Here is a 57,671-nt window from a genome sequence, read left to right on the forward strand (position 1 = left end):
GGCCTCCGTTGCATCGTGTTGAGTGTGGTAACCCAATCGATACCGGAGGTCCTCACCTTTTTAGCTCACGCCACGCTCACAACCTGTATGGGAACAACATCTAGCCCTCCACGCCTCGCAGTGAACCGGCCACGCCGTGCGAGCTGACGCGCGATATTCTCGTCAACTCTCTCGCGGTGGTCGGGGAAGTGCGCGTCATCGATCTCGGGGCTGCCCGCCACCCATGGGTGGCAGGGGACCTCGACGGACCATCGACGCCATGCACGACGATCTTGTCGGCGCAGATCCTGCGGTTGCCGACCCGCGCGCCGAGCAGATGTGCGGGGACCGCGCCCAAAATTGAGTGGATCCGAGCAAAGTTTGAAGTAAAAATGCGCTGGCCTCGTGGTCTCGAGGTCTGATAGCTTCGTCTTGACCGCCGGGCATCGACGCCGGGCGCAGTCTGGCCATTGCAGTGCAGGCCCCAACCCCATCCAGGAAGGGATTGCACTGCTGTGCCAACCATCGAATGTTTAAAACGTCCTTACCCCTCACCCCGCGTCGCAGCCAAAGCGCTGCACGCAGTTCGATCTCGCGGGGGTGATTCGCTGCCTGTTGGAATTCACCCATGCTCAAGCTGCCATGCTTGGCACGTCACCTCCAAACGAACCAGCGGTCGTCCGAAGTGGTGGGACAAGCTTGTTCTCACGTCTGCCGAGCCATGCTGACCAAAGCCCACCGGCCGCGTGGGCCAAGTTCAGCTCAAATCAAGACATTCAGGCGGATGCCGGCCAGTCGAAAGGGGGCGGCGGCTCGCCAGCCGGTCTCCATTGGTAACCGCGTTTGCGCGCTAGGGTCAAAGCCGTGAACACGCCATGAACATCGACATCACGCACGATTTTCGTTCCGACGCGGCCGGCCGTGATCCAGACAAGTTCAGCCCGACGCTGCGTCGATACCACCAGCAGCTGTGGAGCAAGCCCGTACCCAACGGTGTTCTGTTCGATCTGGCCATTACAAGGCCAGGGGCATATCTGCACCACTCGTCCGAGGTCGGTGAGTTCACGCTGTCGAGCGACTCGGTGATACCGACATACGAGTACTGGAAAACTCCCCCGCTTTATTTTGCGCAGATCCCCTTGGCCGAGCAGGAAGAATTCGCTCGAATCAGTTACACCATGGGCGGCATGATCATCTTTCCTAGGAATCCGATTGCCGGCAAATGGACGATCAACCAGGCCCGTGGCACGAACAAGTCCACGATTGGAGACAGATTCGACCTCACGCTCGAGTGCATCCGTCGGCACTATCTGAGCCGGGAGGACTCCCCCTTAGCTCAGACACTTGCGCGTTATGCCGACTTCTTCGCCCTGTTCGGTGACTTTCATGGATACGTAGACTTCTTCCTCTTACAAGACCTCGTCACGGACGACCTTGCTAGCATCCGTTTCTTCACGGCGTTCGCTGACTTCGCATCGCCGGCGGTTCCACAGACCCTGGATGAGTTTGTCCAGTATCGGAAATTGAGCGTTGAGTTCGTCGAGGCACGAAACCGTCGCGTCGCGAACTCAGCCTGACTCACCAAGCAGATTGCCGCACTCGAACGTCCCCAGAAGTCGACGTCACAAGAAACCATTGCCGCCACCCAACAGGCCGAAATATGGACAATGCCGTTGACGTCAACCGCTAGCAGAGGGCGGCTGGGGTAGCTCCCAGACGAGAGCGAATTCATCGGCAACCAAGGGCCAGAGGACCCGAAGACCCGAAGACCCGAAGACCCGAAGACCATCCTCCACCGAGTCGATCCCATCGGCAAAGGACCCGCAAGCAACAAATTCGTGAGGGATCGTGGGCCGGTGGAGATCGGCGAAGGGTCCAAATCCGGCTGGTCCGCTCCCCACGGGCGACACGTGAATGTTCCTCCGCGCGTGGCTCAGACAAAGCCCCATATGCTCCGAAGGGGGGCGTGACACCGGGGTGCGCCAAGTCGATAGGAGAGTGTCGTGTACATCAAGAGGTTGAGTGTTCAGAACGTGAAGAGCTTTCGTCAAGAAACAGCCTTCGACCTGGGTCGCGGAGTCAACTACCTAGTTGGGGACAACAACGGTGGTAAGTCAACAGTTCTGGAGGCCCTGCTCTTCTTGTTCGAGGGCCCAACTGCCAACAAGTGGCGTCCCGACACTTTCTATTCCACCAAAGCTGACGGGCCCACCCGAGTGGTCGTGGATATTGCTGGCGGTGTTGAGGAGTTGGTGCGGCAAGCAAAGTACGCCCTGCTCCAGAGTTTCATCTTCGAGGACGACGGCGAAGTGGTGTTGCGCCTGGAACGTAGTAGCGAAATGCGAACGGTGGTTCAGAGCGGCAAGGATAAGTCCGTAGACGTCAAGGCGGTGTGCTTCTGGCATCCAGAGCGTCAGCAGTTCGAGAATGTCACTGGCATCGATGCGAAAGTCAAAGCGATCTTTGACTTCGAAGCCATCTGGGCGGATGCACAACCTGGTGACCACATTGATTTCGCGAATACCAAGACGCTTGGGCGACTTCTCGACGCGGCTTTCACCCGTTTCGCTCAGACAGAGCGTTGGAAGAGCCTGGTGACGGCCCACGGAAGTGCGTTTGCCGACGACGATGAGGAGTCCTTCCTAGTCGAGACCGAGAAGCTCGCAAACGACATCAAGTCACTGGTGGAGGACCAATATGGCCATGCTGCGATGCGCTTCGAATTCACGCTCCCGGACCCGTCGGTGTTCATGAAACAAGGACGACTTCACGTTGACGACGGCGCAGGTGAGACACCTGTCGAAGGCAAAGGTTCCGGGATGCAGCGCGCCATCGCCCTCGGCATCATCCAGCTGTATGCAAAGGCAGAGCACACCGAAGACACGGAAAACACGACGCCGCTAATCCTCATGCTCGACGAACCGGAAACATGGCTGCACCCCAGCGCACAACTTCGGCTGGGCGACGCGCTAAGCGTGATTGGCGAACGTGATCAGGTCTTCATCATCACGCATTCGCCGTACCTGATTAGGAAATTTGACAGTCGCAAACACCGGCTCACAGTGATCGCGGGACAGGGTCATGAACGAAAAATTGACACCTCAACGAGTTTCGGCCTGTTCGGAGTCGGTGAACCGACTTGGGGCGAAATCAACTATCGAGCTTTCGGCATGTGCAGCCACGACTTCCACAACGAGCTCTACGGCTTCATCCAGAAACACCTGGACGATAAGAAACCAGCGGGGAAGAGTGCCAAAGAAGAGGAAGTAGACGCATTCCTCGTATCTCAGGGACTCAAGCACGTCAAAATATGGGAACGCCACGCGAATCTCAAATACCCGACAACGGTTCCGGGCTACGTCAGGAACTCCATTCACCATCCCGAAAACTCTGCAAACATTCCCGTGACAGATGCCGATTTACGCGTTGCGACAGACGAACTAGTGAGCGTCGTCGAGCGGCTGGTCGAGTCAGATAACGCAGGCGTGGGTGGAGTTGCTGCATAGCTGTCGCGGCACCTCGGGTAGGTGCGACTTCCGATTCACTGGAAGATTGAGGTCATGACTACTCCTGATCGCACCGCAGCAGACGCCGTGATGATTCTCGAATCGCTTTCCCGGATTCTCAGGGCCTCCAACAGCTCCATCAGCCCCCGAGGTCGCCGAGGCTCAGGCCGGCTACATCGACGATGCGGCAGGAGCCGTCGTTCGTGACTTGAACCTGTCTGTTGAGGAGTTGAGTCAGACTCGCGCGTACGGCGGGCGCGAGTGGGATTCTGCTCTTCTCGATGTCTTGCTCCCGGCAGATCAGGTGCGCGCGATATTCGCTCGGATTGAGAATCTCTGACCCACGACTCTGGCCCGGCTTGGACCTGTACGCAGAACATGCTCGGTGAAGTGCGTGGCGCCCACTGTTGCGATGTTCCCCGCAAGGAGAACCCGATGCGGGCAGGTCTGCTGCTGGCCAAGCTCACAAGACTCCCAATGGCATCGTTGTCCGTCCGCCGACTCTCAACTGTGGTGCCCGTTGTATGGGTTGCGGCCGGTGTCGGACGTGGCCGGTATGGTCCGTTTAAACCGAGCAGGGAGTGTCAATGTCGTCAGATGAATACCCGTTCCCAGTTGCAGTGTCCCAATTGAGTGAGGACGACTCCCGCGAAGCGCAGAATACCCGTGCGGTCGCGTGGCTCCTGCAACAACCGGGTGGTCCAATCGCCGTTGTGACACCGCGTCGACAATTCGAGGGCGACGCCCTCACGCGGCTGGTGGGAAGCCCCGGCACGGAGCACCTCATCTGGCGGGGACTCTCAGCCGGGTCGCTTGCCCACCGGCGTGTGATCTACGCATGGCCCGATCGGCAGCATTTGAATGATTTGTGGGACGTCGACGCGGACGCCATTGTCGTCATCGAGTGGGGAGCCACTGAGACAGCCACATGGGTCGAGGACGCACAACCAGTGCGACTTCTCCCGGGACAGACTATTCAGCCTGCCTCCGGGCCGCAGGCCACCCCGGAACCCGTTGACGAGCCCCTACCAGGAGACGTAATCCGAATACTCGAGAGCCTCGCGCGGTGGGCGGCGGGATACGACTCCGGCCTTAAGTGGAATGAAGAAGACAAGCTGAAGGCCGACATGATGAACCGTCCCGATCGGTGGACCTCCGTAACAGTGGAGCAGGTCAGAGGCAAGTGTCGCGAACTGAAGATGCCGCCGAACGACATCGAGACGATTGCCGGGTTTTTGGATCGCAGAAAGCAAGGCCGGCGGTTCAACGTGCGGAGTACCTACCGCGACCACCAATTCTGATCACTTGCGCGGTTTTGAATGTCGCCGTCTCGTCGGTTTCGGGGACCCCGTTTCCAGGAGCTCACAACTGGGCTCATCCTCTGGCCGTTTCGTTTCGGTGCTCTTGGAGACGAAAGCTCGTCAACCTACGGCGACCGGGCACGCAAGGCGCGCGAAAAGTTGTTCGAGCGCGGTGTTCGAGTCGTCCTCGCTCACCGACTCCGACACACGCTGCACCGCGCTGTAGTCGGCGGCCACTGGCTCCGGCATCTCGTCGATCCGTTCGCGGAGTGAGTCCGTGTAGATCGTCACGCCGAGTTCCCGCGCTAGGTCTTCGATCTCGGAAAGCCACGAGGCCATCAGGTCACGATCAGACTGCTGCTCAATGCCGTCCAGTTGCGCACCAAAGGCTTGGTCGAGGGCCCTGTCGACGTGGAGGCCGCCCGACCTGGCGCCAAGCGAGTCGGGGAGGCCAGCGTATTCACGGATCTCCTCGGTCTCGTCGATGTTCTCGACGCCAATCAACACGCACTGTTCAGCGCGCTCATCAGCCCACTCCGCATCCAGCTCGTCGAGTGCTGTCGCCAATCGGAACAGTGCAGACGCAGCCGGCCGCCTCATATAGGTGAAATTTTCATCGAGGAAGCTGAGCGCCGGGATAAGAGCCTCTCCGAGCCGCTCAGCTGCCGGTAGAAAAGCCAACACCGCGGCCGCCGATGTCAGAAGCGCTGTGCGTTCACGGAATGACTCGCTGGTTTGCGTCGTAGAGGAGGCACGACGATTCTCGTTAGCTGTGGCCAAATCGAGCCCGGCCGAGAAGCGCGCCGCCGCAATCTCGTCAATGTCCGACGCCATTCGCTCTATGAGCGTCCATATGCTGCGGCGGCCGCGATGGCCCAGTAAATGCTCAATCTGTTGAAGTGTGGCCGCGTCCACGAGAGCTAGTTTGAATACGGGGCCAATTCCGAGCTGATCAAGCAAGAAGTCACGGCGGCTCGGATCATAGAGGCGCAGCTCTGCACCCTTGCCCGTTTGATCAATCCGGATCCACGACCCTTCCAGAACACGCAAGGAGTTCGTGAATCCGCGAGGATCGTCAGACACGGCAAGTTGCTCGACCGCGGCGACCGGCAACGATCGACTCGGTTCGATCGCGAGGTGGAGCAATATCCTCAAGCCCAATGTTGACAGCTGGTCAAAGCTGCTCTTCCATATGAGGTCTGGATGATCGAGGGCCTCTTGAAGCGCGTCGTACAGCGCGTCGGCGGTTTCGGGCTTTTCGACAAGCACAACCGATTCGAGTACGCGCGGATTGAAGCCTCGATGATCGACGACGGAGCGGTACCGACTGTCGCGCGAGAGTGCGTCGAGTAGAGAATTTTCCTCGAACGAGAAGTAGAAGTGGTTGAACAGAATTCGTGCCCGGTCATGACGGCTGAGAGCGTCCATTTCAACCCGAAGCCGTCGCTGCCCCTCGATAGCTCGCCGAATACGATCGTCAGGGCCAGTGACTGCGGCGTTGAGGATCTGTTCTCGAGAAGTCATGACGAGCAGCGCATTGCCGGACGAGGCTCGCTGCAAGGTCCTGATGAAAAGGGCAAGGTCATTTCCCTCGTTCTTCTGCAGCTCGAGCGACGATGTTTGCCCCAAGAAGTCGTCATAGTAGAACACGGTTTTCTGGGCTGGGTCGCGGACATGCTGCCAGGCTTCGCCGATGTCGGAGACGATGTTCACGACCCTCCAGCCTGCGTGCCAATGCGTCAGGAGCAACATCTCGGCGAGAGTGCTCTTGCCAACGCCCGGTGCGCCGGAGATCAACACAACCCGTTCGTCGTGAAGCACATCAAAGGCTTGGTCGTACTCGGGAGTGTTAACGTAGAGCCGGATACGATCCCGAATCTGATGGATCAGTGCTTCGCTCCGTTCCCATTCACCGGAGCGGAGTATCCGGTCAAGAACCTCAGCACTATTCAGCCACAGCTTGAAATGTCGTCGTTCCACGTCGGAATGTGCAGACAGAGCCCCGTTCAATCGACCACGAGCCCAGACATGGCCTGCGTGCGGTGCCAGCGGCCCGAGCGCGTCGGTCACCGCAGTCCCCGCGTCGGGACTCAGGTTGGCGGAGGTAACGAAGTAGTACTCCGTCGGGATCCCATCCGCCCACTTAGCGAGCTCCGCGGTAGCCGACGCGACGATTTGCGCCTTCGTTGCAGCGGGCCGATGCTTGCACTGCACGATGATCGTCCTATTAGAGCTCACATGTCGGATGTCGATCCCCCCGTCGGGACCGACCGCGAAGGTCTCGAATGGGACGCCAAACTCGGCAGAGAGGATGTCCCGGACGAGTGCCTCAAAGTCGATCGGCGAGAGGTTTCTGAAATCGTAGTCCGTCACCTGCACAATCTAGCCGTGTAGCAACGTCGTACCGTGGCAGGACGTGCGTCGACCAGCTGGAGTGGCGCCTTCAGATGTCTGTGGGTTCCATGACGGTGACGGCCGCAACGCTCCACCGCTTGCCGTCCGCTGCCAGCAGCCCGAACGAGGATTAGCGGCAGGGACCCGATGAGACGTCTTATAACCCTAGGGACGTAAGACGTCTCACGACTCTCATACTTAGCCTTTGCGGATCGCCGGAATTTGCGGCGTGACGAGTCCTATATCTACGTCGCACAACCTCTTCGCTCGAATGGGTACTCATCGATAGTTAAGAGGCGTCCAAGAACCGAGCGATGGAGCCGGCCGTCGCGCCAGCAGTCCGCCGCATAGGAGAGAGTCGACAGTGTTGGCCGCTGGTCCTGCGCGGGTAGATCGTGTGAAGCACGCCGCCCGTCCGCGTTGTGTGAGACTGATTCTCAGGCCTGAATATTTGAACAAGGGAGTGCGATGAACGGCGAGCTCGTTTTCACCGTCAAGGGGGCGACAGCCATCGCTGCAACACCGATCGGGCTAGCCCAAGCCGGTCTGCGGGAAAGACAGCACCTCCAGGAATGGGTCATCGCACATCCAGAGGTCCTCGGCTCCTCCATCAAGATTGTGGCGTTTGAGTTCGGCAGCTGGACAGGCCACACGGGGGTAAAGGAACACGACCGTCTTGATGTCCTGGCGCTGGACGGGGACGGCCATCTCCTTGTCGTCGAGCTCAAACGAGACAAAGCCCCAGACACCGTCGAGATGCAAGCGCTCAAGTACGCAGCATTAGTCTCGCGGTTCACTCGAGACGACCTTGATAGGGTCCACGCGCGATATCGCACTCAGACCTCTGGTCAAGAGGTATCCGCGAGCGACGCGGCAGCCGAACTCGACGCTTGGGCCGAAATTACCGAGGACTCTCTTCGGCTGCCGAAGATCGTTCTCATGGCGACCGATTTCCCTCAAACCGTCACGGCGACCGTCGTGTTTCTGCACCAGCAGCTGGGACTCGACATCAAGCTATTGGTTTTTCAGGCGTATCAAACTTCTAATGATGTTCTCGTCACTGTTTCGCAGCACTACCCGCCGCCGGGGATTGAAGAATTCGTTCTCTCCCCAGAAGTTAACGAGGCGCAGAAAGCGAAAACCGGCAAACACAACAGGCAGCGCGAGGCCAACACTGTCGCGCGTTTGATTGGCGCCGAAGTACTCGAACAAGGCGAACGGTTTCAGTTCCATTCAACCCCGGAAATTCTGGCCACGCTCGAAGAGTGGTTTGCAGACGAGCCTGGACGCAGGTTTGCAACCTGGCAAGAAGACTCTTCGTCCCCATTGGTCTGGCAGGCCGACGACCAGCCGTACTCTCCGACCGGGCTAGCCCGACTCATCCTCGAGAAGGGAGCGGGCAAGATCGTCGTCGCCCTCCAGGGCCCCGCCTACTGGGTGAACGAAGCCGGCGAAAGCTTGGTCGACATCGCGAACAACCTGCCTGAGCAGGAAGAGGTGCCAGTCGAAACTCACACCGACCGGATGAGTGAGACTCTGCTCCCGCTCTGGGAAGACCTCGACGCGAGCATTCTCGCCCTCGGTCCCGGGGTATCGCGTCGCTCGCGAGTGCGCGGCCTGAAGTATTACGGCAAGCGCAAGCTCTGCGACGTCACCGTCCACGGCGACCACCTGAGCGTCTACGTCCAAGGACTCAATATCAAGGAGTATCCCGCCACACCATCGAACACGATCGTTAGCGGGCGGCCCCAGTACATCCATGCGCAACTGAGAACCTCAGCTGATCATCACGAGCTCCTCGGTCTGCTGCAGAAAGGACTCACGGCACAAGGGGCCTGATGGCGCGGAGCCACGTTAGCGGTTGGGAAGATCGAGGATCACTTTCGGCACCAGTGCTCAGCACCATCAGCTCGGCGATCCGAGGTCGCGACGTACTTTTCGTGGGCCCATCCGCCTCCAACGCCTTCGGGGCAAGCTCGCCATGCCATGCTTGGAATTGATGTGATTGGCACGGCCTACGGTAGGCACTGCCGACTGGGGGAGAACAAACGTGACTGCCAACAACAACGCAATCGTGCCGGTGTGGACACTCGCCACCGAAGAGGTAATCCTCCCGAACCTCTTCGGAGAGGGAGACCTTACGCCCGCCCGGCTCGCCGAGCTGCGGACAGTTCTCGCGTCCCTGGCGGCGAGTCCCATCGCCACGCTGGAAGTCCACACGATGACGGACAGACGCCATCGGAGTGGGGGCATCACGCTCCACGCAGCGAGCCCCCTTGCGAATCAGCTATCTCAGCTCGTCTCCCAAACAGCGAAGTCCGCAGCAACGGCGAAGTCGGTTGCGCCGGTTCTGGATGCCGCTGGCGCTGGTGAGGTGCTGTACCGGATGGTGGTCCCGGCCAAGGTCGCCGCACAGGTCGGTAAGGGGCTCGTCAAGCCGATGGTTGCAAAAGGTGTACCGGGAGGTATCTACGGCGGCCTTCGCGACGGCGTCGGAATTGTCGGCAATGCCGCTTTCGTACCGGTCGCCGGGAAGGCCGCAACTGCTGGCGCCGGTGCAGCAGCAGCTGGAGCCGGCGGAGCCGTGGGAGCAGCGGGAGCAGCGGGTGGTGCAGTTGTGACTGCCGGGGTAATCACCGTGGCAGCGCCGCTCGTGCTTATGGCAGTCGCCGTCGGCGTGAGCGCCTACGCCGAGCACGAGCGCCAGCAAGCCATTGAGCGCATCACAGATCTACTGGAGCAGCTGCACGACGACAAACTGGAAGTAGAACGGAGCGAGCTCGACGGGTGTCGTGATGCGATCGATAAGGCCACCGCGGTCCTGCTCGACCAGGGACGCATCGGCCCCGCGCTGGGCCTCGATTCCGCCGTTCATGCGATTAGCAAGTCGTTGGCGTTGAGCCGCAGACGGTCAGTGAAGTGGCAGGACTCCCTGGCGAATCTCCCGGAGGGTCCGGTAGAGCTTAAGACCCTCACGAAGGCATTCCCGGGCATCCACGAGGACGGGGGAACCTTCCGCGCACATCTCGAGCTCGCCAGGCTCACGATCGCTCTCAAACGACGTGTGCTCGTCCTTCAAGCAGTCGAACACGCCCAGATGGAGGGTGGGAGTAACCCGTTCGCCAATTTCGTAGGCGCCTTGCAGGAAGATGAGCGCCGGGTCAACGATCTGGAGTCCTCGCTTAGCTCAATACTTCTCCAACTGTCGACCATCGAGCTCAAGCGCCACACTGGTTTGCTCCATCTCGTGTCCACGCCGGGAGAGGTAGATACCCTTCTCGCGGCTGTGTATCGGCTACGCAATTTCGGCGATGACCTCGCTATTGGCGCCAGCCAGCCCGACGTGGCCATTGAGATCGAACGAAGCAATGACGGAACACTGATTGTGTTTCCCGCTGAAGCTATTTGAGCGTCTATAGGTCAGAGAGAAGGCGCATCGCACGAAGATGGCTCGCAATTGACCGGACACGAGCCGTCGCTGGCGTCCGACCCCTGCATCTCTGTGCAGCCGTCTACCCGATTGACGGTCGATGAATCGGATTGTCTACCGTGTCCGGACGTGCTTCGAATGACGTCGCAATGTGTAGCTGCGCAATGCGGGCTGCAGTCCAAGCGTCCTCGACGGTCAGCCGGTTTGTGGGCATGCGCTCAATGACCTCCTGCATGGCAAACTGCACAACCATTGACTCGACGGGCACGCGTGGTTTCCCCCGATGAGCCCTCGCCTGGTTCTCCATCTCCGCATCGACGACAAACCGTGCACTATTGCGGTGGACATGTGTCACGACGGTCTTCACAAGGCGATCGAACTGCTCCTGCCGCTCTTCGCGTGGAACGACAGCCTTCGCGGCACGCACAGCCGCGGCGACGTCGCGGCTGGTCAGCAGGTCGACGCGGCGCATCCGTTCGGTTACGAGCTCGACAGCTCGGGCGTACACGATGTTCTCCACCGGGACTGGTGGGAGCCCCATGCGCGCCCTGGTCGCCACGTATGCTTCAGCGAACTCCCGCATGCGGGCGCCGTTCTGGCGCATGTGTTCCGTCAGCGATTCGGCGAAAACGGTGAACTGTCGTAGATGCTCGGACAGCGCCGGGTCACGGAAATACGCGTCGGCTTCGCGTTCGTTGGTCCGGCGTTCTGCGGCGGTAGCCGGGTGGAGTTGCTTCGGTGGGAGGCCGAGGCGACTGAGCGTGCGCTTGAGACGTTTCGCTGCAGCGTTGGCTTCGAGTTCAGCCTGGTAGATCTCGGGGTCGGCACGACGGATGCGCTGCACCTCGGCGCGGCGTTCCATGTTGCGCTCGGCCCACTGTTTGTGGGCCTGCTTCGTGCGGTCGGGATCGGGGTCTGCATCCCGTCTTGCGGCGGCACGAGCGTTCACCTCGTCACGGTGGTTCGCGTAGTAGCGGTTGTAGTACTCCCTGACTTTCTCGCGGTTCTCCTCCACCCACCCCTGCTTATATTCGCGCACACGATCGGGGTGCTCTTCCCGCCATCGTTTCGCACGCTCTCTTCCGCTATCACGCAACTCTGCCTGGCGTCGCTGGCGAGCCGTTGACCGACGCATCGAGTCGCGATTGAGCTGCCGCGCTCTCTCGAGGTGCTCCGCCCGCCATCGCCGATTCATCTCGCGAACCCGGTCGCGGTTCTCCGTCACCCATCTGCGCCTAGTCTCGGCATGGCGATCGGGCTGACGGCTGCGACCCGCCTTTTCAATGACCTGATCGTGGTCAGGCGGCTGATTTACCAGCGCCTTTCGCGGCGCGGTGTCCTCGTCAAATGGGCCGTTCATGCTCGCTGCTACTCAGTGGGCGGCGGCGCCAGCTCGATGACGAGGGCGAGAAGTTCAGAACGATGCGCCGTTGGATTCGTGATCACGCGGCCAACGGCGATCCGGAGCCGTTCGGCGTGTTCGTCTGGAATTCCAGCGACGGGCACCAGGCAGTATGCGATGTCCTTCTGGATGCTGTAATCGTCATCGTCGATCGCGATCTCCGGATAGTAGAAGAGCGCGGCAAGCGCGGTGCGACTGAGCAGGTCGTCGAACTGCTCCTGCGGGATCGTCATTGTGAAGCCTCCTGCCGACGTAGTCGTGTGCGTCAATCCTGCCGCAAACAGGAGGTACGCCAACGATGACTGGCGGGGCGAGCCCGACCGAGTCTCCGACCCAACCAACAGGCTGGTGCAGACTCAGGCGCGCATCGACCAAATTACCGACTCCGTCGATGGCTCGAGCCCGAGGCCATTGCGGAGCACGGCCGACGTCGCTCGACGTCGGGCCTGGGCTTCACGGCCACGCATCCAAAGCAGCCGGATCAAGGTCGCGGGCCCGGCCACAAGAAACTTCAGTGCGTTCCACACGAACAGCAGTGCGAGCGCGTTCAGCCAGCCCGAGCCACCGGCTTCGGCCAGCCCGGCACAGAAGACCGAAGCGAACGCATACGGGACTGCGAGCAGCATTACCGGCAGGCCCCACTTGAGACCGCGCCGGGTGTGGATCGCGTCGAGCACGATATTGGTCGGCATGAACCGCCTCATGGCGAAGTGGGTGCGGGCGGTGACGGACCAGATGAGTCCAAACATGCTGCAGCCTTTCAGGTGTTCGGCAACAAGAACCTGGAAGGACTGCCCGTCGAACGGGAGTCATGCCATCGCAACAAGCGGTGGCGCGAAATAGAGATTGCCTATGAGAAAAGTCTAGAACTCGATGCCGGTGGGCGGAAGACCCGCTGTGACACTCGGTCTGGGTGCCCCGTAGGCGTTGCGTTCTTGGGTGAGACGCTGCGCTGCATCGAGCGCGACACGAGCGCGGGCTGCATCAAGCCTCTGTGCCGTCGCCTCCGGTGCTGGGCCAAGCGCCCGTGCGCTGACAACGCCGTAGCGGTCCCGATAGGCCGCGACCGCGCAGGCGTGCCGGCGCCACTCGACGACCGTCGAGCCCCGCGGCGCGACCCCAAGGGCTCGAGTCCAGGTCTCCCCCGCGAGCAAAGCACGGTCGAGGACGGCGCTCGCTCGCGATTCGATCAGCTCGCTGCGTTCGTCGAGGGCCTGGCGCATGGCTGCATCCATCGGCCCGACGGCCCTGGGGAAGAGCTCGGCGACGAGGCGCGGCATCCTGCGCGATCGACCCGCTCCGGTGTCACGAGCGACTACCGAGGCGACTCGGGCTCGAAGAACGGCCGCGATGTCCTGGGCGTCCTCAAACCCGCGGGCCGCAACCGCACGCGCAAGCAGGCTCGCAAGGTCGAAGTGGTGGGCCTCGGCTCGCCGGAGCTCCGCCGCGAGCGGACCGAACGCATCCGAGTCGACGACCTCGTCGGCCTGTTCATGCGAGAGGCCGCTCTTCCGAACCAGCGACACCCACCTGTCGTGCTGCGCTGCGGCCGCAATGGTTTCGTATTCCGCCGCGAGTTGTTCGATGGATCCCCATGCGTCCTGCTCTGCCGCGATCGTCTCGTGTGCGGACAGTTCGGCGCCAACGTGCTGCAGAACACCGTAGAGGATGCTCCGCGCCGTCGCGTCGGCGTCATCGCCCGGGCGTGGCCCAACGTGGGCGACATCGGGTCGGTCGACGGCGACGTAGGCGGAATTCGCCTCGCGGCCTCGGGTCATCGCGACGTAGAGGTTCTCTCTTGTCATGCCGGACGCGACGACGACGTGCGCCGTGTCGGTCGTGATTCCCTGCGCACGGTGCGAGGTGATTGCGTAGCCGAGTTCGACGTGGCGCCCGACGTACTCGGAGGGAAGCAGCACGGTGCTCCCCCACCGTCGACCGTGCCGTCGCACTTCGATCGAACCGTTCCGGTGGACTCCGATCACCGTCCACCGGTCGCCATTACGCACCCAGGTTCGGGCTGAACGAAGCGAGCGATCGTTGCGGCGCGTAATGATCGTGTCACCTACAGCCACGCGGGTTCCGTCATGAAGGGCGACTTCGCGCAGCGCATCGACGCGGCCCTCCAAGATCAGTTCGGTACGGGCGCGCACGTTCAGCGATGCAACCGCCTCGGTCGAGTCACTGATCAGAACCGTTGCTCTACCGGCTCGGGTATCAGCGCGCCAAGCCTCATAGGCGGCATCCGCCATCGCCTCCGTGCTGCCATCGCGCACGCGGTCATGAGCGATGTACAGGTCGATCGACTCGGGGTTGCCCTGGCGCAGTCCGAGGGATGCGGTCTTCTCCCACTCGTGGATGAAGCGGTGCACGTCGACGAGTTCGGGTGCATTCGCTCGATCGTGGACGAGCAGAGACAATGCGCCACCCGCGTCGACCGACTGGAGCTGGGCGTAATCGCCGACCAGGAGAACCTTCGCTCCAGCATCCGCGGCGAGAGCAGTCATCTGGTCTAGGGTCAACGTGCCTGCCAAGGACGCCTCGTCGATGATCACTAGCTGGCCGGCGCGGAAGGTTACTCCATGGACGAGGTGATTCTGCCACCACTTCGCCAGGTTCTCGGTCGTGATCCCGAGTTCCTCATTGAGTACCTGCGCGGCGGCGGCCGAGGGAGCGAGCCCGACGACTGAGCCCGCACCATACGTTGCTTCCCAGGCCCGTCGGAGCGCGTTCATCGCCGTCGTCTTGCCGGCGCCGGCCGGACCGACCAAGACATCAATGACTCGGCCAGAACTGGCAATCGAAGCGAGCGCCGCGAGCTGGTCCTCGGCGAGCACTCCGCCACCCGGCAACTGCGTGCGCGCAGCCGAACGCAGTGTTGTCGTCGTGACACGTGGGCCGGTCTCGTCGGCGGCGCGCTCGAGCAGCCGAGTCTCTGCATCCAGCAACTCGGTGGACGTGAACACGATGGAGTGTTTCGGGCGGAAGACCGACGTCCCATCATCTCGTTGGAATGCGGTCGGGCTCGACGCGAGTTCGGGCGGAGTGATCCGCAATGATGCCAGCTCGGCGGCGTCGACGACGAGCCCGATGACGGCCTCTCGATCGGATGCCGTTGCGAACCGATGTTGCATCGTTTGGCGGGCTGCCTCGGCCGTGAGATTCCAGTGCCGCCAGGTTGAACGCTTGTCGCTGACCGCCTTCATGACGCTCCGCCCGAGTGCATCAATTGCCTGCCTCGACAGGTCCTCTGCGCGTAGGACCGACGCCGGTGGGTGCACGGATGCGCCGCTCGCCAGCAAAGCCGCATCATCACCAAGCACGCGCTCAGCGCGTTCCCGCCATGCCGCAGTGAGCTCGGCGAGGGAGCGCACTTCCTTTGCGGGCCGCGTAGAGAGCGTTGCTTGAGCGCGTAGCTTCATGATCGTCACCGGATTCGGGCGACGACCGAACCGGTCCACGTATGCCTCAATCAACCGATCGGTCTCGACATTGATGTGCCGGGATCTTGTGGAGAATTCCGCGACGAGGGCTTCGGGAACATGGCTAATCGCCCACGCGGGGTGGCGGTCTCGGCCCCGCTCCCGCATCTCCCAATGCACGCCAAGCGATCGCGTCAGCGCGTCTGTGAGCAGAGCCTCGTGCATCTCGGATAGCGCGACCACGGCCTCGTGCATCGGCCGGCCGTCGAGTGAGCGCCACTTGCCGTCGAGCACAGTCTGCACCTTGTTGCTGATCACGACGTGCGTGTGTAGATGAGGGTCGCCGGCTCTGCTGTCGAAGTGGTCGAACGCCGTAGCGATCAAGCCGGCCACATCGACTTGTGCGACAGCACCTCCCTGCGCCGTTGTTCCAGTCCTGGTCGCCGCGACCTCGCGCTCCATGTACGCAATCACCTCGGCCACCGCCGCATGGTGAGCCTGCACGATGCGCTCCTGCGTGGTTGCGTCTGCCACACCCCAGAGGATGCTCGCCGACTTCGGAATGGAGAACGTGAAGTCATAGCCGGCGACGGCGCGGCGCCGTCCTGAACTTGGCTGTTCCTCAGCGGATGCCGCGGATGCCGCCGCTCGCTCGGTTGGGCCTAGCTCGAGACCGTGGCCACCAGGCCCGGCCGACGTTCGGGCCGCGGCACTCCGATAGACGGGATATGCACGACCAAGGGCCTCGCCGGTGACCGGGTCACGGCCCAAACCGATGAGCAGTTGAAGTTGAGCCTCAGTGACCACGTCGCCCTCGAGTACGAGACCGCCACCGAGACCACGGAGACCGTCTCCCATCCATCTGCCCGGCGGTGTGCCTTCCGCGCTGTAATAGCGAGTCAGCGGGGTTGATAGCAAGCGTTTCCCGTCACAAGCGGCGACCGTGCGCAGCAGGTATTTATAACCGTCCCCAGCGCTCATCACTCGCATCGACACCGTCACCGCGCACACCTCCACTATCGCAATGAAGGTGCGCCGCCTCGATCTGCAAGAGGCGTATCAACTCGATGGCGAGAGGCTGTCAGGGGTGTTAGAACGGCGGATTAGGCAGCTCATCGTCAACGTCCTTGCTCTCCGACTCGCCGGAAACCGGAAGCGCGAGTGGCTTGAGCCATTCTGACGCGACCGACATGGTCCGGCTGTTCGGTGCTGCCTCAGACGGCATCTCAGATACCTTGACGACCACCGGAATCTGCGCGGAGATGCCTGACAGCACGCAGGCCCCCGTGGGAAGGATCGGCAATGAGTCGAATGAGACTCGATCGAGATAGGCAACGGCGTTCTTGACAGCCTGTATATCGAACTCATTGACAAGGCGATGCAGGAAATAGTTGTGGAGCTGCGAAATGATCGTCACGGAGATATCGTGAGGGCGCTGGCTTGCAATCGTAAGAAACACGCCGAACTTCCGCCCCTCCTTGATGATCTCTTCGAAGGTCTCAAGCCTGTAGTCGCGCCATGATTCTTGCTCGCGCGCCGAGGTCGTAGACAGAATGTTGTGCGCCTCGTCAATGATCAGGTTGAGGTACCGCTGACCGGAGGTGTCGGTGGCCTTCTTGTCCTCGTAGAGATACCTGCAGAGGATCATGGGGATGACCTTGCGCATATCCAAGTTGACATCGCGAAAAGAGACGACGGTCAGCGGACGGTCTGCGAGTGCCGTGTCAGATACCGTTATTAGTCGCTTGATCCCCTCAATCCGCTCGTCAAGCCGCTTGATCAGCGGCCCAATATGCTCACGATTCGAAAAACCCCCAATGATGTCGCGATAGAACTGCATTACCAGCTTGAAGCGCACGAGATCCACGTCGGAAATGTGATCGAATGTCTGATTCACATTCGTAAATCTCGCTGCGATGAACCCGTCCCACTCGGGACTGTTCGCGTACATCGACGTGGGGCGCCAGTAGAACGAGTTTGAGCCCCCGCTGCGAAAATCGAGACTTGAACCAAACTCCTGGACCAAGTTCAGGAACTCTTGAGTGACGGCATCACCCAAGCAAGTAACGATCTGATCAAGGAAGTTGATCGGCAGGCGCCGATCAACTGAAGGATCAGTGTTGTGAGTCGCACTCACCAGCAATGCCGCAATAGCTGCCATGAGTGCGTCCCCGTGGGGGATGAGATCATCCCAGTACGTATTCCGCAGAACCCGGTTGACGAACGGCGCCTGGGTCTTCTCCGTTGCGTCCAGGAGTATGTTCCAAAAGGTCGGGTCGTGAACGGCGGACTTCGGCAATGGCAGGCGATCACCGGAGGAGTCTCTCGTCGAGAGTCTGTACTCGGCCTTCAGTGTGGAATCCGCAATGACCTGTGAGGACCTTGAGTCACCGTCGTTGATGGCACGGTTCACATACTCGCCATTGAAGTCGATGAGAACGAACTGCGCTCGTTGGCGGAAGTTGGCGTCAGCCCCGTAGCACTGGAAGAGCTCGTGGTAGAGCTTCGCCAAGGTATATGACTTCCCGCTGCCGGTGTTCCCGAAGATTCCAACGTGGCTGGCGAAGATTGCATTAACCCCAACCGAAACGGGCTGCGTTGGCTCCATCGCCAGAGACCCGATCGTGAGGGCGACGTCATCACTGTCGACGAAAGTGTGGATCAGCTCGAACTCGCGCTCCGTGAGGATGAAGCACTCGTTGTCGAGCAACGGCATCTCGCGCACGCCGCGCTCGAAGCGGCCCCTGTCGATGTAGCCGATGAGGCTCACGTCGAGCTGGCGGGCAAGTGGGTCCACGCCGCGTCGGTAGGCGATTGACGCGTTTCGGTCCTCCTGTACGACCTCACCGTCAACTTTGGCGATCAGCTCGACGAATCCCTTGACGATCTTGATGTAGCCCGCCACTGCGACGTTGCGCACGAGGCCACCCCGGTAGAGGATGTGGGAGCTGTTCTTGAGCTTGTCAACCGCTATTCGCACGCGCCGGCCATCGACAGATATAACGCGGCCGACCCGGAAGACAGCATCCTGCTCGAGAACAGCTTCCTCAATCATTAGCAGCGTCCCCCGGAGTAGTGCGGATGTCGAGTTCAATCCGCTGATCAGGCTCGGGATTCCTGTCTGCGACGATCGAAGCAAAGTAGTCGGAGTTGAGGACGTCCACCGATGCAAACCGCTCTGTCACGCCGTCACCAGGATCAGACGGGGTCACCAAGAGGATGTTTCCGTTCTTCACATCAGCGTCTGGCAGGAGGTCCTCATAGCCCTTCCGATCCGCACGCGAGTAGCAGAAGACGATCACTTGCAGCGTCGGGTTGGTTCGTGCCGCACGCAGCACGAGGTTCCGCAGATGCTCATCACGGAAGGAGAACCCGTGCACGAAAAGGACACTGTTTTCCTTCTCTAGTTCGTTGGCGAAACGCCGGATCAGCTCGTAGTAGGTCTCGTTGAGGACCGTCGTCGCGAACTTTTGCTTGTCCGGGTTGACGATGCCGAGGCTGTCGTACGCCTCGACGAACGCCGTTACCGCAGCGAGGCCATCGGTGCTCAGTTTGGCCGCGTCGGCGGCAGCCAGAAGCTCGCTGACACTACACACACTCGGTCCCTCGTCCTTCGACTGCGGCGTGACGAGAATATCGAGCAGAAAGTCCTTGGCAAGGTCATACTTCTGCTTCGCCTCAGCAACGAGCGATAGGCCGTGATCGAAGTAGATGTCGGTCCGGTCCTTGGAACGAGCTTCCTGCCGCCACGCCGCCGACCCATGCAACTTGACGAGGTTGAACACGGGCACCTCAGACCTGTGCTCGTAGCGACTCCCCAACCGATACCGAAGGGTATTGAAGTCGCCGAGATCGAATCGTGGCCTGATCTTGCCGCTGAATCCATCGCTGAAGTCGATCCCCAACTGCTCCAACGCCACCTCGAACACCATGTCGACGTTGGTAGTGAAGAGGTTCGCCTGCTTCGCCAGCAGCGAGCTGTGCCGCTTGATCAGAATGCGGTTGAGCGTCCGCAGGAACATCGCGTAAGAGCGCAACACGGGCTCCGCAGCGGGGTCACGGTCGATGATCTGCCGGTTCGGCACGAGGACGTTCTCGAAGAAGTATGCCTGGATTGACGCGCGGACGAGTTGCTTCGAAGACTCCGATCCATCCGCGTCAACAAGGTCCGTGAGAGCCTGCTCGATGTTCCCAAGTCTCGCAAAGAACGCGCTCGGTGTGCCCGCGCCGATCAAGAAGTTGAGGTGCGAGTCTTGCACGATCGTGCGCAGCCGCTCCGTGGTGAGTCGCTGTGAGCGAGCATCAGGAACCGGTCGCTGGCGCACACCGTTGATGCGAACATCAGTCATACTCGCTCCGCCTCCTCGCGAATGTAGGTGACGCCGAAGGCTACGACCTGACGGAAATCCTGACGACGCGCACCGAGGTCAAATTGGCTGCCAGAACCCTTCTGGAATATGTCGAGCCCGCGCCCGAGCAGGATCTTCCAGCCATTGTCCGCTCTAATGGAGCGGTCGTGGATCGTCTCGTCCCAGACGACCGTGAATTTGATACCCACGGCCGCGGCTCCGTCCTGGATCTCATTCATCATGAGCAAGTGCTGCCTTTGGAACTCGCCGGTGTCCTCCTTCGTTAGGAGGGTGATGGCGATCTCGTCAGCAGGATCTTTCGCGGCCGCGAGGAGAACCAGGAGGTCTACAAGATTGCGACCCTGGTGCGGGAGGCGGATGTAGGGGTCGACGATCGTGATCTCGGTTGCGCCGCGCAAGTACGGCAGCAGCATCGTGTCGTACGAGACGCCGCGTTGGTTCTCCTGGAACTCCCGGTGCCCCTCGAAGAACGTCGGCTCGGCAAGTGAAGCCACCTCGATCGGCTCTTCACCGATTTGCCCAGGATCGCTCTGCTCGTCGCTCGCAATGTCGCCGGCTCCTTTCGCGGACCGCCGGTGATAGTACTTCGGGTACTCGTCTTCTTCGAGTGTGGATACCGCGTGCCACACACCGACGGTGTCTGAATAGCCGAACTTTACTTCGGCCATCGTCGAGTCCATGCGCACGATCTGATCCTTGACTCGCTTACGCCCTATAATTGCTAAGCGCAGCAACTCCTCGATCTGTTCAGCGGTGGCCTCACCGTGGGGGTAGATGAGCTTCATAAGCCCGGAGAAAGTCTTGTGGATGCCGTCACGGTCACGGGTAGAAATATCTGACCCGAGCGTGAAGTGCTGCTGGTAGCGGTCCGAATAATCGAAGTTGCGCATCGACTTCAGCACTTCAGCGATGTAGTCGACCACGAACCCGTAGCCATCCGAGAACATCTCGCTGCGGATCGTGTCGATCTCCCACCCGGGGATATAGAAGTGCAGGCGATCGAGGTATGCCGGGTCGTGGTAGCTCTCGGGCAGCTCATCGAATAGGTCGGAGTGCTTGAGCATGAACGGCACAGTGTGAGAAGTATTACCGACGAACACCATTGAGGCCTCCGCCCCGAGGGTCTCAACACCACGGGAGAACGACTTGTTCGCCATGTAGTTCTTCATAATGTCGACGAGCGCCTTATCGGTGCGCTTCTTCTTGCCCGCGAACTCATCAAATGCGACAACATCCCAGTACCCGACGAGGCCGAGGCGACCGTTCGCGTTATTCACGAACAACTTCGGGACGGTCACCTCCCCGCCTGAGATCAACATCCCATGCGGCGAGAACTCCGAGTAAATGTGCGACTTGCCCGTGCCTTTGGGACCTAGCTCGACGAGGTTGTAGTTGCGTTCAACGAATGGGATCAAGCGAACCAGTTGCAGCAACTTCGCTCGCCGACCAAACATTTCGGGGTTGAACCCGATCGACTGAATTAGCAGGTTGATCCACTCGTCAGTGGTGAACTCGGCTCGTGAGGCGAGGTAGCCGTCGTAGTCGAAGTTCGACATCTGGATTGGCTTGAGTGATCCGAGAATCCAGGGCGAGACACGGGCATCGTCGGAGTGGAAGTATTCCACGTCGCATAAACACCAGACCCCACCGACGAGCAGCTTCTGGTGTGCGGTGACGGTGGCGGAATCGACGACGACATTCGTGATCCCGAGATTCGCGAACGATGCCTGGTAGACGTCGTCCTTCTCGTTCAGGGTGACGCCGACTTTGTCGATGACCCGGTAGCGCCCGCGCTCCTTGATCTTTGACTTGACCAGCTCCGACTCGTTGCGATGCACATAGTGCTGGGCCAGGATCTCCCGCACTCGGTCGATACCCGCTTGAATCGTCGCCTCGTCGTCGGATGCCGCGTACTGACCGAGTAAATACTCCAGCACATACGACGGCACAATCGCGTTTCCCTTGACCGCCTTCACGAGGTCCTTGCGGACCACCGCCCCTGCGAAGTGCTCGTTGATCTTGCGATCCAGCTCACTCGGCTGCGCGCCACCCTCAGAGGCCTCAGCGGCGAGAGGCTCCTCAGCGAGTGCTGCCTGGGTCAGGTCAATATCATCGCTCATCAGCATTCCCTAAAAGTCGAAGTCCGAGGTGAAAGAACGCTTGATTGTGTACGGCGCACTCTTGTACTTCTTCCAGGACCCGGTGTCGGAGATCGGCTGCTCCAAACGGAACTCCACAGCCTGGTTGTTTGCCGCTTCGGCATCCTTGCTCAGCAGCAGTCGTACGCTCTGGAACCGGTCACGCCCTTCGGCGCTCTCGGTATCGAAGAGCAGCTCCGTCTGGTTTGAGATCAGCATGTCACCGAGGTAGAGGCCCGCCCGCAGCTTTCGGGCGATGCGTTGATCGGTAACCGGCATCGACTGGTACAGCTTGACCACGACCTGCCCGGTCGTGATCTTGTCGGTCTCTGGGTGGATGTCCACGTTGACCGGCTCGACCGTGTCGGAGCGCCCCTTGTTAATCGTGATCACCGGGATCACGATTTCCTGCAACGAGGCACCGCCGTGCACGAACTGGAACCCAGCACCAGGCTTGATGATCCGGCAGATCGAGTTCGGGATCTGGACCTCAAGATCACTCGCGAGTCCGATCTGCTCTGGCAGGAACTTTCGCAACGCCGGGTCATCCTTGAGCCCACGCCCGAGCACGTAGCGGCGGTTCTCGACCATGATTGCGTCGCCATGCGGCTTGATGGTGAGGTTGAACTGCGGTGGCAGTTTGCTCTCTTGGTAGAGGAACCCATGGTCGGCAGTGACGAAGATGTTCGTCGCGTTCGCGCTGGCGAGCGCTTTGACGATACCGACGAGTTCCTCAATCGCATCTGCTGCGGCCTTGAATGTGCGGTGCTCGGAGACCGCCTTGTCACCGGTGGCGTCGATTGTGTCGTGATAGACGTAGAGCACCTGGTTCGCCCCGTAGAGGTCACGCCTTTCAGCGGGTTTCATCTTCAAGAAGTCCTTTGCCAGGATGGCAGTTCCACCAACGCTGGCGAGAATTTTGCTCCGGTTGTTCGTGCCGTCCGAGCGCTGGCCGTCGACCAGTACTGGGTCGCCGCTTTCGGAATGCGCAAGCGTCTCGTGCGGTAGCAGCGCTGCCATACCGAGCTGGGTGTAGCTCGGCAGCACCCCGACCATTGCCTCGATTTCGGCTTCGAACTTGTTTTCACCACGAATGCGTGAGTGCAGTTCATGGGCCACCTCGTATCGCATCGCATCCGAGATCACGACAACGGCCTTCTTACGGCCACCGCGCACGATCGGTGCGACGTACTGGCTATAGAACGAGCTCTGCGAGGTAACCGCGGGTGACTTCCACCGCTCGACCACATCGACGTGGCTCTGCCAGTTCGTGCCGAGCTTGAATAGGAAGTCGGTAACGTAGGCGTTCTCGACCTGCTCTGTTAGCGCCTCGAGTGGCTGCTTAAACTCCGCCGTCTGCGCCGCGTACGTGTACTGGCGGTACAGCTGATCGATCCGATAAAGATCATCGCGGTAGTGGGTGATGCCCTCATCGAAGCTAGACACGTCGAGCCGCGCGGCCTTGACCGCAGGGAGCAGCTCCGCCGCAGCGCCAAGCGCGGCATACAACGTTGCGTAGTCTTCGAACCACACGCTGTCGCGGCGTCGAGTTCGAATCGTCTCAGCGATGTCACGGGCTGACATCGTCTGGGCAGAGACAACGTCGATTAGCCGACGGATGATCTCCATCTCACCTGCGTCGAAGGTGTCCGTGGCGACAAGATCACTAAGCGACGCCGAGGATGCTTCGTCGGCGTAGTCAAGGTTCTTCTCGGTCTGCTTGGCAAGGGTCTTCAACGCACTGGTGCTCTGTCGGTTGTCGCGGAAACTGCGGAAGTCGATCTCGATGTTGCGTGCCGCATTCGACGACGACGCGGCGAAACCATCCTTGGCTTGCTTGAACATCCAGAGAACAAACCCGGCCATGCTCGGCGAATCAGGTTCGTAGCCGTAGATCTTCTCCGCTCCACCCCAGTAGAAGTTGGCCAGATCCTGCTCGACGAGCGCGCCGTAGCCGGAAGCCTCGTTGCTTGAGTGCTGGATCAAGAGCGTGCGTGTGAGTTCCGAAAAACTGTGTTCCTTCTGCCCAAGCACGACGGCGCACATCTTGGCCTGCACCGTGACAAGGTCATTTCCGTCGCGGAGCAGGGCTTTGAGCTTCGCTACCGACTTGGCATTGCCGAAGAACGTTTGGTGCACAGAGATCAGCTCGTCGGCACCGGGAGCGGTGATACCGAGATTTGCCCGCATCAGCGCACCTCGGTCGGCGCTAAAGGTGCCATACGCCAACTCCAAGTCGAGCAACCAGTTGTCTGTCCCCTCGGGCACGACACCAGGTCGATATAGCAAGAACTTCGCTGAAGGCTCCTCCCGAAGCACCCGGTACTTAATCGCAAACTCGTCGCTCGCGATGCGCAGCGCTGTCACCTCGGACGGAGTCTGCGCGTCGAGGTCATCGGCGTAACTACCATCGGGGTCACGCCAGATCACCAGCCTGTGCCGGTCGAACCGTGCGGCAAGGTGCTCTTTGATTGAAAGCACTTTGCTCACTCTGCAGCCTCCAGCCCAGGAATCTTCTTCAACGCCGGGTAGAACTTCGGATAGTTCGCCTTCACGCCGTCGTCGAGGTCGATCGCGATCTGCTGCGTTGCCAGCGGATAGAGCACGTCGTGCTCGTACTCCGCCAGCTCCACGAGCACCTTGCGGAGCCGGTCGGCTTCCTTCAGATCATTCGCCGCACTGCCACCCGCAGCAGCCTGCTCGGCATTCACCAACGCCACTTCCAGTTTTGCCCGGTACTCGCGCAGGTACTCGTTCAGAACTGTCGACACCGTCGACAGGGTGTAGCGGTGCATGTAGATCAGCGCGTTGAAGGACCCCTTCGGGCTGGAGAACATCCAGTAGATTGGGCGCTTCTTATAGCGCTGCACGTGGTCGTCGTAGAACTTCGACTTGCCCGCCTTCGTGATGAAGTAATCGCGCAGAGTCTTCACCCCCAGCGACTCCTCCACGAACCCCAAGTTCTCCTCGAAGTTGTCCGCTCCGAACGTTGCTCGGAGGAACTGACGGAACCGCTCGACGATGTCGTCCTCGAACCACCCATCGTCGACGAACGGAATCACGTTGTCTGCATCCGGCATGAATGTCGGCGTGGGCACTTTCGCCAGATATCCCTGAACCGTCGCACCCTGGTCGCCGAGGATAATTCCCGACTCGTCGAGGCTGTAGCGTCCGAACATGCAGCCGACGGCGTACGAAACGAAGTCGTGTACCGCCGCCGCCGCCGCAGCCTGTCGAGAGGAGCCGGGGTCAGCGATCCCAAAGCGGCTCAGGTAATTCGCGTTCAAGGCCACGCTCTCCACTGGGACGTCCGGAACCAGCATTTCGTCCAGGCAGTAGATGTCAATGAACCGCCTGTTAACGTCTTCTTCAAGTTCGCGCGCCATCGCAGTGCACTTCTCTCCGGCACGGATTGCGCTGTCAATAGCGAGTCGAAGGCTTGACTCCGATTTTGCTATGAGGGCTGGCCGCGTGAAGTTCCATGAGCGCTCGTCAAGATCCCAATCGGATTGGTAGATATCAATGAGTTGACCCACCAGGGCTTCAATCTCGTCGGATGACCTTACGCGGACAGGCAACTCAGCGATAGTGCCTACCTCCAGGTTCATCGAGGCCGCGGACGCGCGCAGCATCTCGCGCGCCACGATCGAGTTCCCGAATGCGAGCGCGCACAGGAGCGTTGAGCGGCTCTCCGTGAATATCGACGTGCCTGCGACATCGAATAAGAAGCCTGGCGGGAAATACCGGAACGCAGGCTCCGCGGTGCCCACCTTGGACCATGATGCAGATTCGTGGAAATAGTACTGGGGGCTGCGAATGACCGACTTCGGGCGCTCTGCCATGAGCTCCCGTCCGTCGTGCTCCCAGTTCACGACATACTCTTGATTGCCGTACCAGCGCCGAAACGAACCGCCCTTGTTATAGGGGAACCACTTTCGGCCCGTCGCGGCTGCATCATTCCTGTTTTCGATGTCGAGCCCAAGCCGTGCCTTTGAGACTTCGCTCCAGAAGCGCAGGAATCGTCCGTTGTCGGCTGTAGCCATCCCTTGCCTCGGGTCCGCAATATCTGCCAATCGGTTACCTCCGCCGAAGGCAGCAAGCAGGGTGGGACTCGTCCAGTAGCTATAGGTCCACCCGGGAATCTGAGCCACTTGACTGCCACTCAACGTAAATCGGAGCGAACTATCCGCGACTGCGGCCCCTTGAAGTAGGCCTTCGTTCTTGGCTGCCTCACCGACGAGGTCGTCCAACTTGACAAAAACTCCCGGCGTCGCCTGATCATTCGTAGCGGCAAGGACGAACGCACACGTCGAGACAACGGCACCCGCAATGGACTCGAATGCTCCCGCGCCAAGATGAGCCACGACCCGAACAGCTGAATGGTCCACGATCCTCTCCCTGAGAGCCTCAAAACTTGAGAGAAACATCCACGACTGCATGGTGATCATCGCGACGTAACCGTGGGGTTCCGCCAATCTGCGATTCCGTTCAATGAACATCGCGAAGAGGTCGGTCTTTGAGCGAGGAAAGCGCTCTTTCGCGAACGCAGCCAGCGCGGGAGACATGTTCTTGCCGCCCATGTAAGGCGGGTTTGCCACCACGACGGCGTACTTCGGCGCGAGAAACTCAGCCTGGCGCAATACCCGACTGGCCCGATGGATGACGTCGCCTTTGATCATGTCGTCTCTGTCGCCAAGAGCCTCCAGGTGACGACCTAGCCGGGTGGTAACGCCCGGGTCTGGTTCGATCAAAGAACCGAATGTGTCGGCGTCGGCGAACTGGTTCCAAAAGGCGACCTCTTCGTGCTTGTCCCCACCTGAGGTGAGGACAAGCTGGACCTCGTCGCTTTCGAACGAGAACGGCTCAATCACACAGATATTTGGCTGGACCTGCTTGTTGAAGAAGGTTCTCTGCTTAGCGCGCGCCTTCATCGTTAGGGCGAATGCCGCGAGCGCACCGGCACGTGGGTCGATTTCGGTGCCGTAGAGGTTGTGAGCGAGGATCAGTCCAGGGATATCGGACGGCGAATAGCCTTCCTCTTCGTAGATCGCGTAGAGCAGGTCGAAGGCGAAGGTAAGCATGTGACCCGATCCACAGGCCGGGTCGATCACGGTCAGGTCTTCAGGCTTGGTGACCCTGAGGAAGTCGGTCTCCCCGTCTTCTAATTCGACGTAGTAGTTCATCTGGTCGACGAGGCGTGAGGAAGGGCGATTAAGCATCCAGAGTCGTCCGAGCGAGTTCTCGACAAGATAGCGGACGATCCAGTGCGGGGTGAAGAGCTGAGTCGCTGCGGGGATCTCGTCTGGTCCAGCGAGCTTGCGGGACCTGCCCTTGGCACGAAAACCTTCAAAGACTTTAGCTTTCCGCTCCGAAATATAGAACTGGTAGAGCCAACCAATGACCTCGATGTCCTTGCACACTCCCTCGGTAAGCACCGCCCGGGCACGAGCCAGGATCGCGTCGTCGGCGAGCAAGTTCGCCGGCACAAGCAGCTCGGTGTAGTCGCCCTCGCGCTCGAACATGAACGGCATCGGCTTGTGCCAGTAGCGGCAATACTCGGTGAGGAGCAGCGCGTAGGCCTCGCCCTCGGCGTCGGTGCTGCGACGTGTGCCGTCGAGAAGGCCGATAATCGCGTTGAACGTGCGGCTGTTCGTCACGACGTCGGTGTCGAGGTTGCCCCGTTTAGCGTCGGCGAGGATCTCAGGCTGCCCGTGGGCCTGCCCCTGAGCGGGTGAGACGACCGCGGCATCCGTATAGCCGCGGGCGTCCATAAAGCGCAACGCAATGATGCGGTTGAACCAGGCGTAGGAGACCTTGTCGACAACGTGCTGGCGACCGTGGCGTCCAATCTCGGCTTCGAGCTTCTTGACGACTTCACTTCGTTCGCTGCGCGCGACGGATCCGACGGCGAGTACGGCGGTTGCTTGGGCGTCGACGGCGTTGATGAGTTCGCGACGGGCCCAGGTGGCGAAGCGCTCTAAGGGCTTGGTGTCCATGTATCTCTCCTAGAGTGCGATGCGCTTGTTGTCGTTGATCGTGGAGAGCAGCGTCTCGCGGAGCTGGTCGAGATACCGATCGACGTCGTCCACGTTCTCCAACACCTGGCCGGCTCCCGGCAGTGCAAGGCGCTTGATTGCGATGGTCTGCTTCGATGGAGCTGGCGCCGGTGCGGGGTGCGTGCCCACGCCCGCGCTGGGTGTTTCTGGCAATGTCTGCGCCGGTGCCGCGGCGATGAGTTCGTCCAGGATCTCTGGGTAGATCGTGTCGGCGAACGTGGCTGCAACGTTCCGAATGACCGGAATTTGTGTTTCACGCTGCACCCGGGCAAGTACAGCGTGCGCCTTACTTGTGACCGATCGCTGCGCATAGTCGGATGCGTTCAAGAACGCCTTGCTGTCGGGAACCTGGTCCCAGCGTGCGTTGATCTCCTCTGTCGCTTCTGCTCGCTGGCCGTCAATGATGGCGGCGATCTGACCATCGAGCGCGGAGACCGCGGTGTCGAGTTGACTGATCCTGGCGCCACGGAAGACCTTGGGATCTTCGAGCAGCAGCTCGACAGGATCCGTCGCTCCTTCGGGCAGGTAGCCGATGTTCGACTGGTTTGCCTGCATGAACGCCGTGGCGTTGTCGTAGATTCCTCGTTGGGCGCCGTTGAGGAACTGCTTGATCGGATCAATCACGCTGTCCTTGGCATCGAGTAGCTCGTCCACCCCGGGAAATTCGGTGATGAACCATTCGGCCGTGTGGTCGCACAGTTCGGCGAGCAACCTGACTGGTTCGTCGAGTTGGTCGATAAAGGGATAGCGCGAACCGGTGGTGAGCCCCTGGAGTTCGGCGAGCTTCTTGTCGAGGAGTTCTTTGCCAGTGCGAGCAAGTTCCAGCGGGTCCTTCGGGATCGCCCCCTTGTCGGTGAAGTCGATGACGAACTTGCGGAACGCGGTGACAGTCTTCTGGTCAAACACCCGCTGTGGCGCGATGACCATGTTCGGGTAGCTCTGCGTATTGCGCAGCGCGCCCGTGATCTCGGTGCGCTTGAGTAGCTTTCCGTTGAGCGTGATCTCAATTTTGGACCCGCCCGCGAGGTAGGCGACCGCCGCTGCGACCGACCACTGATCCCAGCCGTAGGGCTTGATCGTGTACTTCTCGAGCAGGTGCTTCATCGTGACCTGCTCATGGCGCTTACCGCGCATCTCCAAGTGGCCGAGCACATCTTCGCCGGGCACTGTGAGCAGGCTCACCACATCGTCGATGAGCCCGCCGTCGGGCGGATTGACCAGTGTTGAGAGTTGTTGCTCGCTAAAGGTCTTGCCGCCCAGCAGGGCAAGGTTCGTGTACGTGGCGGCGATCACCCGCTGGAACCCGTCGCTGATCCGGCCCACCGGCTCGGATGCTGACACGTCGAGAACTCCGGCGTTGTGGACAAGAGTTGCGCGTCCGACGGCGGCTCGGAGGCGTTCGACGATCTCCTTCTCGCGCTCGGCGTTCTGGGTGCCCTTCGCCTGCAGAATGGTTTGCTCGATAGAGGTGCGACTGCTGCCGTGCGCGCGCTTGATGTACTTTTCGGTCTTCAGCTGGAGACGCAGGTCGGCGAGGATCCGCTCGCTGTCGCCCGGAAGCACGACCCTGAGCTCGTCGAGCCCGACGCTGTGCGCCTTAATCTGCTCCAAGCTGAACTCGGTATCGGGACTGGTGAAGTGCAATGCCAGCTCGTACTGCTTGCTCATCGACTGACCGTCGAGCTTGTAACCGATCGGGAAGTTCTGGCCGTTCTTCGAATAGACAACCTTCGTCATTTTCACGACGGACTGGGTGAGTAGATCCGAGAGCTTCTTTGACACCTCAGAAGAGTCGATGTCGACGTTCTTGATCTCCTGCTCGATCTTCTGCTCTTCATTGGTGAGGTAGTCATACACATCACCGTTGCGCTGAATGTAGGTCTGAACCTCCAGCGCCGCGAGCGCCTCGATCACGTCCTTCGACAGCGCCGTCAAATCGGCGCCGAAGCGGTGGTAGACCAGCACGGTGAGGTTGCGGGGCGACGCCTTAAAACCGTCAACGTACTTGACGAGGAAGAGCGCCTTGAGTAGCCGGATCGCTAGCTCGCTAAGTTTGCCGCTGCTTTCGGCGTTCAAGATCGCGCGTTGGTTTGCTGACTTCAGCGAGGCCCGGATGCCCGCGAACATCTGGTCAAATGAGGCAAGCTGCCCCAATGGCTTGTCGGCAAGCGCACTCGCTACCTCCTGCACAACGCCGAGCATCGACCGCTCGCCAACTGAGCTGTTACGGCCTTCGAAAATGTTGTGATCCGAAATTCCCTCGATGGCGGCTTGGAACAGAGGGAATTGGTAGCTCACGAATGGGTAGGCGCCGACAAAATGCTCTTCGTCGCGGTAGTTCGGGTAGCGCCCGCCATCGACGAAGTCGAAGAGAGTCTTGAAGTTCGCGTGCTCCGCCGCGTAGATCCCGGCGACTTGCGCCCCACCTGCATCGTTCTTGGCGAGGAGACGCTTGCGGATGACTTCCTCAACATCCTGGCTCGTGAGCTTGAGACGGTTCGCGAAGCGGGCCTGAATCTTGGAGAAGTCATTCGCCTGACTCTTGGTGCGGTCGCCGCCGATCTTTTCCATGTCTTCCTGCGAGGTCACGAAGATCCAGGCACGGCCCTTGCACTTGGTGGCCAGCGACTCGGCGATGGTCTGGAGGTTCAGCATTAGCTGTGTGTTGCTACCGATGAACTGGCCGACTTCGTCGACGAAGAAATTCAGGCGGAACCCGTCGGGCTGCTGCGCGAGCCACCCCGCGACTTCATCCGCAAAGTCCTCGATCGACACCGAGTACGACATGCTGTACTGACGGATGATCTCGGGGCCCGCACTCCCGTTGACTTCAGCAAACGCCTTGTCGATGTTTCCTGCTTCCAGAGCGCTCTGCTCGCGGCCCTGCGACCATGGGATACCTGCGAGACGTTCGAATGCGTCCTTGAAAACGTCGTACTGCCCGCGACCATCGAGGTCTCTCTCGAAACGAGCGATGTGGCCCTGGTTCCCGTAGTATCCGCGGGACTCGTCAAAGATCTTGACGAAGACCTTTAACAGCGCGTCGTTCTGATCCTTACTGATCAGGGTGGCCTTCTGATCGATGTTGAACAGCAGGCTCTTGGCCGCAATGCTGTCGGACTTGGCGATCAGGGCCGGGAGGAACGCGTCGTCGGCCTTTGAGCGGAAATGCTCGGACACCTTGCCGCGCGGGTAGTCGTGCCCATCGACGTCACCCAGCAGGTGGGCGAGCATCTTGAGGAGGTGAGACTTACCGGAGCCGAAGAAGCCTGAGATCCATACGCCGTTGGCATTGGTGTAGTTCGTGTATGCCTCAAGCACATGCTCGACACCCTTAGCGGACTCGTTGGTGAGGACGTACTCCTCAACCTCGACGCCGAGCTGGGAAGTGTCGTCCGCCTTGATGACGCCCTCGATTGGGCGCTGGATGTTCTTGGCGAAGATCTCGTTGATTTGGGTCATCGTCATGCTTCCTGTTCCAGAATGTCCTTGGCGCGGTAATAGCTGTCGCGGGCGCTGAGATTGAGGGCGCGGAGCTGGTGACCGCTTGCCTGGGTGAATTCGTACGTTCCCGGGAACCAGGCGAGCATCGGTTTGCCGACCACGACGCTTTGCAGGTTCTCCAGCACTGTATGGGTGCGGATGAAGGGAAAGACCTCGCCTATGCCGGTGAGGAACACCATGTCACTCGGGTTCTCGGCCAACTGCTCGCGGATCGCTGGCGCGAGGTGGTCGTGCGGGTCGAGCATCCCCTGGAGCGTTTCGCGGAACTCGTACTTGTCCTGCGTTGGCTCAAGGTCCAGGATTCGTTGCCAGACTCCACGGTCGGTCAAGAGTTTGATCGCGAGGTCGTAAAGGTTGATGTCGATGACAGTGAGACCGTCATCGCTGCGGAGCTTGGTCATCACGCGGTCGCGGGCGGCCTCCACGTCTACCGCCAACGCGGGCGGATAGTGGTATATAAAGAATGGAACTTCCTTAGAGAGGCCCTCCATGTTGAGGAACCGCTGGCTGCGCAGCACGTCGTAAACATGGCTCTCCTCTCCGTGGAGATTTCGCTCAACTGTGATCTTCATCGCGGGCACACCTCGGTCGGCAGATTTGTCGGGAGGAATCGAACGTCGCTCGGGGTGCGAGCAGCCAGCGCGTCGTGAACACGCTCAGACAGTACGGCTGGAAGGATGTCGCCGTCTTCGCTGCACAGTCCGGCCTCTTGGATCATCCGGAATAGGTTCTGGCGCAGCCTGGTTCGCGTGGAAGGCTTCAGCTCATCGAGTTCGGGATGCCAGAGACTTTTACCGGTGATGAACCGATCGAAGTGGTCAGCACTGAGCGTTGGGGTGAGTAACAGATAACGCTCACGAAGGACTTCCTCAGCGAAGTCGCCGATCAGCTCGTACCGTCGGCACGCGGCCACCCACATTAGGTGGCAACGCTCGGTGAGGCTCGAATCAGCGAGGAGCTCCAGCTCGGCGTCGTCCAAGACGCTAAGCCGCTGAATCGTCTCCCGAGTCACGCGCACGCTCGATGAGGTCGTGCGCGCCTGAAGGAGGTTTCCCTCGATGGCGACCTGCCGTACCCTCCCCCAGTCGCGCTCACGCAAGTACACTGACGCGACCTCGTCAGCCTCACGAACCAGGAGTCCCCCACTAGTGAAGGACAGCGAGTAGCGACCATGCGCGTCGGTACCTATCGCCAACTGGTGCCTCCTTCCGGGTTTAGGGCAGTCGATCAGGCTATAGCGAACCACCGACATCCATGCCGGTGGCAGTCTGGGGCGCGGAGGTTCAGTCAGGTTCAGTGCTTCCTGACGCTGCTGCACCGCCAGTGCGGACCCACTTGTCCACCTCGCTGGCCTGAAATTTCCACAGACGGCTGATCTTGTGGGCGGGCATGTTTTTCTCGGCGATCCAGGTGTATACGGTGTCTTTGGTGACACCCAGGTGGGCGGCGATGTCGTCTGCGGACAGCCAAGGCTCGGTCACAAAGGCCCTCCATCTGCGTGGCGGACCCGAGTAGGCCAGCGTTCCCGATGATACTGGAGTGGACCGGGTTTAGTAGGGGATGACTGGGCGTAGCCGGGTGTTCTTGTTGATATCGGTGCGAACGAGTCGTCTAGTATCGGTCTACTTGCCCAGACGCCCGGACGTCGGTGCGTGCTGCCTGGTGAGAGAACAGAGACGTGCACCGATACGACCTACCCTGAGATCCTTGCTGGCTTCGCTGTCGCGGCCAGCGAAGCGAGCCACGCAGAGACGACTGCCCTCCAACGCTCACGATCCGAGTTCCAGCTCATCGTGTGGTCTGCGTCGAATGTCTCAAGGTCGACCATGTCGGGACGCAGCGCCCTGATGCGGGTCGAGGCTTTGAGCGGCGATGACGTGTCGAGGGTTCCGTGAAGAATCAGTGTCGGCACCGTCAACTCTCCTGCGCGGGCAATCCAGTCGAAACTGCGCAGACCAACGGGTCTGGCGAGACCGGTCACTCGAGCAAACGGCGGCAAATCGAGCCACGGCACAGCGAGCGCGCCACTCCATTCAGGAAGGCCCGACCGGGCGCAGTTCGCCTTTATTGTCGAGACCCAGTCGAGGACAGGCGACTCGAGCACTAGCCCTACGACGATTCCGTGAAGCTCGTGCTCGGCGGCGAGCTGCAGTGCGATGGCTGCGCCCATCGACCATCCGAAGAGGATGACGCTGCGGGCACCGTTGTCGCGAGCGAAGGACACGGCCGCCCTCACATCATCAGCTTCGGCGGTGCCGAGTTCGGATCTCCCAGTCCCCGCGACAGGACCTTCACCGTCGTTCCGATAGGTCACAACGAGCGACGTCAACCCGGCGTCCGAGGCGACTTGAACGCCGCGAAGCGTTCCAGCACGCGGGCTTCCGAGACCATGGATATGGATTGCCCACGTGGAAGACAGTGTGCCTCCAGGAGTAATGAGCCAGGCGGGCGCCTGGCCTACCTCGGTCGGTATTTCGACGTCTGTGGCCTCTAGGCCAGCATCCGCTGGCCCGGAGAAAAAGATGCCGCTCCAGGATGCTCGCTCGCCGGAAGCCAAGCCTTTCCCCGTCTCTCCCAGCGCCTCGCGACCGACGAGTCCCGGCCCGCGGTCCTCGACTTCGTGCGACAGCCGAACCCAGCCGCCGTTCTCAAGGATGAGGCAGTAGAGTCCGGGCGCTGCGGTGGCCGGCGTGCGGTCGAGGATAACGATTGGACGCTCCCCCGAGTTGTCCACGCTTCGAATGGTGAGGTCGTAGCTTCGCCCGCTGGCGGGGGCGGTCAGGCGTCTCGCGATCACCAGTCCGAGCCCTCCGAGCGCCACACCGGCGGCGGCTGCCGCTCCGGCCACCGCCCAAGCAGCTCTCATCGTTGCTGCCCTTTTCTGGCCGTCGCCGGCGCATCAATAGGTGCTGAGTCGGACGAACCGGCTCGGAGCAGGTGACGTTCGGCGCGCTCCACGAGTTCACTGTCCTGGTCCTCGACCTCAAACGCAACCCGCGCGTCGATCATCGCGTCCCGGATCTCGACGACCTGGCGATGGAGAAGCGTCTCGGGCTCGTCGGTGTGGAACGGAACGTGCTTGTTATGACTGATTCCCGGCCGCACCCTCGTTGCTTCGGCCCAGATCGGCCCAAGCTCGTTGATGAACACCCGGGTCCGCCGTTCACGAGCGCGCGCCTGCAGGGCACGGGCGGCAGGCTGGCCGGCGAACCCGAGGCAGAGGAAGAAGATAGTCAGCAGAAATATTGGTCCATACGCGACTGAGATGGCCGCCATCAACTCCAGATTGCTGGCCACATGGGCGAGATCCATAGTGATGACGACGACACTGAGAACGACCCCAAAGATGCTCCCGACGAGCAGGGACGCAGGGGGTGGCAGCTGGACGCCTGTGCTGCTCCGGAGCTGCCGAGCTGCGAGTGCTGCCATAGCGGTCAGGACGATGCCACAGTAGGAAAATTGGATCATCGAGTAGGCGGCGGCCGCTGGTTGCGCACCGAGGTCAAGCATGAAGTTGGTAGTGGTACCGCCACGATCGATGAAAAGAAACGCAACTACCGCGGCAATGAGTGCGGCTACGAGCACGAACCGGCTCAGCACGAGTCGGACAGCCCACGGTTGATACGCGGAGGCCTTCATAACTGCGTGACCGAGGAAAAAGAGGCCGAACATTAACGCAACATCCGCCACGAGAGTCACGGCGTTGACGCCGCCAGCTAGCCCGTCGAGCATCCGATAGACCGGGTCGATATTCAGCGTCATCGCGATCGCGATCGTCAGAGCAGCGTAGGTGATGTTGCGCTCGGCACGCCGCCGCCGCAGCATCAGCAAGCTCCCCACGAGCAGCCACATGAGGACGGAGACTAAAAGAGAAATCATCCGAAGATCTCCAAGTACCGAGAGTGGTGCATTGCCGATCCTCGGATCGCCGCGGCAAAACGATCGGCAAGCGTCTCCGCCATGACTTCCTCGACGGTGTCCAAATCTTGACGTCTGAGTAGCCGTCGCCGGGTATTGGGCGGGATGTCGGGCAGCAGGAAGTCTGGGGCGTCGGGATCGTCACCAAAATCGTGACCGAGGATCATGTGCGCCAGTTCGTGCAGCACGAACTGCTGCCGATGCAGTGCTGACTCGCTGTGCGCGTGAAGCACCAAATCTTCGCCAGGCGTCATGAGCCAAACGGCGCACAAGCCGTCGTGATCGCCGAGGTCTGCGAGTTCAACTATGCGCAGTCGACGCCGCCGACGGTGTTACTGCGCCGATGAGCTGGTCAAAAGTGAAGGCCTCTCCGAGTGAGAGTCCGTCGAATGCCGCCGACGCGCTCACTTCGTTGTTCACTGCCTCGTCACTTCCCTTCCTACGAGTGTGTGGCCCCAGCGTCGTCGGCGTGGTCGCGTTCTGCTGGCGATGTCTGCGCGATTTCCGCATCCAGGAATCTACTGATTGCTTGGAGTGCGTTTGGGGAGATGTCTCCGAGGGTGCGCGCCGCATACGTCTTCACGCGCGCGGCGCGCATGGCACGTACCAAATCGAGTTGAGCGCTCACCTTGTCAGGGGTTTCGACGCCGGCTTCGCCGACGAGGAACTCGGGGTCAACGTCGAAGAACGCGGCGAGGCCCTCGAAGAGTGGACTGTCTTGCACGTAACGGTGGCCGTTCACCATGTATGTCCAACGCGACCGCGACAGGTTCAGATCGCGCTCTTGGAGGAACGCGGCGATCTGGGTGAACGTCGGCTCGGCGCCCGTCTCGGCGACCGCGACATCGAGCAGTAGCCGGAGGCGCTTCGCGAGATCCTCCGCAGCGGTCTTGCTCTCGATTTCGGACATCGGCATAACCCTTCACCCCCGGGCGAATCAGGACGTTTTGACTCACGAATGCTCGGGTCATTGAGAGTGCTCAATTTACTCGTTGAGCATGGTCAATTCAAGGGTTGCGCATGCTCAAATCGGATGGTAAAAAATCATCAACGAGGAATTGAGCATGCTCAATGCCATTCCATCTCGCCGAGCGAATTGGCAAGGCGAGGCGCACCTTTGTGTCAGTCACGCCCGCACGCGTGTGACAGCCACTCGGGAAGGTGATCGATGTGTCAACGAAACCGCACTCGCCAAAAGACGGAGATGCGAAGCTCACCGAGCTTCACGAACGGCTGGTCGCCTCTGTCGAGGCTCTGGTCACGGGAAACGATTGGAAACTCGCGCTCGCGTTCGCCGACCGCTTCCGAACACGGTCTTTCAATAACGCACTCCTGATCTGGGCGCAGCATGCCGCCGCCTACGAACGCGGGTCTGTCCAGAATGCGTTCCCAAGCTACGTCGCCGGATTCAAGCAGTGGCAGGAGCTCGGGCGCCACGTGGTGGCCGGTCAAAAGGGCTACATGATCCTCGCGCCTCTTACCGCGCGGTTCGCAACCGCTTCCCCAGCGGACGCCGGAGCGTGGCGGAGGCTCGACCGCAACGAGCGACCTCGCGCCGGTGAGGTCGTGCGCCAGCGGATGGTCGGCGTGCGGCCAGCCTACGTGTGGGATGTCTCGCAGACCGACGGGTCGCCGATCCCTGAACGTCCCGCCCCGATTCTGCTCCGCGGCGAGGCGCCCAGAGGGTTCTGGGATGGGCTCGCCTTGGTCGTCCAGGACGAGGGCTTCACCCTTCTGACTGTTCCAAATGCCGCCTCGCTTGGCGGGGCGAACGGACGGACAGATTTCGGGGTCCGGACAGTCTCGGTGCGCGCCGATATGGATGCCGCGGCCCGCGTGAAGACACTCGCGCATGAACTTGCACACATCCACATGCACGCACCCGACGACGAAACGCTGTTGCACCGAGGGATCCGCGAGGTCGAAGCCGAGTCAGTCGCACTGATGATCGGCGCGGCACACGGGATGGATACGAGCGACTACACGATCCCGTACGTGTCCTCCTGGGCAAGCTCGGTGGCTGACAAAACGGCAACAGAGGTCGTCCAGGAGACCGGCGAACGCGTGCGTCGGGCGACCGTGGTGATCCTCAACCAACTTCAAACAGACCAGATTGAACCAGGTGATTCTCTGAGGTTCGATCGGTCGAAACCGACCCCAAACCTCACCGCCCCCGTGACGGCCCCACCCGACCTGCCTGCGGGGCGACTTTCCACCCGGAGCCTCTGATGGTCATCACGGAAGTGCTCCTAGCCACGAACCGACTACCTTTGCCGGCCGCCGCGCTCGTATTTGCCGGGGCCGGGATTCCGGTCTTCCCGTGCGGAGTGGACGGCAAGCACCCTCTCACCCCAGCGGGCTTCCACAACGCGAGCTGTGACACCGACCAGGTGCGCGCTTGGTGGGTTCGATGGCCTGGTGCGAACATCGGGATGCCGACCGGCGCCAGTTCGGGCATCGACGTAGTCGACATCGACGTAACGGATGCGGCCTCAGGCTTCGCCGCTTTCGCGCGTGCCAGCGCCGCCGGACTCCTCGAAGGCGAGATAGCCCGGGTGCGCACTCCGTCCCGGGGGATGCACGTCTACTTCCCCGCGCTGGCGGCCCGACCCCAGCGCTGCTGGCAAGCCGCAACCGCGCACATCGACTTCCGTGGAAGCGGCGGTTATGTCGTCGTGCCTCCCTCGACCCTGGCGACGCGAAATGGGCGAGTCAGCTACCGCCTCTACTCGCTGTCCGGTGTGGGCACGAGGCCGGTCGACGCCGTCGCTCTCCGTAGCCTCATCGACCCACGGGCGGCTCAAGCGGCGTCGCGACCGCCCGCAAGCGCGTCGCCCGAGCCGAGCCGACTCGCACAATGGGTGAGCAAACTGCAGGAAGGCGAGCGCAACAGCGGGCTGTTCTGGGCGGCCTGCCGACTGACTGAAGCAGGGTTCGCGCCCGCGGCCGTCGAAGCGGTGTTGGCGCCGGCCGCTCAAACCGCCGGTCTCCCAGAGCACGAGATCACCGCGACGATAAGCTCCGCGAGCCGACGGGCCGCTGCGGGGCCATCCGGAGGCCCAAACGGCATTCCGGGAGCGCACGGCTACGACCGAACATCCCCTGGAAGCAGACGAGGTGACGCGCCTTGCCTGCAGTGAAGAAACATCCGTTAACAGCTGGAGCTGGTTTCAGGAACGCCTCGTCACTCCTGCTATTCAGACAAACGACGTGAGGGAGTGAGAAAGCGATGGATGAAGACAACTTCGAGGAGTCACGACGTGCAGGAAGCGTTGATGCCAGCGGGGAGATGTACCCGCCGCATCCGGTGCCGACCGAGAAGTTGCCGAGCGCAGTGCCGTCTGGCGGCCGCACTTCGGGTGTCCGAACGGGCGTCCAGATGCCGGACAATCCGGCCTCCCGCCCCAGCATCGTCTGGGTCCGCGCCTCGGATCTGCTGAGCACCGGAACCGGGCGTATCGCCGGCCGTGGCATTGATTTCGAGGCCGAGCTCGCGAGGCGGGTGCGGCGGACGCCCACCACCACCCGTCGGGCGATAAGTGAACGCGCCGACCGACTACCTCCCCTCTCCGAATTCGGGACATTGCCCAAGCATCCCCCGTTCTCCCGGTACGGGCTGGGACGGCGGTGACCCATGAACATCCTGTTGGGCACGGCAACACACACCAATCCGAGAGGAGGTGCCGTGGTGAAATGGACCGCACACTGGGATACAGGTTCGAAGACATTCCGCGACTCTGAGGGCCTGCGACGGCTTCTCGCCAGACTCCAAGCAGATGGTGGCGCCAGCTGGCGCACGGACCCGGAGGCTTCCGAACTCATGCAGTTCGCTGCCAAGCGGTACGCGGGCCTGGCACGCAAGCACCATCTGGATCCGTGGGAAGCCGCCGCCGCCGCGTATGACGCGATGCGGGCGCCGTCGACCGTGCGCGCCGACGACCCGTGGGCGATCGTCACCCGAGCAGTGCAAGTGACCTGCATCGCGGAGGAACGCGCCCAGGGGCTCCTATGCTCGGTGCACCAAGCGCGGCGACCCAAAGTCTCGAGCTACCACGACGCCGAACGGTTCAGTGATCGCGAGCACGCCCTGCCGGACTATCACCCCGCCTTCAGCACCAATCCAGTCGAGGAACACATCGACACGCCGCCGCTGGACGAGGTGCAGACAGCGGTTGAGGACGCGATCTTGTTGTTCACCTTGCTCGACTGGCCGTCAGACCGCGCTCGAGATGGCGTTGAGTACATCTGCGGCCGGCTTGCGGATGCACCATCGCGCGCCTCTGCCTACGAGACTCTGCGGCGAGACTACGCAGCCCGAGCGCTCCTCGACGTTCCACAGCAGGCTTGGATGGCGATGATCCGAGCGCTCTTGGGATGCGGCAACCCGCTGCAGGCGCACACCGCGGCCGGCCGAGGCATCCTGCTTCGTTTGCTCATTGGAGAGCCGCTTCGCGCCCTCCTCCGCGATGATGACCTGGTCTCAGACATCGTCGTCAACGCCCCGGGAGTGCGGGTATGACCAGCACACCGGGTCACATCGAGCTGGAGCGGTCGATCGACTCCATCCGAATCGGTTCGCGGCATCGCACCGACCTTGGCGACATCGACGCGCTCGCAGCTTCGATCGAGAAGCAGGGTCTCCTGCAGCCGATCACGGTGACGCCCGACGGCACCCTGGTCTGCGGCGCACGTCGCCTGGCCGCCCTTCGGCAGCTCGGGGTTCGCAAGCTCAACGTCTGGGTGCGTTCCGGCATCTCGGACAGGCTGACCCAGCTGCTCGCGGAGCAGGACGACAACGCGCTCCACGAGGCCCTGAGCCCGACCGACGCGGCCACGTTGTATCGGGAGGTGAAGATGCTTCTGGCCGAGGAGGCGCAGCGCCGACAAGAAGCATCACGATTCGGTGCGGCGCAAGAAAAGTCGAGGTCAGACGGTGCTGCCACGGTGGCAGCACCGTTGACGTCGCTCGATGGCTATGCCCGCGCCCAGGCGGCGCTTCTCGTCACCGGACGACGCTCGTATACGACGCTCGAGAGGATCGGTTTCCTGCAGCAGATCGCGGCCGACGAGAGTCTCGACGAGACGCTCCGCAGTCGTGCCGCCGTCGAGCTTGACTTGATCCATGGTGGAGGCTCGGTCACAGCTTCCCACCGCCGCATGAGGACTCAGCTCGCCGTCTCCGAACTCGAACAGATGGCTACAGATACAACGCAACCCGAGGGCATCCGCCACGCTTCGTCGGTGGGTGCTGCACGGGTACACGCCGCCCAGCAAACAACGACGGAGACCGAGCTCGAGCGGTTGGCTCAAGAAGCGCTAGCCCGAGCCAAGACAGCTACGCGGGCCAAGAACGCCCGATCGGCGAGCTCCCCGAATACGAAGCTGCCCGCCCGTTCGTTCGTCTACCTCTGGAACGACCTGAGCAAGTGGTGGCTGCGCTACGACTACGTCGAGATCGCTTCCGAACTAACCGACAAGCAGTGGGAACAGGTCGAAGAGACCCTCGCCGGCACCATTGCTTTCGCTGAGCGGCTGCGCTCGCTGCGTGACGACTCCGTCAGTGTGGCGCAGGTCTCGGCAACCAGCTCCAGGTGACGGACCTCATCACGCTGACCCTGAGGAGTCTTCCCAATGCAGTTCATTCACCGGCACCGGTTGGTCCTCGCGATCGTAGGCAGCGGCATCGCCCTGGCCGTGCTCGTCGCCATCGGCGTGTACGGGCTGCTCCGCGGACCGGCGAAAGTGAGTCAGCCGGAGCGGCGGGCACCTGAAGCATCCGTATCATCGGCGCCAACCTCACTCCCCGATCAGCCGCAGCCGGTGGTTGTGACCACCAACGCGGAGCTGTTTGCTCGCAGCGTCGCGGCCGCCCTGTTCACGTGGGACACACGCCATGAAGGTGACCTCTCCGAGTGGGTGCAGGTGCTGGTAGACGTCGCCGATTCGGATGAAGCGGCCGCTGTGGCATCGGATGTTCGCGGCTACCTTCCCAGCACCGAGATGTGGGGGCAGCTCAGCGCGTATGGAACTCGGCAGTGGTTCGAGCACGAGTCGGCAGTCGTTCCAGACGCGTGGTCGACCGCGCTGGAGCAGGCGGCATCGGGGCAGATTCCACGGGGTGCCGCGGCGTTCACGGTAGTGGGATCCCGCCATCGAGCGGGCACGTGGGACACCGAGGTCATTCGCACGGAGCGGAAGGTGGCGTTCACGGTCTTCGTCGTGTGCCCGGGTCAGGAGCCGTGCAGGCTTCTTCGGCTCTCCCAACTCGACCGACCCCTGGAGTGAGACCGAGCGATGAAGAAGCTCATCGGGCTCCTCCTTGTCGTTGTGCTCGCCAGCCCGCTGGCCGGCTTGGTCGGCGTGGCAGCGCTTATGAATCCTGCTGCGATCTCGTGCGGATCGGGCTCGGGATCGGGATCGCTCGCCGTGGGCAGCGTCCCCGACTCACTCACCGCCCAGACTCGGGATGGCCGCTCGATCACCCTGAACTCGCGGCAGCTGACCCACGCTGCAACGATCATCGCTATCGGATCGCAGACGGCCGGCGTCGGTCGCGATGGAGTGCTCATCGCAATAATGGCCGCGCTCACGGAGTCGACGCTTCGCATGCTCGCCAACACCGGCGCGTATCCGGAGTCCGCGGACTACCCGAACGACGGGGTCGGCTCCGATCACGATTCCCTGGGCCTTTTCCAGATGCGCCCGGTATCGGGTTGGGGTACGGTCGCCGAGCTCATGGCCCCAGCACACCAGGCACGGGCGTTCTTCGGCGGCCCCTCGGGTCCCAACGCAGGATCACCACGCGGGCTGTTGGACATCGCTGGCTGGCAACTGCTCGACCCGGGCGCGGCCGCTCAAGCCGTCGAAGTCAGCGCCTATCCGGACCGCTACCAAAACTTTCGGCCCGTCGCCGAGTCGATTATCGCCGCGCTGACTCGGGCGCAATCTGCGAGCCCCGCCGGTTCCGGACCGATCGGGCCGAAACTGCGAGCGTCGTGTTCCCGCTACCCGCCGGCTCATATACGAGCACGGACAGCTTCGGATGGCGTACCGACCCTTACAGCGGCGCCCGGGCGTTCCACTCGGGCAGCGACCTCGCGGCGCCTGCGGGCACACCGATCCTCGCTGCGGCCGACGGTGTCGTCAGCTTTGCCGGGCAGCGGGGCACATACGGCGGCCTGATCACCATCGACCACACGATCGACGGCGAGCGCATCACCTCGTACTACGCCCACATGTATGACTCCGGCATCCACGTCGCGACCGGCGACAGCGTGGCCGCAGGCCAACACATCGGCGACGTCGGGTCCGCAGGCAAGTCGACCGGCCCGCACCTTCACCTCGAAATCCGTCCGGGCGGGGCCGGCCAAACTCCCGTAAACGCCGTGGAGTGGCTCAACGAGCACCGCGCTACCGGCCTTGCCGGTGCGGCGGTCGCGACTGCCGGATGCAGACCAGGAAAGGCGCAATGAGATGGATATCTTCCCCGACTTCGGCGCCGTCGGCGGCGCTGCGGAACTGCAGAATATCGTCGGCGCGCTGCTGACATTCGTGCTCATCATGGCGGTGCTCATGATGATCATCAGCGGGGTCACCTGGGCTCTCGCCTCGGCGAACGGCAACTTCCAGACCGCCATCCGCGCGCGGATGGGACTGTGGGTCGCCTGCGGTGCAGCAGCCCTCGCGGGCGGCGGCGTCGCCTGGGTCAACTTCCTGCTCGACGTTGGTTCAACGCTCTGACGACCAACGAACCAGGCTGGGGTTGACGTGCACTCCTCCCTCTTGTAGGCATCAAACGACCGAGGGAGCCCACTGTGATCGATATCAATCCGAACGGCACGGGGCTACCCGGCATCGAGCAGTTGCGCATTATCGTCGGTGCGGTGATGACCGTTGGCCTCATCCTGAGCGTGCTCGCCTTGATCATCTCGGCGATCGTTTGGGGCTTCGGAGCCAACTCCTCCAACCCGCACCTAGCATCCCGCGGCAAGCTCGGCGTGCTCGTGTCGTGCGGCGCCGCGATCATCGCTGGCGCGTCGGTCACGCTGGTCAACTTCTTCTGGAACGTCGGCCAAGCCGTCTGACCCCGATTCCTACGTGAGCGGGGTCCTCCGATGAGCGTGTGCGATGTGCCAGTGATCGCGGAGGTCTGCGACACCGCCGGGGAAGGCGCCGCATCGCTGGTCGCGGCGCCGTTTGATTGGCTCGCGAACGCGATGGGCTCCGCCGCGGCCTGGCTCTTCGAATCCGTCTGGGCCGCCTTCGATACGACCACGCTCGTAGACCTCACCGACCCGGCATACATCGACGTCTACAACGTGCTCTTTGGCGTTGCTGTCTTCGTCACCCTGGTGTTCTTCTGTCTGCAACTCCTCACCGGGCTTGTTCACCGCGACCCAACGGCGCTTTCTCGAGCGGCGATCGGCGCCGCCAAGTCAGTGCTCGGATCGTTCGTGATCATCACCATCACGGGACTGCTCCTCGAGATCACCGATCAGTTGACGATCGGGATCGTTCACGCGAGCGGCAACACGATGGAGGGAATGGGCAACCGCATCGCTCTTCTACCTGCGGGCCTCGCCGCGCTCAACGTCGGCGCCCCCGGAGTTGGAGCGATCGTGACGATCTTCCTATCCGCACTCGCGATCAGCGCCGCGGCGATCGTCTGGTTCTCGCTCCTCATCCGCAAGGCACTGTTGCTGGTGGCGATCGTCTTCGGTCCGATAGCGCTGGCGGGCGCGACCTGGGATGCCGCCAAAGGTTGGTTCACGAAATGGGTTGCGTTCGTGATCGCCCTCATCCTGTCGAAACTCGTGCTCGTCGTGATCTTTCTGGTAGCGGTCGCGCAGGTCGCGGCACCGATCGACGCGGATCTAGCATCCGTCAGCGATCCGATCGCCGGGATCGTATTGATGTTCATCGCCGCATTCGCTCCGTACATCACTTACAAGTTCCTGAGCTTTGTTGGGCTCGATATTCATCACGCCATGTCGACCGAGCAGGAGGCGAAGTCGGCCATGAACCGGCCCGTCCCAGTGCCGAACGCACCGATGGCGGAAGGCGCCAAAAAGATCCTCGGGCCAAGTGGCGACGGCGGGAGTGGGCCGACGGCGCAAGGCGGTCCGGCACCGAACACCGAACCAAACAGCGGAGGACCTGGCCCCACGTCAGCCTCGAGCACGGGCGCATCCGCCAAGGCTGGCACCGCCAGCGAGGGCGCAGGAGCGGGAGTTGGGGTCGCCACCGCGGGTGTCGCGGCGAGCGCGACCGTAGCCACGGCCGCCGCCGAGGCTGGCCCGAAGGTCGGTAGTGCGGTCGGGCAAACGGCAGACGCTCACATGCAGTCCAGCGGTGAGTCGGCCGTACCGAGCGCCTCTCCCCCGGCGCCCAGGCCACCGCGACCAAGGCCGCCAGCGTCTGCACCGGACTCTGCCTCCCCAACACTCTGATCAGCAAAGAAGGACGTGTAGTCATGGACACCGACAAGGACCGCGCCGAGTACCAACTCGCGCCGGTGCAGTTCTCACGTCTGACCAAGCGGGGCATCCTTCTCGGTCTTTCAGTCCCCCAACTGGTTGCCCTTTCAATCGGGACGCTCACCATCGTCACCGCGCTCTACACGGCGGGCGCCGCCGGCGTTGCCTGGACGAGCCCTATTTGGGGCACCGCTATCATGATTGCCAGTATCCCGATAGGCGGCCGAAAGATCGTCGAATGGGTGCCGATCGTCAGTCGATGGGTATGGCGTGCTGCCCATGAGCAGTTGACCTATCGGCGCCAAATCGTGCGCCCGCGTCCGATTGGGACCCTGTCGCTTCCGGGCGACGCGGCCGCGCTACGCGAATGGAATGATCCCGAGTCTGGGGCGGTCATGATTCACGACCCGCATGCGAAGACCCTTACCGCGGTCGTGGCGGTGTCGCACCCGGCATTCGCGTTGCTTGACCCTGGCGAGCAGCATCGGCGCGTGGCGGGGTGGGGGCGGGTGCTGGCCGGTGCGTGCAGGTCGGGGCGGATCTCTCGGCTACAGGTGTCGGAGCGCACCCTGCCTGATTCCGGCACCGGCCTGGCCGAGTGGTGGGAGCGGCACGGCATCAACGATGACAGCTGGGCCGCATCCACTTACCGGGATCTCATCGAACGTGCCGGTCCTGCCGGTGAGCGCCATGCCACGACGATCGCGCTTTCCCTTGATCTCACTGCGGCCTCTCGTCAGATCCGCACGCAGGGCGGTGGGATGCGCGGCGCCGCGACGGTGCTCCGCCAGGAAATGACGGCCCTGACCCAGGCTCTTCGGGCAGCGGACCTCACTGTCGGAGGCTGGTTGACTGCTGACGAGCTCGCGATGACCCTGCGAACTGCTTACGACCCCGCCATCGGCGTCGACCTGGAACGCCATCCCGATATCGGCCGTGCACTCGACACCGCCGGTCCGGTCTCCGTCGCCGAGAGCTGGGATCGTCTTCGCACCGACAGCGCCTTCCACGCAGTGCTCTGGATCAGCGAATGGCCCAGATCACAGGTATACCCCGGCTTCCTGTTGCCCCTGGTCTTCACGAACGGCATCCTTCGAACCGTGTCGCTGCACTACCTGCCCGTCCGCGCGGATCAGGCGGCGCGCGACCTCCGCAAGAAGAAGACCGAGCTGATCAGCGACGCCCACCAGCGCAGGCGTATCGGTCAGATAGAGGATGCCGGCGCGACCGCGGAGTACGAGGACCTGATGCATCAGGAGGCGGACCTCACGGCCGGTCACGGCGTTTTGCGCGCGACTGGTCTCGTTTGCGTGACCGCGCCAACCGTCGACGAGCTCGATGCCGCTGTGGCATCGATCGAGCAAGCTGCCATCCAGAGCTCGTGCGAAACGCGACGGCTCGTTGGCCAGCAGGCACAAGCATTCACCGCCGCAGCACTCCCTCTGTGTCGCAGCGTGTGAGCGGTGCGCACCTGTCCTTCAAAGCATCCCGATTGGAGCCGACATGTTCTACAGAAACCCCAACCCACCAGCCTCCCGATGGATTAGCGTCACGTTCCTGCAGGGAGACGAAGCCGATGAGGTGGTCGGCATGATCGACCGCGACGGGGCCACCGCGGCAATCGAGTATCTGCAGCAATGGGACTACGGCGAGGAGACAACGGACACCGCGCTCGAAAACGGGTACGTCTACGACCGCATCCCGGCTGGATCGACCGACCGGACCATCAAGGACGACGGCTCGGCCTACGCGCTGACGTACAGCACGACGTTCGGTTACGTATCGCTGTTGCGGCGGCATCCGGCCGATTCTGAATCAGAACTCGTCCCGGCGTCCAAGGCGTCAGCCATGCAGACTGGTCGGGCGCATCCGGATGTTGCCGACCCATGGGTGGCCACGCGCGACCGGTCAGCAAGTCCCGCAAGGCACAGGGTGGCATTGTGAATAACGCGGGGGTGAATGAGCGGCTACACACGACGACGCTGGTCGAGCCGCACGGCGAGGTGCACCGCGACCGTCGAGCTCGCCGGCGAGCTGCAGCGAAGATCGAAGCGGATACTCAGAAGGCGAAGCATCTCGAGGCGCGCACGCGATGGCTCGCCGAGCGGGACGAGGCGCGAAGGGGGGCCTACCTTTCCGCCGCTGGTGATTCGGGTTCCGCACAACTGCGGATGCCCGGACGCCTCCGGCTTCCCAAACACCAGGACACCTCCGCGACGCTGTCCGGCCACTACCCATTTCTCGCTGAGGCCGGACTCGGATCGGCCGGCGTCTTCGTCGGGCAGGACCTCTATTCGGGTGGCTCCTTCGTCTACGACCCCTGGGTGCTCTACCAGCGTGGGATGATCACCGCTCCGAACATCGTCCTCGCCGGCATCGTCGGCTCTGGCAAGTCCTCGCTGGCGAAGTCGCTCTACACGCGCTCACTCCCCTTCGGCCGACGCGTCTACATTCCTGGAGACCCGAAGGGCGAGCACACCGCCGTCGCCGAGGCCGTCGGCGGCAAGGCGATCATCCTTGGCCACGGACTACGGAACCGACTGAACCCGCTGGATGAAGGGCACCGGGCAGCATCCGCGTCGGACGCCGAGTGGTCGGCACAGCTTGCCTCACGGCGTCGTGACCTGATCGGAGCACTCGCCGAGACCGTGCTTGATAGAACCCTCAGTCCGCTTGAGCACACGGCAATCGACCTCGCACTGGCGGATACGGTTCGGAGCGCTGAAGTACCGATCTTGCCAATGGTGGTGGATCGCATCCTCGCCCCGAACCCCGAGGACGACGAGGGCCGGCTCGCGGAGGACGGACGCCTGGTCGGCCATGCGCTGCGACGCCTGGTTGCCGGGGACCTCGCCGGCCTCTTCGATGGTCCGTCCACTGTGCGCTTCGACCCCTCCCTGCCGATGGTCTCGCTTGACCTGTCGCGCGTTGCCGAGAACTCCACACTTATCTCCGTGCTGATGACCTGCTCATCTGCATGGATGGAGTCCGCGCTCGCCGACCCGGCCGGCGGCCAGCGGTGGGTCATCTACGACGAGGCCTGGCGGCTCATGGCGTATCCGGCGCTCTTGCGCCGCATGGATGCCCAGTGGCGTCTGGCACGGCACTTCGGTATTGCGAACATGCTCGTCTTCCATAAGCTCAGCGACCTCGACAATGTTGGCGACTCGGGATCCGCGATGCGCGCGCTCGCGTCGTCACTGCTGGCGAACGCGGAGACTCGCATCGTCTACCGCCAGGAACCGGACCAGCTCGGATCAACGGCAAGCGCACTCGGACTCAGCCGAACCGAGCAAAAGTTGCTCCCCACACTGGGCACCGGACAGGGCCTGTGGCGAATCAAGGATCGCAGCTTCGTCGTGCAGCACCAGCTGCACCCCGACGAGTTCGAGACGTTCGACACGACCGCCCGGATGACCTCAGGACAGCAGCCGAGATGAGTGACCCCGAGCACACCTTCCATTCAGAGCGAGGAGGCATTGTGATGGCCGAGAGTATGAGCGAAGAGCGCGAAGCCAGGATGGCCCTCGCAGCCCTGTCTGAGCCAGGCGACATCATCACGGGAACATTGGTCGCGAGGCTCGGAGCCGCGGAGACCGTGCGACTCATCACGTCAGGCGTTCGGCTTCCGAACGGCGTCGACCCCGCTGAGGGTGAGCTGTGGCGACGAAGTTTGGCCCCGCGAATCAACCCCGGTCAGATCGAACGGATCCAGGTCGATATGGAACGCCACAACCTAAGGCTGCTGACGCCAGAGGACATCGACTGGCCCGGCGAACTGCAGCAGCTCAGTACGAGTGCCCCGATCGCGCTCTGGCTCAAGGGCGACCCAAGTCGCCTCTCGGTTCCTCTCCCCGGTCGAGTCGCTATCGTCGGCGCCCGAGCCGCGACGGCCTATGGCAGCCAAGTGGCGACCGAACTCGCCTCCGACCTCGCTTCGCAGGGCCGTGTGATCCTGTCCGGAGGTGCCTACGGCATCGACGGATCAGCACATCGAGCGGCCACCGCAACCCATCCCGGTTCTACGGTCGCCGTGCTCGCCGGAGGGCTCGACCGGGTCTACCCGGTCGGCCACGAGCAACTCTTCGAGCGCATTGAACAGAGCGGCGGACTGCTCGTGATCGAACTTCCACCCGGCTCCACTCCTACTCGATGGCGCTTCCTCCAACGGAACCGGATTCTGGCAACCCTCTCTGCCGCAACGGTCATCGTTGAGGCGGGGCATCGATCCGGCTCGCTGAACGTCGCCGGGCAGGCTCACTCCCTGGGTCGACCGGTCGGCGCCGTTCCTGGACCGGTGACGAGCCCGGCGAGCGCCGGCTGCCATCGGCTGGTCCAGGAGGGAATCGCGAGCCTCGTCATCGACGCGCAGGATGTCACGGACCTGCTGGACTCCACGGCCGGCTTCTCAGGTGACCGGACGTTCGCGTACTCCCCCACGCGACGATTCAGCCGGACTGGTCCGGATCTTCGGTTCTAACCGATCTCCTCGGAACGGAAAGAATCGATGAGCACGCCAAGATCGCAGGCCACGCTCGGCGACGAGCTGACCAACCTCGGCATCGGCATCCTGATCGGTGTGTCCGCGTTTGCCCTACTGCTCCGCGCCTCAGGTGCTGTCGCAGCGTGGGCGACGAGAAGTGCCCAACCAGCCGGCGGGCCCGAAGCCGGACTCGCCGTGCTCATCAACCCAGGCGACCCCTCGGCTGCCCTGCAAGCACCGGGCCTGAACCCGATCGCGTACTGGCTCACGACGATCGTGCTGCTCGGTCTCGCAGCGGCTGCGGCCATCTGGCTGTGGCGGATGTTCAGGGGCACGGGCCGCGCAGCCAAAGTCGACCCGCACCGAATCCCCGGCATCGCAACACGGGCCGAAGTAACCCAAGCCGCATCGCACCAAGCGCTAATGAAGCGAGCGGCGCACCTGCGGCCCTCACTTACGAGGGCCACCCCCAACGAGGTCGGTTATCGAATCGGCCGATCCCACAACACCACGGTTTGGGCGAGCGTCGAGGACTCGATCCTGGTCATCGGCCCGCCGCGCTCGGGAAAAGGGGCGCATATCGTCATCAACGCCATCCTCGACGCCCCTGGCCCCGTCGTGACCACCTCCACACGCCCCGATAACCTCACCACCACGCTGCGCGCACGGCAACGTCTGGGGCCCGTGGCGGTATTCGATCTCCAGCAGCTTGCCCCGGGAATTCCGGTGGGACTCTGCTGGTCGCCGATCCGAGGCTGCGAGGACCCACTCACTGCGATGATCCGCGCGGCGGGGCTGGCGGCTGGAACTGGACTGGCAGCTGGCGGCGTCGATGGCGGCGGGTTTTGGGAGGCCAAGACCCGCACGGCCTTGCAGTCGCTGCTGCACGCTGCAGCGCTCGACCGCTGCACACCCGCCGAGCTGTTTCGTTGGACCCTTGATCCAGCGGCAGCCCACGATGCGGTCTCGATCCTGCTGAGCACCCCAGCCGCGGCCACAGGCTGGGGCGATTCTCTGCAAGCCATGCTTGAGGCCGACCCGCGTACACGCGACTCCATCTGGCAAGGGGTCTCCCTCTCGCTGGGTGCACTGGCTGACCCCCGCGTACTGGATGCCGTCTCACCGAGCGAGGGTGAGGAGTTCGACCCGGAAGGGTTTTTGCGCCACAACGGCACCCTGTACCTTCTGGCAACGGGGGCCGGCTCGAACAACTCCGCCGCACTCGTGTCGGCGCTCGTCGAGGACCTCGTCGAGACCGCCCGCCGCATCGCCGCACGAAGCGCGGGGGCGCGACTCGACCCTCCCCTGCTGCTCGCGCTCGACGAGATCGGCAACCTCGCGCCTCTCCCTTCCCTCCCCACTCTCATGGCGGAGGGTGGCGGCACCGGCATCACAACCATGCCGGTTTTGCAGTCACTCGCGCAGGCACGCACGAAATGGAGCGACAACGCAGCTGGCACAATTTGGGACTCGTCGATCGTGAAGATCGTGCTCGGTGGGGCGTCTAATTCTCGAGACCTGCAGGACCTCTCGACGCTCATCGGCGAGCGTGACGAGTCCACCGACTCGACGACGATTGGCGATCGCGGTTCACGCTCAGCGCAGCGCTCGATCCGCCGCGTTGCGATCATGCCTCCCGATACGATCCGCACCCTCCCGTTCGGAACGGGCCTGATCATGCTCCGCGCTGCACCACCCGTCATCGCGAGTCTGCGTATGTGGACTGCACGCCAAGATGCCAAGGAGCTGCTGAAAGACCGGGCAGACATCGAAGCGTTGATGCGCGCACCGACTCACGACGAGCCTGAGGAGCACCCGGTCAGCTCCACGGAATGAGGCCTGGGTCCCACACTGTCGCGGCCGCATGGGGTTCGCGGCGCACCTCCTAGTGAACGCGGATCACGACGGTCCGCCCAGATCACAGGAGGTTGAGTCCCATGACATTTCACACCCAGCAATCACTGTCCGGCTTCATTGCCTCGGACCCGCAGCAATCGGTGACCGAGAACGGTGAAACCCGCTTCTACGTGCGCGTCGGCCAACCGCACTTCCGTCGCGAAGACAGCGGCAGCTTCACCGTCCTCGAGCCAAGTTTCCACGACCTCGTGGCCTACCGCGCCACCGCAGACCGAGCACTCACACGGTTTGCCAAAGGTGACAGCTTCGTCGCCGAGGGCTACGTGCGCAACTTTCAGTTTGAGCGCGACGGTGAGGTCGTCGATCGCGAAGAGTTCGTCGCAAAGAAGATCGGCCACGACCTCGCACGCACCAACTACGACGTCGACCGAACCCGCCGCTCAGTTGCAGGCACCGAACGGGATGCTCTAGCCGCTCAGAAGGCAGTTCTGCTCGAGGCGGAGCACGCTCGCGCTGGCTCAGCCGTGCTCGGAATGTGAGGACAACGATGGCAGAGTCCCTGGTCGACTGGGCATCCGGCGACCAGGGTGCCTCATTCGGCGAAGACGAACTCGACGGGCCACTCTCGGCAGAGCCGCCGCATCCCATCAACTGGAATCTCCTCAGCGCAGACGACGCCGAAACAGAGTGGATCGAACTCAACCGATGGGTGAACTGGCTGCGACGGACCTACGGTCTCCCGGCATCCGTCGTGCCGCCCTTCTGGCATCGCCACCCCGAACTCGTCTGGGAACTCTCCGCACTGCACCTGCACTGGCTCTGCGCCTACGACCCCGACCAGCACGGCTCGGCCCCGTTCGGATGGCACCGAGACTTTGCGGATGCACGCCAGCGCCTCCACGACTGGGTTGCGACATCGGGGACCCGCCTCGAGCGCGACCGTCCGACGCGCCAAACTCCGTGGCCAGGAGAGCCGCCAGCGGATGCTGTCGATGACATCGACATCAGCGATCGCGACGCAGACTTCGTGCAGTTCGTCGTCGATGACGTCGCCAGGCGGCGAGCGGCCGAGGCGGCTTTCTATGCACGCACCGAGTCGCCTTGATTCAAGGCCTCGTTTCTTCGCGATCAAGGAAATCGACTCTTGACCAGTGCGTACACGAATAGACAAGTTGCTGTGGGTCTCGCCGCTGAGCAGCATGGTCGCTCGCGTGAAGTGCCCGAATAACCCGCGCTGATCGCTCCTTTTCTTGTGCGGGAATAACGGAAATCAACCCCCTACACTTCATGTGGAACGCACTCTGTTCTCGGACAATGGGACCTGCCCTTGGCCGTCCGCCTAACGGGGGCTCGGGCACGCATCGCTCTAAAGAATCAGGCCAGGACCGTCCGGTGAAGGTAACCATTGTCAAAGGTAACGGCGGCGGGCCGGTCCCAGTGGTTGATCCACCAAGACGACAAGGCACTTGGGTTGCCGTCCATAACGCTCACCAATCAAAGAATCCCACATGGGCGTCATCACTGCCGTCGACGTCATCGACGTTCGCTTTCCGACCTGACGGAACGCGAATGACTCCGGCCAACGAACACGCGTTTCCTCAGGGAACGTACAGAGCATTGGTCCAGCGCTAGCGGTGACCGAGTGGTGGCGCTGGGAACTGAACTACGTTCAGGCCGACTCTGTTGTCAGCATCGCTGCGTCTTTCTCCAGGAGCGCCTGGACCTTGTGCTGGAGGTCCGGGTGAGTCCCGGCGGACTTGGAGAAATTGCTGTCCCCACTGGACCGGAGGCGACGTACCGATCGTACGGGCTTGTGACGACTTCGTTGTGCAGTCGCACAACGCAGTCTGTTGGGATGCGGATAGATCTGCTGACGGCCGCCCCGTAAGGTCAGACGCACGGCTCAATTGACGCAGTTGTCACACCGCAGTTGAACGCACGGATGCGCTCAACGCACTCCGCCAGAAGGATACCCATGGAACTCTCAGACCTGTACGATCCCTTGCTTGTTTCTATTGGCCTTGAGGCGGCGAATAAGACCGATGTGTTCACCTCAATCGGCCAACTACTCGTCGATGCCGGCAAGGTCTCTGACCTCGGTGGGTTTATTAGCGATGTCGAGGCACGCGAAGCCTCGTATTCCACGGGCGTCGGTGGTGGACTGGCGATTCCGCACGCGAAGTCGCCGGTTGTGAAGGATGCGTCCTATGCGATCGCGAATCTCGCTACCCCGTTCCTGTGGGACGCGGACGACGACGAGCCGACCACCCTCATCGTCATGCTTGCCGTCCCGTCGGAGCAGGCCGGGACAACTCACCTGAAGCTACTTTCACGGCTTTCCGTGGCGCTCATGGACGAAGAGTTCCGCGCCACGCTCGTCAATGCCAAGTCCGAAAAAGAAATCAGCAACGCCATTCTTTCCAAGGAAGGGAAGTAACAATGTTCATCGTCTGCGTGACGTCATGCCCAGCGGGCATCGCCCACACTTTCATGGCCGCCGAGAGCCTCCGCAAGGCCGCTCTCGCCAAGGGCATCGAGCTCAAAGTTGAGACCCAGGGAGCGACGGGTCGTGATAACGAGATCACTAAGGAGGATTGCGAGCGCGCGGATGCCGCCATCATCGCTGCGGACGTGAGTATCTCCGGCGCCGAGCGATTCACGGACATTCCCACTCTGGAGTGTTCGGTTTCCGAGGCCATTAAGAAGGGGCCAAAGCTCCTCAACGAGGTTGTTGAGGCGGTGCGCTGACATGGTAAAGATTCAACGCAAGCAGAGCCCGTGGGTCACTAACGGCCAGGACATCTACAAAGCAATTATGACCGGCGTCTCTTACATCATCCCGTTGGTTGTCTCCGGCGGCATGGTGTTATCCCTTGCGCTGCTGTTTTTCGGTAACGAGGGCGCCCGGATCGATGGTTCCGTCGGTTCTATTTGGCGGGAGTTCGGCGGATCCATTCTGGGGATGCTTGTTCCTATTCTGGCCGCGTACGTTGCCTACAGCCTGGCCGACAAGCCCGGTCTGATTCCCGGACTCGCCGGCGGTATCGCCGCGTCGACCCTTGGCGCCGGGTTCTTCGGTGGACTCATCGCCGGTCTCATCGCGGGGTACACGGTCCGGTACCTGAAAAAGATCAAGTACCCGCAATCGTTCGCGGGCATCGTTACGATCTTCTTCTATCCATTGCTTGGCACGGTCATCACCGGGTTCTTGATGCTGTTCGTGATCGGCGGGCCAATCGCCTGGCTGAACCAGTCCATGATCCTCTGGCTGGGCGACCTGCAGAGCTCGAACTTCGTGATCCTGGGCATCGTCCTGGGCGCCATGGCAGGCTTCGATATGGGCGGACCGGTCAACAAGGCCGGCTATGCCTTCGCGCTGGCCGCGATCGACGCGGGCAACGGACTTCCCTACGCAGCGTTCGCCGCTGCGAAGAGCCTGCCCGGCATCATTTGTGCGATCAGCGCGTTTCTCGTCCCCAAGGGCTTCACCCACGACGAGAAGGACACGGCCAAGACCAGCTGGCTACTCGGCATCTTCGGAATCTCAGAGGGCGCGATTCCCTTCGCGCTGCGCGATCCGCTGCGAGTCATCCCCGCCACCATGATCGGCGGCGCCTTCGCAGCCGTCGTCTCACTCTGGGGCAAATCGTCGCTTCAGAGCGCCGGCGGAAGCGTACTGACCATCCCCGTGACCGAAAACCCACTGTACTGGGTCGCAGGTCTCGTTGGCGGTGCGGTGCTCGGCGCACTCGTCCTGTCCGCGTTGAAGTGGCGAAAAGTCTCCGTCCACGGCCCCGACGAGGTAGCTCTCGAAGAGCCCGCCGCCGTCTACGCCTGAGCCAACTGAGACAGAGGAACGACCATGAGCAAGAACGTCTACGTTTTCCCGCACACCCACTGGGATCGGGAGTGGTACTTCACAATCGAAGAATCACGTTCCCTCCTGATGCACGACCTGGAGGAGATCCTCACCCACCTTGAGAAGAACCCCGATTTCGGTTACTTCGTTCTCGACGGCCAGTCGATCGTGGTGGAGGACTACCTCAAGGCACGGCCCCAGGACGAGGACCGGATCAGGGAGCTGTCCCAGGCCGGACGTCTCAAGCTGGGCCCGTGGCTCACGCAAACCGACTCCCAGGTGGTGTCAGCCGAGTCCATGGTGCGCAACCTGGTGTACGGCATCCAGATCGCGGAGAGGGTCGGGCCGGCGATGCGGATGGGTTACATCCCGGACTCGTTCGGCCAGACGGCGAGCCTGCCGACGCTGCTGAACGGCTTCGGCATGGACTCGGTGATCTTCTGGCGCGGCAGGACCGAGCGCCACACCAAGGACGTCAACTTTCTGTGGCGGGGCGTGGATGGCAGCCAAGTGAACGCGACCAACATCGCGCAGGGCTATCAGGTCGCCAAGTACCTGGAGTCCGATCCTGACGTGCTGCAGGCGCGCATGCAAAAGATTCTGGGCCGACTGGGCGGTAACTCCGCGTCGGACAATGTCTTGCTCCCGGCGGGGCACGACCAGATGCCGATCCAAAAGGACCTCCCCGGACTGCTGAAGAATCTCGAGGAGATCAACCCCGACGACACCTACCGCATCAGCACGATCGAGGACTACTTCGCGGACACCTTCGCCGACACGTCCGGCCTCGAGCTCTATGAGGGCGAGTTCACCGAGGGCAAGTACATGCGGGTTCACCGGTCGATCTACTCGACCCGGATGGACATCAAGATGCTCAACGCCTCGTGCGAGGCGGAGCTGACGCAGATGCTGGAGCCTCTGCTCTCGCTGGCGCGTCACCTCGGGTTCGACTACTCACAGTCGCTGGTGGCCGAGGCCTGGAAGACCATCCTGCAGTGCCACGCGCACGACAGCATCGGCTGCTGCAACAGTGACCGCGTGAACGCGGACATCAAGCATCGGTTCGTGAAAGCCGGCGAGATCATCCGGGCCCACGCAAACATGACGCTCCGCCTGATGGGTATGAGCATCGAGAAGAACGAGGGCGAAGACCTGCTCCTGGTCTTCAACGCGATCCCTTCCGGCGGCACCCGGTTGGTGGAGCAGGAGCTCTTCGTCGGCACCCGTGACTTCGCCGTTCTAGACACCGAAGGCAATGAGGTCCCGTACTCCGTGGTGGAGATGGAGGACTACGACGCCCAGAAGATCGATCGGCAGATCGCACACCTCAACCAGCACATCCCGATGTTCCGTGCTGTGATCACCTTCAACGCCGAATTCACGGGTCTGGGGTACACCTCCTACCGCATCGTTCCCGGCCGCGCAGGGACCGTGGTGGCCACCCGGGCATCCGCTGCCACCATGATCGAGGGCAACGCTCTGTCTGCCGAAGTGACCGCGGACGGTATCCGGCTGGTCCGGCGGGACGGAACGGAAATCGAGGTGAAGCTAGAAGAATCGGGCGACGAGGGAGACGGCTACGACTACTCACCGCCGCCCGTCGACCTGGTCCTTGAGGATTTCGCCTTCGAGGCTCAGGGAGTGACCGTCGTGCAGGGCGCGCAGCGGATCGCTTTCACCGCTCAGCGCCAGGTGCCCGCCTCTCTCGAGGAGAGGACGGACGGATCCACCAGCACCCTCGCGAGCTTCGACGGTACGGTCGAGCTGCGAGACGGCGAGGACTTCGCCCGCATCCACCTCAGCCATGACAATGCCGTCGACAATCACCGGATCCGGCTCAAAGCAGTCACCGGTGTGACGCCGGAGTACTCCATCGCCAACAACCAATTTGGTGTGATCAAGCGAGAGCTTGTACACCCTGAGGCGGAGCGGTTCGTCGAGCTGGGGTGGGCAGAGAAACCCATCCCGGTATACCCGATGATGAGCTTCTGTGCCGTGACGCAGGGAGATGCCGGAGCCTTCGTGGCCACCAAGGGCCTGCGGGAGTACGAGGTCACGGGCGCCGGTCACGGCGAGCTGAGCGTAACGCTGTACCGTTCCGTCGGTGACATCGGGAAGGACGACCTTACGCGTCGCCCAGGCCGTGCCTCCGGCATCAAGGTGCCGGCACCGGACTCGCAGCTCCGCCAGCACCTCGAGTTCGATCTCGCCGTCGGTTTCCTCGACGGTGAGAAAGACGTCCTCGCAGCAAGCCGAGCTGCACATCGGATGAACACCGTCGACTGCACGTTCCAGGTGAAGAAGTACAACGACTTCCAGCTGAACCCGACCGAGAAGCGCATCCCGAGCACCCTTACTTGGTTTTCCCTGGACGAGACGGTCGTGCTCAGCACGGTCAAGATGACGGAATCCGGTGCCGGCTACGCCGCCCGCTTCTTCAATCCTTCCTTTGACGAAGTCTCAGTCAAGACTCCGGAGCTTGCGGGGTACGTCGCCCACTTCAGCCGGATGGACGAGCAGGTCGGCGACCGGGCTCCGGGAGGAGAGCTGTCTGTTCCCCCCTGCGGCACCGTCAC

At 62.0% G+C, this 57,671-nt stretch carries 44 protein-coding genes (1 of these 44 running past the window's edge); 26 read left to right on the forward strand and 18 right to left on the reverse strand.

Features of this window, described 5'->3' with window-relative positions; translation table 11 throughout:
• Positions 1–854 precede the first annotated feature (854 nt).
• From E3O28_RS10785 to E3O28_RS10795, 3 genes are all read left to right on the forward strand, one after another.
• Complete coding sequence (locus tag E3O28_RS10785; RefSeq protein ID WP_134415928.1) at positions 855–1,556, forward strand: hypothetical protein; 702 nt, start codon at positions 855–857, stop codon at positions 1,554–1,556.
• A 426-nt stretch (positions 1,557–1,982) separates the two neighbouring features.
• Positions 1,983–3,485 (forward strand): AAA family ATPase, encoded by a 1,503-nt coding sequence (locus tag E3O28_RS10790; RefSeq protein WP_134415930.1) that lies wholly within the window; start codon positions 1,983–1,985, stop codon positions 3,483–3,485.
• A gap of 629 nt (positions 3,486–4,114) precedes the next feature.
• Entirely contained in the window at positions 4,115–4,786 is a 672-nt protein-coding gene (locus E3O28_RS10795; protein WP_198411566.1) for a hypothetical protein, read from the forward strand.
• Positions 4,787–4,906: 120 nt separating this feature from the next.
• Here the strand turns inward: E3O28_RS10795 and E3O28_RS10800 are convergent, their stop codons facing one another.
• Positions 4,907–7,159, reverse strand: coding sequence for a restriction endonuclease (locus E3O28_RS10800; protein ID WP_166784799.1), 2,253 nt, complete (start codon positions 7,157–7,159; stop codon positions 4,907–4,909).
• Between the two features lie 489 nt (positions 7,160–7,648).
• Between E3O28_RS10800 and E3O28_RS10805 the strand changes: the two genes are divergently transcribed.
• Entirely contained in the window at positions 7,649–9,019 is a 1,371-nt protein-coding gene (locus tag E3O28_RS10805) for a hypothetical protein (protein WP_134415936.1), read from the forward strand.
• Positions 9,020–9,230: 211 nt separating this feature from the next.
• Entirely contained in the window at positions 9,231–10,589 is a 1,359-nt protein-coding gene (locus E3O28_RS10810) for a hypothetical protein (protein WP_134415938.1), read from the forward strand.
• A 103-nt stretch (positions 10,590–10,692) separates the two neighbouring features.
• Here the strand turns inward: E3O28_RS10810 and E3O28_RS10815 are convergent, their stop codons facing one another.
• The 17 genes from E3O28_RS10815 to E3O28_RS10895 all read right to left on the reverse strand — a co-directional run bounded on the left by E3O28_RS10815 (position 10,693) and on the right by E3O28_RS10895 (position 36,330).
• Complete coding sequence (locus E3O28_RS10815; protein WP_134415940.1) at positions 10,693–11,970, reverse strand: hypothetical protein; 1,278 nt, start codon at positions 11,968–11,970, stop codon at positions 10,693–10,695.
• A gap of 8 nt (positions 11,971–11,978) precedes the next feature.
• Positions 11,979–12,245 (reverse strand): hypothetical protein, encoded by a 267-nt coding sequence (locus tag E3O28_RS10820; RefSeq protein ID WP_134415942.1) that lies wholly within the window; start codon positions 12,243–12,245, stop codon positions 11,979–11,981.
• A 123-nt stretch (positions 12,246–12,368) separates the two neighbouring features.
• Complete coding sequence (locus E3O28_RS10825; RefSeq protein WP_134415944.1) at positions 12,369–12,761, reverse strand: sulfate permease; 393 nt, start codon at positions 12,759–12,761, stop codon at positions 12,369–12,371.
• Positions 12,762–12,875: 114 nt separating this feature from the next.
• The gene (gene mobF, locus E3O28_RS10830) at positions 12,876–16,424 is read right to left on the reverse strand and encodes a MobF family relaxase (protein WP_134416100.1); all 3,549 of its coding nucleotides are present in this window, start codon (positions 16,422–16,424) and stop codon (positions 12,876–12,878) included.
• A 100-nt stretch (positions 16,425–16,524) separates the two neighbouring features.
• On the reverse strand, positions 16,525–18,489 hold the full coding sequence (locus E3O28_RS10835; RefSeq protein ID WP_134415946.1) for an ATP-binding protein: 1,965 nt from the start codon (positions 18,487–18,489) through the stop codon (positions 16,525–16,527).
• Positions 18,482–19,783 (reverse strand): SIR2 family protein, encoded by a 1,302-nt coding sequence (locus E3O28_RS10840; RefSeq protein WP_134415948.1) that lies wholly within the window; start codon positions 19,781–19,783, stop codon positions 18,482–18,484. The genes E3O28_RS10835 and E3O28_RS10840 overlap by 8 nt, the downstream gene beginning before the upstream one ends.
• Positions 19,780–21,924 (reverse strand): BREX system Lon protease-like protein BrxL, encoded by a 2,145-nt coding sequence (brxL, locus tag E3O28_RS10845; RefSeq protein WP_134415950.1) that lies wholly within the window; start codon positions 21,922–21,924, stop codon positions 19,780–19,782. The genes E3O28_RS10840 and brxL overlap by 4 nt, the downstream gene beginning before the upstream one ends.
• Before the next feature lie 9 nt (positions 21,925–21,933).
• Entirely contained in the window at positions 21,934–24,432 is a 2,499-nt protein-coding gene (pglZ, locus tag E3O28_RS10850; protein WP_134415952.1) for a BREX-1 system phosphatase PglZ type A, read from the reverse strand.
• Positions 24,429–27,938 carry a BREX-1 system adenine-specific DNA-methyltransferase PglX gene (gene pglX / locus E3O28_RS10855; RefSeq protein ID WP_134415954.1) on the reverse strand — a complete coding sequence of 1,170 codons (3,510 nt, stop codon included), beginning with the start codon at positions 27,936–27,938 and terminating at the stop codon, positions 24,429–24,431. The genes pglZ and pglX overlap by 4 nt, the downstream gene beginning before the upstream one ends.
• A gap of 9 nt (positions 27,939–27,947) precedes the next feature.
• Positions 27,948–31,460, reverse strand: a complete 3,513-nt coding sequence (gene brxC / locus E3O28_RS10860; protein WP_134415956.1) for a BREX system P-loop protein BrxC — start codon at positions 31,458–31,460, stop codon at positions 27,948–27,950.
• Positions 31,461–31,462: 2 nt separating this feature from the next.
• Complete coding sequence (locus E3O28_RS10865; RefSeq protein ID WP_134415957.1) at positions 31,463–32,074, reverse strand: DUF1788 domain-containing protein; 612 nt, start codon at positions 32,072–32,074, stop codon at positions 31,463–31,465.
• Complete coding sequence (locus tag E3O28_RS10870) at positions 32,071–32,697, reverse strand: DUF1819 family protein (protein WP_241973099.1); 627 nt, start codon at positions 32,695–32,697, stop codon at positions 32,071–32,073. Before E3O28_RS10870 ends, E3O28_RS10865 begins: the two co-directional genes overlap by 4 nt.
• A gap of 88 nt (positions 32,698–32,785) precedes the next feature.
• Positions 32,786–32,983 (reverse strand): helix-turn-helix domain-containing protein, encoded by a 198-nt coding sequence (locus E3O28_RS10875; protein WP_134415961.1) that lies wholly within the window; start codon positions 32,981–32,983, stop codon positions 32,786–32,788.
• Positions 32,984–33,195: 212 nt separating this feature from the next.
• On the reverse strand, positions 33,196–34,236 hold the full coding sequence (locus E3O28_RS10880) for an alpha/beta fold hydrolase (RefSeq protein WP_241973100.1): 1,041 nt from the start codon (positions 34,234–34,236) through the stop codon (positions 33,196–33,198).
• A gap of 128 nt (positions 34,237–34,364) precedes the next feature.
• Positions 34,365–35,354 carry a DUF6545 domain-containing protein gene (locus E3O28_RS10885; protein ID WP_241973101.1) on the reverse strand — a complete coding sequence of 330 codons (990 nt, stop codon included), beginning with the start codon at positions 35,352–35,354 and terminating at the stop codon, positions 34,365–34,367.
• Between the two features lie 23 nt (positions 35,355–35,377).
• Positions 35,378–35,674 carry a hypothetical protein gene (locus E3O28_RS17025; protein WP_241973102.1) on the reverse strand — a complete coding sequence of 99 codons (297 nt, stop codon included), beginning with the start codon at positions 35,672–35,674 and terminating at the stop codon, positions 35,378–35,380.
• 185 nt (positions 35,675–35,859) lie between these two features.
• Complete coding sequence (locus E3O28_RS10895; RefSeq protein WP_134415968.1) at positions 35,860–36,330, reverse strand: hypothetical protein; 471 nt, start codon at positions 36,328–36,330, stop codon at positions 35,860–35,862.
• Positions 36,331–36,590: 260 nt separating this feature from the next.
• Between E3O28_RS10895 and E3O28_RS10900 the strand changes: the two genes are divergently transcribed.
• From E3O28_RS10900 to E3O28_RS11000, 21 genes are all read left to right on the forward strand, one after another.
• On the forward strand, positions 36,591–37,649 hold the full coding sequence (locus tag E3O28_RS10900; RefSeq protein ID WP_134415970.1) for an ArdC-like ssDNA-binding domain-containing protein: 1,059 nt from the start codon (positions 36,591–36,593) through the stop codon (positions 37,647–37,649).
• Positions 37,649–38,560 (forward strand): bifunctional DNA primase/polymerase, encoded by a 912-nt coding sequence (locus E3O28_RS10905; protein WP_134415972.1) that lies wholly within the window; start codon positions 37,649–37,651, stop codon positions 38,558–38,560. The genes E3O28_RS10900 and E3O28_RS10905 overlap by 1 nt, the downstream gene beginning before the upstream one ends.
• 89 nt (positions 38,561–38,649) lie before the next feature.
• Complete coding sequence (locus E3O28_RS10910; RefSeq protein WP_134415973.1) at positions 38,650–39,051, forward strand: hypothetical protein; 402 nt, start codon at positions 38,650–38,652, stop codon at positions 39,049–39,051.
• A 189-nt stretch (positions 39,052–39,240) separates the two neighbouring features.
• Entirely contained in the window at positions 39,241–39,939 is a 699-nt protein-coding gene (locus E3O28_RS10915) for a hypothetical protein (RefSeq protein ID WP_347232380.1), read from the forward strand.
• On the forward strand, positions 39,936–41,015 hold the full coding sequence (locus tag E3O28_RS10920) for a ParB/RepB/Spo0J family partition protein (protein WP_134415977.1): 1,080 nt from the start codon (positions 39,936–39,938) through the stop codon (positions 41,013–41,015). Before E3O28_RS10915 ends, E3O28_RS10920 begins: the two co-directional genes overlap by 4 nt.
• 36 nt (positions 41,016–41,051) lie before the next feature.
• Positions 41,052–41,705, forward strand: coding sequence for a hypothetical protein (locus tag E3O28_RS10925; RefSeq protein WP_134415979.1), 654 nt, complete (start codon positions 41,052–41,054; stop codon positions 41,703–41,705).
• A 710-nt stretch (positions 41,706–42,415) separates the two neighbouring features.
• Positions 42,416–42,892, forward strand: a complete 477-nt coding sequence (locus E3O28_RS17345; protein WP_347232381.1) for a M23 family metallopeptidase — start codon at positions 42,416–42,418, stop codon at positions 42,890–42,892.
• 1 nt (position 42,893) lies between these two features.
• Positions 42,894–43,160 (forward strand): DUF6112 family protein, encoded by a 267-nt coding sequence (locus E3O28_RS10935; RefSeq protein WP_134415981.1) that lies wholly within the window; start codon positions 42,894–42,896, stop codon positions 43,158–43,160.
• Between the two features lie 74 nt (positions 43,161–43,234).
• Entirely contained in the window at positions 43,235–43,504 is a 270-nt protein-coding gene (locus tag E3O28_RS10940; protein WP_134406187.1) for a DUF6112 family protein, read from the forward strand.
• 30 nt (positions 43,505–43,534) lie between these two features.
• Entirely contained in the window at positions 43,535–44,869 is a 1,335-nt protein-coding gene (locus tag E3O28_RS10945) for a conjugal transfer protein TrbL (RefSeq protein ID WP_134415983.1), read from the forward strand.
• 23 nt (positions 44,870–44,892) lie between these two features.
• On the forward strand, positions 44,893–46,356 hold the full coding sequence (locus E3O28_RS10950; protein WP_134415985.1) for an SCO6880 family protein: 1,464 nt from the start codon (positions 44,893–44,895) through the stop codon (positions 46,354–46,356).
• Between the two features lie 130 nt (positions 46,357–46,486).
• Positions 46,487–46,840 carry a hypothetical protein gene (locus E3O28_RS10955; RefSeq protein ID WP_134415987.1) on the forward strand — a complete coding sequence of 118 codons (354 nt, stop codon included), beginning with the start codon at positions 46,487–46,489 and terminating at the stop codon, positions 46,838–46,840.
• Positions 46,837–48,336 carry an ATP-binding protein gene (locus E3O28_RS10960; protein WP_241973103.1) on the forward strand — a complete coding sequence of 500 codons (1,500 nt, stop codon included), beginning with the start codon at positions 46,837–46,839 and terminating at the stop codon, positions 48,334–48,336. Before E3O28_RS10955 ends, E3O28_RS10960 begins: the two co-directional genes overlap by 4 nt.
• Positions 48,337–48,380: 44 nt before the next feature.
• Positions 48,381–49,376: a DNA-processing protein DprA gene (dprA, locus tag E3O28_RS10965; RefSeq protein WP_241973104.1), complete on the forward strand. Its 996-nt coding sequence runs from the start codon at positions 48,381–48,383 to the stop codon at positions 49,374–49,376.
• Positions 49,377–49,403: 27 nt separating this feature from the next.
• Positions 49,404–51,215: a TraM recognition domain-containing protein gene (locus E3O28_RS10970; protein ID WP_134415991.1), complete on the forward strand. Its 1,812-nt coding sequence runs from the start codon at positions 49,404–49,406 to the stop codon at positions 51,213–51,215.
• A 101-nt stretch (positions 51,216–51,316) separates the two neighbouring features.
• Positions 51,317–51,775: a single-stranded DNA-binding protein gene (locus E3O28_RS10975; RefSeq protein WP_134415993.1), complete on the forward strand. Its 459-nt coding sequence runs from the start codon at positions 51,317–51,319 to the stop codon at positions 51,773–51,775.
• Between the two features lie 8 nt (positions 51,776–51,783).
• Positions 51,784–52,341, forward strand: coding sequence for a hypothetical protein (locus E3O28_RS10980; RefSeq protein WP_134415995.1), 558 nt, complete (start codon positions 51,784–51,786; stop codon positions 52,339–52,341).
• An 870-nt stretch (positions 52,342–53,211) separates the two neighbouring features.
• Positions 53,212–53,673 (forward strand): PTS sugar transporter subunit IIA, encoded by a 462-nt coding sequence (locus E3O28_RS10985; RefSeq protein WP_166784800.1) that lies wholly within the window; start codon positions 53,212–53,214, stop codon positions 53,671–53,673.
• Between the two features lie 2 nt (positions 53,674–53,675).
• Complete coding sequence (locus E3O28_RS10990) at positions 53,676–53,984, forward strand: fructose PTS transporter subunit IIB (RefSeq protein WP_134415999.1); 309 nt, start codon at positions 53,676–53,678, stop codon at positions 53,982–53,984.
• A gap of 1 nt (position 53,985) precedes the next feature.
• On the forward strand, positions 53,986–55,074 hold the full coding sequence (locus tag E3O28_RS10995; protein ID WP_134416000.1) for a PTS fructose transporter subunit IIC: 1,089 nt from the start codon (positions 53,986–53,988) through the stop codon (positions 55,072–55,074).
• A 24-nt stretch (positions 55,075–55,098) separates the two neighbouring features.
• A protein-coding gene (locus tag E3O28_RS11000; RefSeq protein ID WP_134416002.1) for a glycoside hydrolase family 38 C-terminal domain-containing protein crosses the window boundary here: on the forward strand, positions 55,099–57,671 show its 5' portion. The gene runs 22 nt beyond the window's last position; 2,573 of the gene's 2,595 nt are visible here — the first part of the coding sequence; its start codon is at positions 55,099–55,101; its stop codon lies beyond the right edge, outside the window.

This window comes from Cryobacterium sp. TMT2-14 (assembly GCF_004402465.1).
Taxonomy (GTDB): domain Bacteria; phylum Actinomycetota; class Actinomycetes; order Actinomycetales; family Microbacteriaceae; genus Cryobacterium; species Cryobacterium sandaracinum.

Excerpts from the sequence above, each read along its gene's own strand:
- E3O28_RS10785 (WP_134415928.1), top strand. The coding sequence starts at position 855 with ATGAACATCGACATCACGCACGATTTTCGTTCCGACGCGGCCGGCCGT.
- E3O28_RS10805 (WP_134415936.1), top strand. The coding sequence starts at position 7,649 with ATGAACGGCGAGCTCGTTTTCACCGTCAAGGGGGCGACAGCCATCGCT.
- E3O28_RS10815 (WP_134415940.1), bottom strand. The coding sequence starts at position 11,970 with ATGAACGGCCCATTTGACGAGGACACCGCGCCGCGAAAGGCGCTGGTA.
- E3O28_RS10820 (WP_134415942.1), bottom strand. The coding sequence starts at position 12,245 with ATGACGATCCCGCAGGAGCAGTTCGACGACCTGCTCAGTCGCACCGCG.
- E3O28_RS10825 (WP_134415944.1), bottom strand. The coding sequence starts at position 12,761 with ATGTTTGGACTCATCTGGTCCGTCACCGCCCGCACCCACTTCGCCATG.
- mobF (WP_134416100.1), bottom strand. The coding sequence starts at position 16,424 with ATGCGAGTGATGAGCGCTGGGGACGGTTATAAATACCTGCTGCGCACG.
- E3O28_RS10835 (WP_134415946.1), bottom strand. The coding sequence starts at position 18,489 with ATGATTGAGGAAGCTGTTCTCGAGCAGGATGCTGTCTTCCGGGTCGGC.
- E3O28_RS10840 (WP_134415948.1), bottom strand. The coding sequence starts at position 19,783 with ATGACTGATGTTCGCATCAACGGTGTGCGCCAGCGACCGGTTCCTGAT.
- brxL (WP_134415950.1), bottom strand. The coding sequence starts at position 21,924 with ATGAGCGATGATATTGACCTGACCCAGGCAGCACTCGCTGAGGAGCCT.
- pglX (WP_134415954.1), bottom strand. The coding sequence starts at position 27,938 with ATGGACACCAAGCCCTTAGAGCGCTTCGCCACCTGGGCCCGTCGCGAA.
- brxC (WP_134415956.1), bottom strand. The coding sequence starts at position 31,460 with ATGACCCAAATCAACGAGATCTTCGCCAAGAACATCCAGCGCCCAATC.
- E3O28_RS10865 (WP_134415957.1), bottom strand. The coding sequence starts at position 32,074 with ATGAAGATCACAGTTGAGCGAAATCTCCACGGAGAGGAGAGCCATGTT.
- E3O28_RS10885 (WP_241973101.1), bottom strand. The coding sequence starts at position 35,354 with ATGTGGCTGCTCGTGGGGAGCTTGCTGATGCTGCGGCGGCGGCGTGCC.
- E3O28_RS17025 (WP_241973102.1), bottom strand. The coding sequence starts at position 35,674 with ATGACGCCTGGCGAAGATTTGGTGCTTCACGCGCACAGCGAGTCAGCA.
- E3O28_RS10895 (WP_134415968.1), bottom strand. The coding sequence starts at position 36,330 with ATGTCCGAAATCGAGAGCAAGACCGCTGCGGAGGATCTCGCGAAGCGC.
- E3O28_RS10905 (WP_134415972.1), top strand. The coding sequence starts at position 37,649 with ATGGTCATCACGGAAGTGCTCCTAGCCACGAACCGACTACCTTTGCCG.
- E3O28_RS10910 (WP_134415973.1), top strand. The coding sequence starts at position 38,650 with ATGGATGAAGACAACTTCGAGGAGTCACGACGTGCAGGAAGCGTTGAT.
- E3O28_RS10915 (WP_347232380.1), top strand. The coding sequence starts at position 39,241 with ATGCAGTTCGCTGCCAAGCGGTACGCGGGCCTGGCACGCAAGCACCAT.
- E3O28_RS10920 (WP_134415977.1), top strand. The coding sequence starts at position 39,936 with ATGACCAGCACACCGGGTCACATCGAGCTGGAGCGGTCGATCGACTCC.
- E3O28_RS10925 (WP_134415979.1), top strand. The coding sequence starts at position 41,052 with ATGCAGTTCATTCACCGGCACCGGTTGGTCCTCGCGATCGTAGGCAGC.
- E3O28_RS10935 (WP_134415981.1), top strand. The coding sequence starts at position 42,894 with ATGGATATCTTCCCCGACTTCGGCGCCGTCGGCGGCGCTGCGGAACTG.
- E3O28_RS10945 (WP_134415983.1), top strand. The coding sequence starts at position 43,535 with ATGAGCGTGTGCGATGTGCCAGTGATCGCGGAGGTCTGCGACACCGCC.
- E3O28_RS10950 (WP_134415985.1), top strand. The coding sequence starts at position 44,893 with ATGGACACCGACAAGGACCGCGCCGAGTACCAACTCGCGCCGGTGCAG.
- E3O28_RS10955 (WP_134415987.1), top strand. The coding sequence starts at position 46,487 with ATGATCGACCGCGACGGGGCCACCGCGGCAATCGAGTATCTGCAGCAA.
- dprA (WP_241973104.1), top strand. The coding sequence starts at position 48,381 with ATGGCCGAGAGTATGAGCGAAGAGCGCGAAGCCAGGATGGCCCTCGCA.
- E3O28_RS10970 (WP_134415991.1), top strand. The coding sequence starts at position 49,404 with ATGAGCACGCCAAGATCGCAGGCCACGCTCGGCGACGAGCTGACCAAC.
- E3O28_RS10975 (WP_134415993.1), top strand. The coding sequence starts at position 51,317 with ATGACATTTCACACCCAGCAATCACTGTCCGGCTTCATTGCCTCGGAC.
- E3O28_RS10980 (WP_134415995.1), top strand. The coding sequence starts at position 51,784 with ATGGCAGAGTCCCTGGTCGACTGGGCATCCGGCGACCAGGGTGCCTCA.
- E3O28_RS10985 (WP_166784800.1), top strand. The coding sequence starts at position 53,212 with ATGGAACTCTCAGACCTGTACGATCCCTTGCTTGTTTCTATTGGCCTT.
- E3O28_RS10990 (WP_134415999.1), top strand. The coding sequence starts at position 53,676 with ATGTTCATCGTCTGCGTGACGTCATGCCCAGCGGGCATCGCCCACACT.
- E3O28_RS10995 (WP_134416000.1), top strand. The coding sequence starts at position 53,986 with ATGGTAAAGATTCAACGCAAGCAGAGCCCGTGGGTCACTAACGGCCAG.